Genomic DNA, 56,764 nt, shown 5'->3' on the forward strand with positions numbered 1-56,764 from the left:
CGATGGGTCATACATCCCGTCCTCAATGGCCGACAGGATGCCCGCGATCTTCCGCTCCACCTGTTCGAGGTCGCGTTCCGTCTTGGCGCGTGCGGCCACCTGACCGGCCTGCGCTTCGTTCCACGCCCGACGATATTCCTCGACGAACACCGCCACGAGGTCCGGATGCATCAGGCGATCCTTCAGGCCGCCGAGCACACGGTCTTCGACCTCGTCGCGTTCGATCGTCGCCCGGTTGGTGCAGATCGCATTGCCTTTGTTACGCGCGCCGCTGCAGCCGTAGCGGGTTTTGTTGATCAGGGTGTATGTTGCCCCGCAACAGTCGCAGACCACGAGGCCGGAGAACAGATAGGTCGGTCGGCGCGCCCGCTCGGGGCGCAGATCGCTGCCTTGAACGCCCGCCGGGTTCATCTCCTCGCGGAACGATCCTTGGCGGTCTTTCACGCGCTGCCAAAGCTCGTCATCAATGATCCGAAGGTGCTCGACCTCCTCGATGACCCACTCCTCGGGCGGGTTCGGCCGCGCTTGGCGCCTGCCGGTCGCCGGATCCTTCACGAACCGCTGCCGGTTCCACACCAGCCGTCCGATGTAGAGCTCGTTGTTCAAGATGCCGGTGCCGCGCTTCCAGTTGCCGGAGATCGTCGAGGGCCCCCAAGTTCCGGCACCCTTGCCGTTCTCGGGGCTTCGGACCCCTTCGCGTCAGGTATCAGGCTTTGGGAGAAAGGCGATGGCAATAGGGATGGCTCTTCCATAACGTCATCCGCTGTTGAGTTTCTTGAAGCCGCCCCAGAGCACGAACCAGTCCTTCACGCCTACGCGGATCGTGTCACCCCATCGTCGTGGTCTGGGAGCCGTGCAGACGTCATGCAGCCGAGGGCCAATGCCATTGCTGAACTGACACAGCATGAGCGGGAAGAGATAGCTCAGTCCGCTAAGTCGGTGTCAGCGCGACTGGCCATGGAAAGCGAACGAGAACGCGTGCGTGACAGACAAAGAGATGTAGAACGCGAACAGCGATTCGAGTGAAATCTCGCACAAAGCCTGGCGGATTCTCTGTGGAATGTGGGCGTGAGGGGTTACAAAGCGTTCTGTGGGAGTGTCTGAAACTCTGGGTATCTGACGGGGCCCATACGGTGTTCAGATACAGTCAGGCGTCGAAGCACCCGGCGAACATTATGGCCAGCTGCTTGCGGGCCGCAACCCATTCGCGAACCGCACGACCGCCCTTCTCGCAGGTGCGGATGGCCAGGGAGATCAGCTTGGTCGCGGCCTCCTCGGTGGGGAATGCGCCCTTGGTCTTCAGCGTCTTCCGCAGCACCCGGTTCAGCGACTCCACGGCGTTGGTGGTGTAGATGATCTTCCGGATCGCTGCGCTGAAGGCAAGGAACGGGATCACCTCGGCCCAGGCCCGGCACCAGGCCGGGGCAATGGAGGGGTATTTCCCGGCCCATTTCTCCTCGAACCCGTCCAACTGTCGGGCGGCCTCCTCCGCCGTCGGGGCCTGGTAGATCGGGCGCAGATCGGCGGCCACGGCCTTGCGGTCCGTCCAGCTGCAGAAGTTCATCGAATGCCGGATCAGGTGAACGATGCAGGTCTGAACTGTGGTATCCGGGAAGGCCGCTGTGATGGCTTGCGGGAAGCCCTTCAGGCCGTCCACGACCGCGATCAGGATGTCCTGAACCCCCCGGTTGCGCAGTTCGTTCATCACCGACAGCCAGAACTTGGCGCCCTCGTTGTCGGCGATCCAGAGTCCGAGGACCTCGCGCTCCCCATCCCTGGTGACACCCAGGGCGATGTAGACCGCCTTGTTCTTGACCATCCGACTGTCGGCATCGCGGATCTTGACCCTGAGCGCGTCGAAAATGACGATCGGATACATCCGGTCCAGCGCCCGGTGCTGCCACTCGCGCACCTCGTCCAGAACTGCATCGGTCACGCGGCTGATCAGGTCGGGCGAGACCCGCAGGCCATACAGATCCTCAAGATGGGACTGGATGTCGCGCACCGACAAACCGGCGGCATAGAGCCCGATGATCTTGTCATCCGCCCCGTCGATCCGGGTCTGACCCTTCTTCACCAGCTCAGGCTCAAAGCTGCCATCCCGGTCGCGCGGAACCGACAGCGGCGCCTCGCCATCCGAACCCTTGACCCGCTTGGTTGAAATCCCGTTGCGGCGGTTGGATTGTTCCGGCGGGGCCTCGGCACCGGCCTCATAGACCAGATGCGCGGTCCGTTCGGCCCCGAGCATCCGTTCCATCAGACGGATCTTCAGCTCCTTCATCCGCCCGGCCTCGCCAAGCAGAGCGTCAGGCCGCTTGCCGCCCTTCAGCAGCTCGTCCAGCAATTCGGTCGAAATCGTCATCAGCCGTGCTCCTCTCAGGAAGCATGGACCACATCACGAATACACAGAAGCTCGGACACTCTCCGTTCTGTTGCACCAAATGGCGGCAATGTGGGCTGCCCGCGTCATCCGAGCAGGGTGCTGAGAGTCCGCTATGGGCCGCAAAAAAGAGTCTGAAGAGAGAAGGATGCAGTTTGCCCTGCCTAAATTGCGGAAAACCCAGGACCATAGAAGCACATCTGATCCCCAAAGCATTCGTAATGGAGGTGAAAGCTGATCGCGGTGAGCAACACTTGATTGTTCACAAGGGCAACCCTTATCCGAAGGTTAGCCATACTGGCGTCTACGACAAAGATATTCTGTGCGGAGATTGTGACAACATACTTGGGCGCTATGAATCCTACGCATTCGACCTCTTTCGGAAAATACGTACGCAATCTGTCAGCGCAGGGAAGATCATAGGCGTGGACGGCGTGGACGGAGATATGCTGGTACGTTTTGCCTCAGGTATTGCCTGAAAATATGCTGTCACAATTCCCGACAGGGGACGTATCGACATCGGCCCTTACAAAGATATCCTTAGGATGGTCGCGCTCAGTGGCGGGCCAATTTCCAATGCTATTGATGTCACGATTGCGCGCATCATCGAACTCGATGGCGACGTTATCACTATCGCACGCCCATGCCAGATAGGAAGAAAGGAGTGAACGTCGTAAGGTTCTGTCTTGGCGGATTTCTCATCTTGCTCAAAATCGACAAACGGCCGCCCGGTAATTGGCTGCCGGAGGAATGTTGGTTGCGAGGGCGCGAAAAAGGAGCCTTTGTGACTCTCCCCGCCGAATATGTCGAAGAGGCAACCCTGCATGCAGAGCTCGCGAACCGGACACCTGTGCGTCGATTTTTCGTAAAGATGCGTGAGCACTCAGCCCGGAATTCAAAGCAAGGTTAATGTGATCTAAGAGCCACCGTTTTTCGGATGTTGCGCGCCAGCTCGAATGGCTGGTCTGGAGTAGCTGCACCGCAGCGGAGGATGACAAAACGAGTGTCTCCTTTGGGCCGAACGCGAGCTCTCATAGCTTGGCCGGCAGCGACACCGCGAATGACGGGGTTGGGGCTTTCGGCCCCCCGCCGGGGGTCACGGCAACGCGACTGCCGAGTGACAGGCATGGGGCTGATCCGCTCTTCCCCCTTCAAAGAATGTAGATCAGCGCGACGCCCCAGCCCGTCATGGCGGCCCCTGCGGCAAGCGTGTAGATCCCGTTCCACCCGAGCCCCGCGCGTGCGGCCGACACGCCGCCCAGCTTTGCCGCCAGCAGGACCGAGGCGGTGTAGGGCGAGGTCGTCCCGCTCAGCGCCCAGCCCCCGGTGATCGCGGCGACGAGTGCCGTCGGCGGGATGCCCATCTCGGCAGGCGTCGGCAGGATCGGCACAAGCAGCGACACGGCAAGGATCGGGTTCATCCCGAGCTGGCCGGTGATCGGGATGATCCAGACCATCATGGCCACGATCATCCAGGGCGGCACGGCCGTCAGGTCCGGCCCATGGGCCGACGCCATCGGGGCCAGAAGGAACCCGCCGATGCTGCCGATGAACCCCGCCATGAACAGCAGGAGGATCTCGTTGTTGTAGCTTGGAAGCTCGGTGGCGATGAAGTCCTTGGCCCGCCTGCGGGCATGTTCGCCCTTGGGCATGTCCGCAGGCGGCGGCTGGAGGTAGATCCAGACCAATGCAAGCAGCGGCACGAACAGCATCACCGCGCCGATCACCTCCACCCCCGTCAGGACATGCAGCGCGGCCACTCCGACGATCACGATGCCCAGCAGCACCAGAAGGGGCCGAAGCTTGACCGACCATCGCTCTGTTTCCCCGACCCAAGCCGTGCCCGTCGCCGGCGGCTTGTAGATCGCGTCCAGTCCCCAGCCGATGACCAGCATCAGGATGGCGCTGACAATGCAGGGCAAGGCCGCTGCCGCCCAGTTCGCGCCCGGAACGATGGTGGTGGTAATGACCATCGAAAACCCGAGGGGCGACCAGCACAGCGTCGACGCGAACCCGCGCTGGATCGCGATCATCATGCGGCGCGTGCGCTGCGTGCGCACCACAGGGTTCGGATCCCTGGCGCTGCTTTCAACTGCCAGCGATCCCAGAAGCGAGATCGACCCGTAAAGCAGGATAAGCGAGAACAGGTGCCCCCCTAGCGTCAACGCAACATAGCGTAGGCCGGGCCGCTGCCGTGCCAGAACGCGCCCGCATTCAAGGATCGCGGAGGAGCTCATCGCCGCGTTGCGCAGCGCCGACAGCGCCGTGAACAGCGAGATGATTGTCGCCCCAAGCTGCGCCGCACGCACCAGCGCGAGCAGCCAGTCGTCACGCGTCAGTGTCGCCCAGCCAGTCAGCAGCACGGCCACCGCCACGAAGACCAACCGCGACGGGCGCACCGAAGGGACGAAGAGCGTCACCGCCAGCACGGCCAGCATTGCCGCTGCGGTCCCGAACCCCGGCCACCCGGTATATTCGAATGCAATCATCGTCGCGATCACTCCAGCCGTGACGACACCAGCTGCTGCGGGCCCGCAAGAGGCATTGATAGGGGGCATTCTCGCATCCGATCGCTGGCATGGTCATGCGCATGGATAGGACTTGGCCTGGCTTTTCATCAAGGCCATTCGCCTCTGGTGAACCGCACTCCATTCAACAGCGGCGACGACAGATGTCGATCCAGAACCATGTCTAGATCTTGCTGAAGGTCCGTCCCGGCTTCTGGCAGACAGCTTAATGTTGTTCCCATCGGCATCCAATATGTAGCCCGCGTAGTAACTGGGATTGTATCGGGTGCGGAGGCCGGGTCCGCCCTTGTCGCGTCCGCCTGCGTGAATGGCGTGAGGGTGGAAATCGAGCCAGACAGATTCATCGTCGATCCGATCCACCAGATGCCGGGACTGAACACCTAGGTGCCGCCGTTCTCCAGGTCCTTTGACGGCGAAGATTGGGACATATGTATGTGCCGGCTGCTGTTCGCAATCCAAAGATCATGTTCAATCCAGCGTTCGCGTCGCCTGCTCGACAAGAGCACGCGTCAGCGGTGCGATGCTGCTGGCCGCAAGATGGCTGGTTTGCCAGAACAAGGGCACATCCAGCGTAGCCTGCGGCACGAGTTCGACCAGGCGGCCTGACGCGAGATGCTCCTGCACCAGATGTCTGGGGTTCAGGCCCCAGCCCATACCGGCCAGAGCCGCTTCAACGAAGCCGTATGACGAGGGCAGCCAGTGTGTCGGGAGTGAGACCTGCCAACCTGCGTAGCGCCGGACCCACTGTTGCTGGAGGCGATCCTTCTGGTTGAAGGTCAACGCCGGTGCCTTCGCAAGTGCTTGCGCTGTGACGCCTTCCGGAAAGTGGCGGCGGACATAATCTGGGCTGGCCGTGGCATGGTAGCGCAGCTTGCCAAGGGATTTTGCCTGACAGCCTTGAACCGGCCTTCCGAGGGCGGTCACGGCCGCCATGACGCGCCCGTGCCGCAGCCATTCCGCGGTATGTTCTTCATCGTCCACGGCAATGTCGAGAAGGAGGCCGCTGTCCCTTGCGAAGGACGAGACGGCCGGGAGAAACCAGGTTGCCAAGCTGTCCGCGTTGGTGGCGATACGCAGGGTGACGGGCACGGCCCTGTTTTGAAGCCGGGCTTGTGGAAAGCGGTCGATCAGCCGATCCTCCAACATTCCGACATGTTCCATATGGCGGCACAGCCATGCGCCCTCGTCAGTCGCGATGCACGGGCTGCCACGTTCGACAAGGATGACGCCAAGACGGTCTTCCAGGCCCCGAACCCGCTGCGAAACGGCCGACGGTGTGACGCCGAGCGCGGTCGCCGCAGCCTCGAAGCTGCCCGTCTGCACGACGAGCATCACCGCCCCGGGCCGCGGGATAATCCAGCATTAGCTGTCCTAATCCGAGTTTAGTGTCTTTAATTTGGCTAATCCGAAAGGTTCGGCTACCGCAAGACCGAACTCAACGGCGGAACGAGCATGGATCTGGCAACCTTCATCACCGGCATGACGATGGGGCTCAGCCTGATCGTCGCCATCGGGGCGCAAAACGCGTTCGTCCTGCGGCAGGGCCTGAAGGGTCAGCATGTCTTCTGGATCTGCCTGACCTGTGCCCTGTCGGATGCGATCCTGATCATGCTGGGCGTCACGAGTTTCGGCAGGATCGCCGCCTGGCTGCCATGGGTCGATCCCGTCATGCGTTACGGTGGGGCCGCGTTCCTTGTCTGGTATGGTGTGAAGAGCCTGCACTCCGCCCTCGGATCCAACGAGGTGCTCATGGCGTCCGCCAAGGAAGATCGCACCGGTCTGGCAAGCGCCTTGTTCACCTGTCTGGCCCTCACATGGCTCAACCCGCACGTCTATCTGGACACCGTGGTGCTTCTGGGCACGATCTCGACGCAGTTCGAGGGACAAAAGGCGGCTTTCGCGGCGGGGGCGATGACCGGCTCGTTCCTATTCTTCTTCGCGTTGGGCTACGGGGCCACGCGGCTGCGTCCGGTGTTTGCGCGCCCGTCGGCCTGGCGCATCCTCGAAGGAGGGATTGCGTTGGTGATGTGGGGGATCGCGCTCAAGCTTGTGCTGGGATCCTGACGGACCCCCTCAAGCCAACATGTCCTCCGGCAAGGCGCGCAGCGCGGTTGCAATCTCATCCTTTGCCGCCGCGCTGACCGGCAGGACCGGACGGGGCGGCTCCACAGTGAGGCCCGCAAGCTGACTGGCCATTTCGTGAACGACCCTGAAGCTTGTGTGGTCGCGGAACAGGCGCCAGATCGGCTGAAGCGCGATGTCGATGCGTTCCGCTTCCGCGTGATCGCCCGCCCTGACGGCATCGATGATCTGCTGACACGGGCGCGGCAGGATGCCCGCAAGAACGCTATACCAGGCGTCACCGCCCGCGATCATCGCCTGAGGACAGTTCCAGTCGCCGCTATACCCGATGGAGAAACCCTGCGGCAAAAGAGCGCGCTGATGGGCCAGATGCGCTCCGATCGCCTCGGGCGTGGAGGTAGGGTTCTTGATCGCCTCGACCCCCGGCACCTCCGCCAGCCGTTGCAGCAACTCGTCCCCGAAGCGGAAGTTCGTCACCCCCGGATTGTCGTAGATGCAGAGAGGCAGGCCGCTTTCCCCGGCCACGGCTTCGAAATGGGCGAACATCTCGTCCTGAGTGAGGGGCAGGTAGGCCATGGCAGACAACAACCCGGCCTTTGCACCCGCGTCTTTCGCATCTTTTGCAAGCTTGACGGCATCGCTGGTCCGTAGGGCGGCGACGCCCGCCATCACGGGGATCCCGGGGCTTGCTTCTTCCAGCGCCGCATCGAGCGCCCGGCGACGTTCGTCGCGCGACAGATACGCGTAGCTGCCCGTGCTGCCCAGAAGACCGATCGAATCCACGCCCCCCCCGGACAGACGTGAGATAAGCTTTTTGACGGCGTCCGTATCAACGCGGCCATCGGCGTCAGCCGGAGTAAGAGGAAAGGCCGAAAGACCCCGAAATACGTTCATCTTAAATGTCCCACTTCAACCCGACCTGCATCTTCGACCGCTCCGGTCCTTTCGTCCAGCATGGCTTTCGGTGTGGCCCAATCAGGCAGCGTGATCTCCGCCTCCATGAACGTGACGGCGTTGCCCTCCAGATGCACCCGATCATCGGTGAGGACGCACTTCAGCCAGCCCCCGCGCGGAGATGCCTGATAGGCGAGGAGGTCGCCGCGACCCAGCTTGTCCGCCCAGTAGGGCGCCAGGGTCGCATGAATGGACCCTGTGACTGGATCTTCGGGAATACCGGCACCGGGTGCGAAATAACGGGACACGAACGCAGCGTCCTTGCCCTCGGCTTCCTGACCGGTCACGACAAGACCTACGGAGCCGAGGAGCGTAATGGCGGCAAGGTCTGGCACATAAGCGCGGACTGCGTCGGCGCTGCCCAGATCGACGAAGATGTTCTCGAAGTTGCGGAAGATATGCGGGGGTGGTGAAGAGAAGATCCCCTCGATCTCGACCGGAAGCGTGGCCAGCGGTTGCGGATCCAAACGTGGCAGGTCAAGCCTGTATCCCGCTGCCACCTTCGCGACCTGCAATTCGCCCACCCGCGTGTGGAACACCAGCGTCGTTGGCGCGCCCAGCTTTGTGAACAGGATGTGCGCCGTCGCCAAGGTCGCGTGGCCGCAGAAATTCACCTCATGCGCAGGCGCGAACCAACGAAGGTCCCATGTCCCGTCGGGCCGTGCTTTCACGAACGCGGTTTCCGCGAGGTTGTTCTCCTGCGCGATGGCCAGCATCAGATCCTCGGCCAGCCACTCCTCCAGCACCAGAACGGCGGCGGGGTTTCCCTTGAAGAGCCGATCCGTGAACGCGTCGACCTGATACATCCGCATGAAAGCACTCCCCCCTTGGCTTCTACCGGTCGTGACAGACCATGCCGGGAAGACTTTGAAAAGATCACGGAAGCAATGTCAGAAGCCAATCCCGGAACTCGGCCTGTCCGCTGCCTTGCGCGATCGCTGTAGGAGCGAGCAGATGATAAGCGCTCTTCATGTCAAGGATGGGACGAAGCAGACCTTCAGCGTCAGGAAGTGGGTGTCTGCCGAACCGGAGCTTCGCGCAATCTGCCCATGATATGCGTGTCGATCAGCACGCCATCGCGCAACGCATCTCCTCGCTTGGTTCCCTCTAACTCAAAGCCATGTCGGATATATAGATGAATGGCGGGAGCGTTGTCGGTGTTCACTTCCAATTCGACGCGCCGCAGACCCAACCAGTTGTCGGCAAGGTCAAGAAGGGCTTGCAGAATGCAGGTGCCATAGCCGCGTCCAGTGTAGTCATCATGAACGAGCAGAAAAATCTCTCCGACATGCGCCGCCCGTCTCGTGCGAGGCATCAGGCCACCATACGCGACGATCTTCTCCGCACCTTCCTCATGGACGCACCCGACGAGGAGGCGCGGGCCGTGCAGCAGAGGATGGGACAATTTGCCCTTCGCTGCAATGCAGCATGAACATCCTGACCAGCAGGGTAGACTTCTACACCCTCCCGGCACCGACATCGGGACCATTCCAACCTCGTCCCGGCATCGCCGACAGCAGTTGCCGCGTGTAGGCATCCTGCGGGTCGCCGAACACCTTATCGACCGTTCCGCGTTCGACGATGCGTCCCTTGCTCATCACGATGAGATTGTCGCAGATCTGGCTCGCCACCCGGAGGTCATGGGTGATGAACAGGATCGTCAGCCCCATGTCGCGCTTGATGTCGGCCAGAAGTTGCAGGACCTCCTTCTGCACGGACACGTCCAGAGCGGACACGGCCTCGTCCGCGATCAGGATCTTCGGCTCAACCATCAGCGCGCGGGCGATGCAGATGCGCTGGCGCTGCCCGCCGGAAAATTGTGCGGGATAGCGGTGGAGCGCCTCCTCCTCCAGCCGGACGATTTTCATCAGGCGTTTCGCCCGCTCCCACGCGATCTCGCGTGAGACGCAGAAGTTCATGGGCGCACCGATCAACTGCTCGCCGATCGTGCGGCGGGGGTTGAGCGAGCCGTAGGGGTCCTGGAAGACGATCTGGATGTCCTTTCTTGCCGCGCGGAGGCCTTCGCGGGACCCTTGCGCGAAGTTGCGGTTGCCGATCCAGATCGCGCCGTCGTCCGGATCGAGTAGCCGGATCAGGCAGCGCACCAGCGTTGTCTTGCCCGACCCGCTTTCGCCAACGATGCCCAGCGTCTCGCCCTTGCGGACCGCGAAATCCGCTGGATGCAGCGCGTGGACCGTGCGGGCCTTCGTGGTCAGGGTGCGGGCGACGGGGTAGGTCTTCGCCAGCCCCTGCACGCGCAGGGCAATTTCGTCGTCCAGCGCAGGGGGGGCGCCCTCACGCTTGCGGGGAACGGCGGCGATCAGCTGGCGGGTATAGGGATGCCGCGGGTTGTTCAGCACCTCCTCGGCCGAGCCTTGTTCGACGACGATGCCCTTCTGCATCACCACCACGCGATCCGCGATTTCGGCCACCACGTCGAAGTCGTGGGTGACGAACAGGATGCCGGCGTTGTGCGTCGTCTTCAGCGTCTTGAACATCGACAGGATCTGCGCCTGCGTCGTGACGTCGAGCGCAGTCGTCGGCTCGTCCGCGATCAGGAGCTTGGGGTCCATCGCCAGCGCGATGGCAATCACGATGCGCTGGCGCTGTCCGCCTGAAAGCTGGTGGGGATAGCTCGCATAGACCCGCGGCGGGTCGGGAAGGCGGACCTCCTCCAGCAGGGCCATGGTCTTCGCCTTGCGTTCGGCTTTCGACAGGCGGGTGTGGGCCTTGAAGATCTCCTCGATCTGGTCGCCCACGGTGAAGCAGGGGTTCAGCGCCGTCATCGGTTCCTGGAACACCATCGCGATGCGGTTGCCGCGCAGGCGGGCATGTTCGCGGCGCGACATCTTCAGAAGATCCTTGCCCTCAAACAGCATCTCGCCGCCTGAAGGCTTCAGCGCCTTGGGAAGCAGCCCCATCGCGGTGAAGGCCGTCACCGATTTGCCGGACCCGGATTCGCCCACGACGCAGACGATCTCGTTCGGGTGGATGTCGAAGGACAGGCCCTGCACGGCATGGGGGCGATCGCCGCTCTTGGGCAGGTCGACCGTCAGGTTGCGAACGGACAGGACCGACGTCATTGCAGCCGCCCTTCGCCGATGTCCCAGAACAGGCCGGCCATCATCTCGGTCGCCTCTTTCGCCACGGCGACCATCATGTGTTCGTCCGGCGCGTGCTGCGAACAGGACGGGTGTGAATGGGGGATCCACACGGTGGGCAGGCCCAGCGTTTCGGCGAACACCTCGTTCGGAAGGGAACCGCCGAAGTTCGGCTGCACGGCGGGTTCCTTGCCGGTGGTTTCCCGGATCGAGGCCACGGCCAGACGGGTCCACGCGTTGTCGGGGTCTGTGCGGGTGGCGCGGAAGAAGCCGCGGTCCATCGGCTCGATCCGGATGTCGTCGAACCCGTGGGCGTCCAGATGTTCGCGCAGTGCGGGCAGGATGCGTTCACGGTCCACGCCCACGACATAGCGCAGTTGGCAGGTGGCCTTGGCGCTGCCGGGAATGGCGTTCACCGGCGCTTCGGGCCGCCCGCATTTATAGGCCAGAATCTCGAAGTTGCACCAGCCATAGACCTGTTCGGGACCTTTCAGGTCCGGTTCGCCCCACGTGTCGTCGGTCTGCGGGTCGTCGGAGCCGAACTCCATCTCGATCTTCTTCAGGGCGTCGTGCACGTTCGCGGGAATGGTGCCCGGCGTCCATTCGCGGATTGCGATGCGGCCCTTGGCGTCGGTGATGGTGGCCAGCGCGTGCGCCAGACGGATGCCCGCGTTGGGCAGCAGCCCGCCCCAGTTGCCCGAATGGTGCGCGCCTTCGCGCAACTCGCAGATCAGGTGGAACCCGTGCCCGCCCCGCGCGCCAAGGAACACCGTCGGCACATGCGTCGACACGCGCGGCCCATCGGACGCGATCAGCACATCGGCGGCCAGCAACTCCTTGTGATCCTCAGCCATTTCGGCCAGACCGGGGGAGCCGGACTCCTCCCCCATCTCGATCAGGACCTTGGTGTTGAAGCCGAGGCGCCCCCGTTCGGCCAGCACGATCCGCAGTGCGGCAAGGTTGATGCTGTGCTGGCCCTTGTTGTCCACGATGCCGCGGCCATAGATCCGTTCACCCGCCAGCGTCGCTTCCCACGGGCTGCGGTTTTCCTTCCAGTCGCCCGCCATGCCCCACAGCACGTCGCCATGGCCATAGGTCAGGATGGTCGGCAGGTCCGGGCCCTCGATCCGTTCGGCGTAGAGGGCGGGGATGCGGTCCAGCTTCGTATTCGGCAGGATCTGGCAGGAAAATCCCATGCCTTCCAGCAGCGGTCGCATCTGTTCGTTCAGATAGCGCAGGTGGTCCGGCGCGCTGTCCTCGCGCGGGGACTCGGACCGGATCGCCAGCCGGGCCTGCATCTCGGTCAGGAAGGTGCCGTCCTCCACATAGGTTCCGGCGGCTTTGATGACGGTGTCACGGGTCATGTGCGATCTTTCAATTCCGGTTTTCGGGGGCGAGCGCGTCGCGCAGGCCGTCCCCCATCATGTTGATCGCCAGCACCAGCACGCAGATCGCGGCACCGGGGATCAGGATCAGCCAGCTGTCGAACAGCAGGTATTGGCGCCCTTCGGCCACCATCAGGCCCCAGGACGGGGTCGGTGGCTGCACGCCAAGGCCAAGAAAGGACAAAGACGCCTCCAGCAGGATCGCATGGGCCATCTCGAACGTGGCGATGACGGCCAGACGGTCGAAGATGTTGGGTAGCAGTTCCTTGAACAGCAGCTTAGGCGTGGAGTAGCCCATCGACTGCGCCGCTTGGATGTATTCCTGGTTGCGGATCTGCATGACGGCAGACCGCATGACGACGGCGAACCGGTCCCACAGCAGCAATCCCAGCACAAGCACCACCACGATCAGCGATCCGCCGAAGATCGCGACCACCGCCAGCGCCACCATGATCACGGGCAACGTCAGCCGCGTCATGATAAGGAAGTTGATGACCAGATCAACTTTGCCGCCAAAATAGCCCGCCAGCACGCCCATCAGCGTTCCGATGATGCCCGAACAGATTACGGTGAACACCCCGATCAGCAACGAGATGCGCGCGCCGTGGATGATCCGGGACAGGTAGTCGCGGCCCAGCCCGTCGGTGCCCAGCGGATGCGCCCAGTCCGCCCCCGCCAGCCAGAAGGGAGAGACAGTGCGGTTCGTCATGTCTTGCGCCAGGGGATCATAGGGCGCGATCCACGGCGCGAAGACCGCCATGAAAAGGATCAGCCCGAAGACGATGGCTCCGAACAGGAATACCGGATTGCCGAACGCGCGGGCGGTGAATCCCTTGCGACGCGGGGCGGGAAGGGAGATGTCCGGAGGGGTCATTGGATGCGGATCCTCGGGTCGAGCCAGGCGTTGATGAAGTCGGCCAGCAGGACCATGATGACGTAGAAGATGGCGACGATTAGCAGCACGGCCTGCACCACCGGTAGATCCATGCGCGAGATCGATTCCCAGGCGAGAAAGCCCAGGCCCTGGATTCCGAATACCGTCTCGATCACCACTGACCCGCCCAGCATGTTGCCGAACTGGACCGCCGAAAGCGACACGACCGGGATGACCGCGTTGCGCAGGGCGTGCTTGAACACGACCTTCCACGTGGGGATCCCCTTGGCGCGCGCCGTCCGGATGTAGTCCGAGGACAGCGCTTCGATCATGCCCTGTCGGATCAGGCGCATCATTGGCGGGGTCGAATAGTAGCCAAGCGCGATGGCCGGCAGCACGAAATGTCCCAGCGTGGACGATCCTGAAGGAGGCGCGATGCCCAGCGTCAGCGAGAAGATGACGATCAGGATCAGCGCGAACCAGAAGTTCGGCATGGCCTGTCCCATCACCGCGATCAACATGGCGACGCGGTCGAGGATGCCGTTGGGCTTGACTGCGGCGGCCACGCCCAGCGGGACCGACAGGACCAGCATCACGCCGAGCGCCATGACCGCCAGCGTCAGCGTGTTGGGCAGGCGGTGGGCTATGAGCTCGGCCACGGGCTGGCGGAAGAACAGCGAGTTGCCGAAATCACCCTGCACCGCGTGGCCCAGCCATTCGCCATAGCGGACGGCCAGCGGGCGGTTCAGGCCCAGATCCTCGCGGATCGCCTCGATCTGGGCGGCGGTCGCTTCTTCGCCCGCCACCGCAATGGCAACGTCGCCTGAGGCGTTTAACAGGGTAAAGGCCAGAAGCGAAACGGCCACGCAGACAAGCAGCGCCAGACCGATCCGCTGCATCAGGTATCGCAGCATGTTTCACCGATAGTTTGAGGGTCCCGCGCCAAATCGGCGCGGGACGGGCGATCACTCGTTCCAGCTCGCTTCGAAGAAGCGGGGGGTCTCGTCGGGAACGGGGGTGAAGTTCAGGTCCGCATTGTAGACGTAGTTCAGCGCGTAGGTGAAGATCGGCACCTGGTAGGCCTGGTCCGAGATGCGGGTGAGGGCCTTGGCATAGGCGGCCTTGCGGGCCTCGGGGTCGATGGTGGTGTTGCCTTCCTCTAGCAAGGCCGTGGTCTCGGCGTCGCGGGCATAGTCGACGACCGACCCGTCATACCAGTATCCCGGCCCCGCGCTGACATCGAGGATCGAGGACGACCCCCAAGCCTGGAACCACATCGCCGTGCGCCCTTCGGTCCGCGCCTGTGCGATGGCCGACGCCTGCAGCATCGTCAGGTTGGCGTCGATGCCGACGGCGGCCAGATCGCCGATGATTGCCTCCACCACCGGACGGTCGCGATAGCCGAAGAAGTCGATGGAGAAGCCGTCGGGATAGCCCGCCTCGGCCAGGATCGCGCGGGCCTTTTCGGGATCGTAATCGTAGGTCGTGACGCCGGTGCCGATGCAGCCGAACTGCGGGGGGGCGCAGGCGGTGTCGATGGTCTGCGATCCCGGGCCGACCATCGCCTCGCGAATACCGTCTCGGTTGATCGCATGATTGATCGCGCGGCGAACCTCGACCTTGGTCAGCGGGCCTTCGGGATTGGTGCGGCCGGCGGCGTCCATTCCGATGAAGCCCACGCGCAGCGTGTCGCCGGACTCGACCTTCAGCTGCGGCTGCCCTTCGAACTGCTGCACCGCATCGGGGGGCACGCGCCAGATCCAGTCCAGGTTGCCCGTCATCAACTCGATGGCCTGCGTGTTGAACTCGGCGACGCGGCGGAACTCCAGCTTCTCGATCGAGGGCTTGCCTTTCACGCCGCCAAAATAGTCGGCGAACGCTTCCATCTTCACGCCTTCGCCGGCGACAACCTCCGTCACACGGTAGGGGCCGGTGCCGATGGGCTGGCGCGACATGCCGTCGGGCCCGGCCTCGGCGTAATAGTCCGACGGATAGATCGGCACCACGTTGGCAAGATATTCCAGAACGGCCGGAAAGATCCCCTTGGTCTTCAGGCGGACGGTATAGTCGTCGATCTTCTCGGCACTCTCCAGAAAGAAGATCGGCTGCACAGTCGTGTGGGTGGTGACGTAGTCGATGGTGCCGACCACGTCATCGGCGGTGAAGTCGCTGCCGTCGTGGAACTTGATCCCCTGACGCAGTTTGAACTCGAGCGTGGTGTCGTCGACCCAGCGGAACGATTCCGCAAGATGCGGCTCGATCTGGTTGGTCTTGTTGTTGCGATAGATCAGCGTGTCCCAGATGTGGTGGCCTAGCACGATACCTTCACGAATGGTGTGCGTGTAGAAGTCGATGCTCGACGGCATGCTGTCTGAAGCCCAGACCAGCGAGTTGTCGGCCGGTCCCGCCCACGTCGGCGCAGTCATGCCGAGGGCAAGCGCAGTCGATATGGCAAGCGTTCGTTTCATGTGCATCCCTGTCATAAATTATGCTCGCGGCGTGGTCGGTTGCATCGACGTTGCCTTGGGGGCAGGAAATTTTGTATACTTAATCCTGTAAAGCCGCTCACCCTCGCGAAAGGGTCTGCACGCCTGGCCAGACACGCTGCGGACAAATTAGAGGCAGGGATGACGAGGCTTTGACTGAAATCGAACCCATTGTGAGACGGAGCCTCCATTCGGAACTGGTGGACCGGCTGCGCACGCTAATCGCGGAAGGCACGCTGACCCCCGGCACCAAGCTGGTCGAGAAGGATCTGTGCGACAGCTTCGGCGTGTCCCGCACCCCCTTCCGCGAGGCGGTGAGGGCCCTCGCCGCCGAGGGGCTTGTCGTTCTGATGCCAAGCCGCGGCGCCTCGGTTGCGACTGTCACGCACGACCAGATCATCGATTCCTTCGTCGTGATGGGTGCGCTCGAGGGGCTGGCGGGCGAACTTGCCGCACCGCGCATCACACCGGAGAAACTAGAGGAGATCCGAGGGTTGCACGCGGCCATGCTTAACTGCCGACGGGCCGGAGATCTTGACGGATACTATGCCCGGAACCGCGGCATCCACGATGCGATCTTCGCCGCGGCCGGGAACGAGACGCTGGCTGCGACGCGCCGGATCATCCACACCCGGATCGTCAATCTGCGCTTCGTGGCGCGGATCGGCGACGAAGCGTGGGCCACCGCTATCGCCGAGCACGAGGAGATGCTCGTGGCCCTGAACGCGCGCGACGGTGCCCATCTGGGTGCCGTGCTGCGACGCCACCTCGAATCGAAGCGCGCGCAGGTCGCGCATTGGCTGCAACACCGTCCCGCCGGAGCATGACATGACCCCGAACACCTGGCCCATCCGTCCCGCCGACATTAACCTTTCCGCGTTTCTGGCCGAACTGAAGAACTGGGTCGCGATCGAAAGTCCCACCGCCGACCGCGACGCGGTTAACGCCATGGTGGACCACGCTGCCGCCTATGCCCGGGCGCTTGGCCTCTCGGTGTCGCGCCACATGACTGACGCGCGCACGGGCGATCTCCTGATCGCGAGACAAGGGCCAGAGCAGGAGGCGGAACGTGTCCTGATCCTCACACATCTCGACACGGTTCATGCCAAGGGCACTCTCGCCGGGCCGCTGCCGTGGCGCGAGGAGGAGGATCGCCTCTTTGGTCCCGGCGTCTACGACATGAAGTGCGGTGCGCTGATGGCGGTGGAGGCTTTGCGGCTGGCGGGAGACCGGGCGGCCGCCACGATCATGTTCGTGCCGGATGAGGAGACGGGCACCCGCGCGACCCGCGCGGCCATCGAAGTTGCCGCGCTGAAGGCGCGGGCCGTGCTGGTGATGGAGCCGGCGCGCGAAGGCGGCAAGATCGTCACCGGACGCCGGGGAAGCGCAAATTACCGCATCGAGGTGCACGGTCGCGCCGCCCATTCCGGCACCCGCCCGCAGGATGGCCGCAGCGCGATTCGCGCCGCCGCGAAACTGGTGCTGGAGCTGGAAGCCATGAACGATCCCGCTCGCGGGATCGGCGTCAACGTGGGCGTCATCCAAGGCGGGACGACGCGCAATACGGTGCCTGCGCTCTGCGTGCTGGACGTAGATGTGCGGCTGCCCGACCTTGCCGCCCAGCATGAGGTCATCACGGCATTGGAAGCGCTGCGCCCCACCGATGCGGATATCCGCTTCGAGATCTCCGGCACCGTCACCCGGCCTGCCTTCGGGGTGGATCCAGGCTCTTCGGCACTTCTGGAAACCGCACGCCCGATCGCCGATGCGATGGGCTATCCGCTCGTGACGATGACTTCCGGCGGCGGGTCCGACGGCAACTTCACGGCCGCTCTTGGCATCCCGACGCTGGACGGCCTCGGTCCAGACGGCGCCGATGCCCACACCTTCAACGAGCACCTGCTTGTCCCGAGCATTCCCCCGCGTCTGGCGATGTTGGCCAACCTGCTGATCGCGCTCAACGCGGCTCATCAATAAAGTCGCTTCGACGGCCGATCTAGAAGCCGCGCTGCATCTAAGTAGCTGCAGATGCGCATATCGAAGTCACGAACGTCCGCTTCGGGGCTTTCGCGTCACCCCTTATTGCCCCGCGAGCCACCTCTTCTGACCTTCGGAAAGGGTCGTATTCGGCGTTGGCCGATCCGTCTCGCCAAGGGACAGTGTCACTGAGAGCGGTCAGCTTTGATCGGCCTCGGAATATGGCCCTGTGCTAACCAACGCGGCTCATCAATAAAGTCGCTTCGACGGCCGATCTAGAAGCCGCGCTGCATCTAAGTAGCTGCAGATGCGCATATCGAAGTCACGAACGTCCGCTTCGGGGCTTTCGCGTCACCCCTTATTGCCCCGCGAGCCACCTCTTCTGACCTTCGGAAAGGGTCGTATTCGGCGTTGGCCGATCCGTCTCGCCAAGGGACAGTGTCACTGAGAGCGGTCAGCTTTGATCGGCCTCGAAATATGGCCCTGTGCTATCGATTTGGCGGGTAACAACCGGCTGACGAGGGCGCAGCACGACGGGGTCGGCTGCGCCACTCAAGCTGCCTCAGCCTTTGAACAACGCTACAGCATCCGCGCCCGCGGGGACGCGCATCGGTGCGGTCGGATCGGTTGCCACGCGCCAGATCGCTGCTGTCACGTCTTCCGGTCTGGTCTTTTCGTCATCCGAACCGCTGGTGAGCCGCGCGAAGACCTCCTGAACCATCTCGGAATAGGGCTCCGAGAAGCCGCCCGCCTGCGTCAGCCGTTCGCGGGCATTGGCTGAGAATGAGGTTCCCGGAGCCTGACCGGGCAGAACGACATGGCTTCGGATGCCGAAGGGGGCAAGTTCCAGCGCCATCACTTCGGTCAGTGCATTCACCGCGGCCTTGCTGGCGGTATAGATCGAGAGCAGATCATATGCCTTCAGCGTCACGCTGGAGGTCACGTTTATGATCACCCCCGCGCGGCGGTCGCGGAACTGCGGCAGCACCGCCTGGATCATCGCGATGGTGCCGATGGTGTTGGTTTCGAAGATGTCGCGCACGATGCCGATCGGGGTGCTTTCGACGGCGTTCAGCCAGCCAATGCCCGCATTGTTGACCAGCACGTCGATTTCGCCGGCTGCTGCCACGGCGGCGGCGATGTTTTCAGGGTCGGTGACGTCGAGCGGCAGGATCGTCAGCCGGTCGGAAACGGGGAGAAGATCTGCTTTCGGGTTTCGCATCGTGGCAATGACGGTCCAGCCTTGGGCAAGGAAGTGCCGTGCTGTTTCAAGGCCGAAGCCTGAAGAGCAGCCGGTGATTAGGATGGTGGGCATGACGATGTCCTTTCGCTGTTGCCTGCCTGATCTAGCGGCGATGCGAGCGACTGCCTATAATCCGAAGTCCGCGATGAGTTATCGCCCGTCCAAAATTCGAGCCCGCTATGACCGATCCCCTTACGCAGATCGTGACTCTCCTCCGCCCCGGCGCGCCTTACGCCAAGATCGCCAGCGCCTCGGGTGCTTGGCGGGTGCGCCGGGACGAGGACAGCGTCGTGTTCTACAACCTGACCCTGACCGGTCAGGCACTGCTGGAGGTTGACGGGCGCCCGCCAATCCCGCTGGGTGAGGGCGACTTCGCCCTCATACCGGCCGCACGATGTTTCACCCTCTCCAGCCCCGACCCGGTGCTGCCGCCGGGGCAGTTCACCGAGCCGGTGCTGATCACCCCCGGGCAGGTCCGGATTGGCGATCCTGATCTGCCGGTCACGACGCAGCAGCTGGTCGGTCACTGCACCTTTGCCGCACGGGATGCAGCCCTGTTGCTGACCCTGCTGCCTGATCTGGTAGTCATCCGCGGCGAGGCGCGGCTGGCGACGCTGATCCGTCTGGTAGTGGATGAAGCGCGCGCCGCGCGGCCGGGGCGCGAGGCGGTGCTGGAACGGTTGCTGGAGGTCTTGCTGATCGAGGCATTCCGCGCTTCAAGCGGCATTACCGCGCCCCGGGGGCTGTTGCGTGGCCTGAGCGATCAGCATCTGTCCACCGCGCTGCGGGCGCTGCACACAGAGCCGGCGCGGCCCTGGACGGTGGCGCAACTCGCCAGTTTGGCGGGCCTGTCGCGCTCTGCCTTCTTTGTGCGGTTCGAGCGCGAGGTCGGGCAGTCGCCGATGGCCTATCTGACCGGCTGGCGGATGAGTGTCGCCAAAGACCGGCTTCGGCGTGGTGACGGCACTCTGGCCGAAATCGGCGCCGCGTTGGGCTACGGCTCGGCCAGCGCCTTCAACACGGCTTTTGCACGCGAGACCGGCCAGCCCCCGGGGCAATATGCACTAGCCCTCGCCCAATTCGCGCCCGAGGTGGCGGCAGGCTGAGGGGGTGGGCAAGCCGGTTACGGCCGCCGGTCGATCAATTCCAACGTAGCATCTCACCGCTGCTTCCAATATCTTAAGTTGGGGCCTTGGCACCTTGGCCAACCTTTGTTCGCTGTGGTTGGATTAGACCAGCACGGACAACCTAGGTAGGTTACGGCGGCTGCGAGCTCCCGCAACCACTTCTAATTGCAGACCGGCTCCACCGCCGACACCAGGCCCCGCAACCCGCGGGGCTTTTTGCGTTTGAACCTCCTGCAATGCAAGGATGGACGCAAGATCGCCCACCAGCTCAATGTGATGGCCGTCAGGCGCATTCGTGTCAGGCAACAGGCGCGCCTCCGAAATCAGGCCCCTCAGTGCCTCGGTCGCCTGAAGCTGGATCGCCGGGTTCGACAGGGCCGACGCCAGATCGGCCACCTTTGCGCGATAGCTCTCCGCCAGTCCCGGATGCAGGCGCAGGGCAGGGGGCTTGGGTGCCTCGGCCAGCTCGGACGACAACCGCGCCTTCTCGACCTTCAGCTCCTCCATCCGCGTCTTCATCGATGGGTCATACATCCCGTCCTCAATGGCCGACAGGATCCAACCTAACTAACAGGCCGTTATCTCGGCTTTTACAACAGCCGCCGCCCACACTCCGCGCTTGACGAGAAAACGCCCGATCAGGCCTACTTCAACCAGCCGATGCCCGAAGCGGTGGCGGCGTAACCGAGGCGGAAAATCACTTAGAAAACGCCCGGAACCTGTTCAGACAAACCGAACCACCTCTCATCTGCATTGTCAAGCGCGACGATGTCATCGTGGAATTCGAAGGCGCCAGCGTAATTCGCCCCCTTCTCGTGCAAATCCAACAGCCGGGAAACGCCCCAAGCGGTCTGATAGTCAAACCGATCCAATGCAGTTTGTCCACCCTTCTCACGCTCAGGGACATGCGTTAGAAATTCTTTGACACCCACCATCGGCTCCCGTCTGCGGCGCTACTACATCATACTAGAGGCCGCCGCATTGGAAGGGCAACTTCAGAGAACATCAAGCACGTTTCCAAGTTCATCCTCAGGAGGAACGGGCGGCTATCTAATGGGCGCGGCCTTTTCGACACTCCAGCGGAGGGCACGCAGCTCAGAGGCCTACCGCCAAGGTTTCAGGTAGACCGCTGTATAAGCGCCCGTCTCAGCCACACTAAAGCCGATGTCGCAAGAAAGATGCAACCGCATCTCGCAGTGGTGCGGTGCGGTTGAGTGGCTACTTCGCAGCGCTGCGCTCAATGATGGTCGAGACGGCGATGGGCCGAACGCGAGGGTCTTGCCCGTGCTGGCAGCCCAACTGCGAGTGTCGGCTACGGGGCTCGAGCGTTCGGTTGTCGCTACAACCGCCACCTCAGGAGCGTGACCGAAAAAGCCCTTAAAAAGCCACCCGCAGTTGATCAGCTTGCGATTGCCCCCGGCAGGCTCGCGCGCGTCTTGCGGAAGGTCGTCAGGGCGCGCAGCGACCGGCCGCCGTCGATGGCGGCTAGGTCGAGGATGACGGCGTTCGCCACGGTCATCGGCACGACCAAGGACTGCGACTGCCCCGCCTCTCCGCGCGAGATGGTGATCCCGAGATGCGGCGGTGGCTCAATCCGGAGGCCGCTTGCGTCGCTAAGGAGCAAGACGCGGACACCTCGCTCCGCAGCGACCGCCCGTAGCGCCCGGACCCGCTCTCCAGGACCGCGCAGCGAGACGAGCCACAGCACGTCTTCGGAGGTCCATGTGCTGAGAGACTCGGCAAGGCGCGGGAGGGCCGCGAGGTCTACCGCGTCGTAGCCCGAGCGGCAAAGGCGCAGGGTGATCAAGGCGGACAGAGACGCCGCGTGGCCCAGCCCGAAGGTGAAGATGCGCCGTGCCCCGAGGAGCGTTTGGGCGAAGTCTCTAATGTCAGGGTCCCTCACCGCATGGCGGAGCTGTTGGAGGGCGTCGATCTCGCTGTCGAGGATAGAGGACAGAAGCCCGCCTTCCTCGGCCCGTAACAATCGGGCGGCGATGCGGGTAGCAGGATCCTCAAGGTCGTGCCCCTCCACCATGGCGGCCTGAAGGAATGCGCGGAACTCCGGATAGCCCGCAAAGCCGAGCTTGCGTGCGAGGCGTATGGCCGAGGTCGGATGCACCCCCGCGCGGGCGGAGATGTCCTTGCCGGTGTCCAGCGCAGCGCGCATCGGGTCCTGCATCAGCACATCCAGCAGGCGCGTGTCAGCGCCCGTTAGCCGCGCCGCATGTTGCGCCACGAGATCGCCCAGAACCTTGTTCATCCGGCGACCCGCGTGCCGGTCGCGGTGTCGAACCAGAGCGCGTCATTCGCGTCGTAGCCAATCCAGAAGCTTGCCGTATGCGGCGGCAGCGCCTTGCGTGGGCACGTGACGGACATCGTGCCAAGCGTGGTCTCGCAGCGTATCAGGACCTCCGCACCCGACATCTCGGACATCAGGATCCGCCCCTGGACGGAGGTGCCGTCTGGCTGGCTGGCATGAAGGCGCAGCATCTCGGGCCGCAGGCCGGCGGTCAGGTGAGGGCTGCGGCCAAGCGCCTCGCCCGGCACGAAGTTGATGGCGGGCTGGCCCAGGAAGCCTGCCACGAACATGTTCGCGGGTCGGTCGTAGATCGCATCGGGGGTGTCGAACTGCTGGAGATGCCCGCCCTTCAGCACCGCGATGCGGTCCGCCAGCGACAGCGCCTCCGTCTGGTCGTGGGTGACGTAGACGATGGTGGCGCCCAGTTGGCGGTGCAGGTCCTTGATCTCGGTCCGCAGCGCCACGCGCAAAGCGTTGTCGAGGTTCGACAGCGGCTCGTCCATCAGGAAGATGGAGGTGTCACGCGCCATCGCCCGGCCCATCGCGACCCGCTGGCGCTGCCCGCCCGACAAGGCCCCCGGCTTGCGGTCGAGGAAGGGCGTGAGTTGCAGCACCTCGGCTACCGCCTCGGCCTTGGCACGACGCTGCGCCTTCGGCATGCGGCGCAGCTCCAGCCCGAAGGCGATGTTGTCACGCACGGTCATGTGCGGGTAGAGAGCGTAGTTCTGGAAGATCATCGCGATGTCGCGGTCGCGCGGCGGCAGGGCGTTCACGCGCCGGTCGCTGATCAGGATATCGCCCTCCGCCTCCCGGTCCAGCCCCGCAATCAGGCGCAGCAGGGTGGATTTGCCGCAGCCCGACGGGCCGACGATCACGATGAACTCCCCCTCGCGGATGTCCAGGTCGATGCCGTGCAGGATCTGCGGCCCGTTCGGGTAAGACTTGCGGATGCCGCGCAAGGTGATCGCGCTCATCTTGCGTCCCGGATCGCGATGGCGAGGCTGGGGCGGTCGGTGGTGAAGACCTTTACCCCCAGATCCAGCGCCTTGCTGATCTGCGTCGCCGAATGAGCGGCCCAGCAGCCGAAGGCAAGGCCGGCGGCCTGCACCTCGGCCATGAGGGCCGCGTCCGCCTCGTCGATATGAACCCCGATCTCGGCGATGCCGCGCGCCTGCGCCAGCGCGATGACGCCCCGTGTGCCCACTTGCCGCAGCACGGGCTCGCTGACGAGCCAGAGGCGCGGATGGGGGGCAAGCGCCTCCACGGTGTCCAGCAGGAAGGAGGAGAAGGTCGTCCCCTCCAGCCTCTCATGCGTGGCGAGTTCCACGATCACCTTTGGCACAAAGCCGTCATAGGCGCGGCCATCCGCACCAGGCTTGATCTCGCACCGAAAGGCGACGGGGCTGCCGGCGAAGATACCACAGAATTCCGCCAACGTCAGCGGGTGGCCGCTCTGGCCGTAGTCGATGGTCGCGGCTTGGACCTCAGCCAGCGGCAGGCCCGCGATGGCGCCGGTGCGGTCGGTCGTGCGGTCCAGCGTCGGGTCATGATGGACGACAATGGCCCCGTCGGCGGTGGGGTGAAGATCGAATTCCACCTCCTCCAGCGCCATGCGGGCGGTGGCCTTGAATCCGGCGGGCGTGCTGTCGCCAAATTCGAGCGTGCCGCCACGGTGGGATGCGATGCGGGTCATGTGAGCGTCCTTCATTTCACGGCACCCATGGTGATGCCGCGCACCAGATGCCGTTCCACCAGCAGGAAGCCGGCGAGCACGGGCAGCAGGGTGATGGTGGAGGCCGCCATGATCAGCGGCCAGTCGAGGAACCCCTCGCCAGGGTTGATGCGGTAGAGCCGCGCAAGGCCGACCTGCAGGGTGTAGAGGTCCTTGTCGCCCGTGGCGATCAGCGGCCAGATGTAGTTGTTCCACTCGCCGATAAAGATGAAGAGACCCATCGACAGGATGGCGGGCCGCGCGATGGGCACGATGACGCGCCACAGGACCTGCAAGGGCGTCGCGCCGTCCATGTAGGCGGCTTCGTCCAAGGCCACGGGGATGCCTCGGATGTATTGGCGCAGGAAGAAGGCCGCAAAGCCGTTGGCGACCGCGGGCAGGATCAGCCCGGCATAGCTGTCCAGAAGCCCCGCCTTCGCCAGCGTCAGATAGTTGGGGATCAGGCTGATGTGGCTCGGGATCATCAAGGTCGCGACGACCGCGCCGAAGAGGAGGTTTCCGCCCCGGAAGGAAAAGCGTGCAAAGGCGAAGGCTGCCATCACCGCGACCATCAGCCCCGCCAGCGTGACCACGCCTGACACGATGACGCTGTTCAGGAGGTATCGCGCGAAGCCGAACTGCCCGATGGCGCGGACATAGTTGTCGATCGTGAACTCCATCCCGCCGGTGTAGTAGGCGTCGGAGGTCTGGAACGACATCCAGATGGAGTAGAGCACCGGCGACAGGAAGATCAGCCCCGCGATCAGGGCAAGCGCGTCACGCCTCATAATGCACCCTCCGCCCCAGCACCCGCGCCTTGAAGATCGCCAGCGCCACCAGCAGCACGAAGAGCAGCACCGCGAGCGCCGACCCCTGTCCGATGTCGAAGAGCGAGAAGCCGATCTTGTAGAGCTCCACCACCAACATGTTCGTGGCGCCAGCGGGGCCGCCATGCGTCATCACGTCGACGATGGCGAAGATCTGGAACGCCTCGATCACCGAGACGACGAGCAGGAAGTAGGTCGTGGGCATCACCAGCGGCACCGTTACCCGCCGGAAGACGTGGAAGCGCCGGCCCCCGTCCACGGAGGCGGCGTCATAAAGCTCGGTCGGGATGGCCTGAAGGCCGGCGATGTAGATGATGATGTCGTAGCCGAGCTGCTTCCAGGTGTTGACGATGATGATGACCGCGAGCGCCAGCGTCGGATCCTGTAACCAGCGCAGGCGTGGCAGGCCCACCGCCTCCAGTGCCGCGTTTGCTAGGCCGACATCGGTCGCGAACACCCAAGAGAAGACGACCGCGATCGACACGGTGGAGGTGACGGAGGGCAGGAACAGGGCGGCCCTCAGGATGCGGCTGCCCCGCGTTTCCCGCAGCAGGAGGTTTGCCACGGCCAGCGCCAGCCCCAGCCGGATCGGCACGGAGATGACGACGAAGACGGCCGTCACCCACACCGCCTGCCAAAAGGAGTGCGAGGCGAAGAGCTGGCGGTAGTTCGCAAGCCCCACCCACGGTTTCTCCGGCGACAGGAAATCCCATTCGCGGAACGAGAGGTCAAGGCTCGTCACGATCGGGATGTAGGTGAAGACCGCGATGAAGGCGATCAGCGGCGCGACCAGCAGGTAGGGCGTCAGGCGGGGCATGGCGGATGTCCGAAGGGGCGCGGGCCGGATGCGGCCCGCGCGGAGGATGTCACTGCGACAGGCGGGCAGCCTCGGCGCGGGTCTGGTCCGCGAACTCAGTCATGACCTCGGTCACGTCGCGCTGGCCAAGCGCCATCGCCTGCCAGAGGTCGTATTCCTGCGTCCGCATCCAGGTGACGAAGGGCGGGCGGGCGCGGCCATGGGCCACGTCCAGCTGCTTGATCGCCACGTCGATCCCAGGCTGGCCGGCCATCGCCTCTTTCGCGACCGGTTCTTCCGCCGTCAGCCGGTTGATGGGCATGTAGCCGGTCGTGGCGAACCAGAGGGCGTTCGACTCCGGGCTCGCCGCGAAGCTGATGAACTTGTAGGCCGCGTCCTTCACCTCTTGGTCCGCGCTGTCGAGGATGCCGATCCCGGCGCCCCCGATCGGAACCGAGCAGCCATCGTTGCAGGGCATTGGCAGCACCCTCAGATTGTCCCCAAGCGCGCGGTAGTTTCCGCCGAAGTTGCCGGTGGAGTTGAAGATGATCCCGACTTTGCCCGCGAGGAACTGCTCGCCGCCGCTGTCCTCGTCGGTGACATTGTCCTCGGAGGCGACGTGCTCGTCCTTCACCAGTGAGGCCATCCACTTGTAGGCGTCGATCGTCTTGGGAGTATCCAGCATCACCTCGTTCGTGGTGCGGTCCACGAGGTCGCTGCCGTTGCCCATCACGAGACCCCAGCGGGTAAACTGGCCGGGTGCCGCGATGCCGCGAATGCCGTCCTCCCCCAGACGCTCCTGGATCTGCTTTGCGGCGGCCGTGATTTCGGCGAAGGTGGTCAGCGGCGGCAGTTCGTCGAAGCCCGCGCGCTTGAAGATGTCGCGGTTCACATAGGTGACGGGCGTCGAGGAGTTGAACGGCACGATGTAGTTCTTGCCGTTGTAGATCCCGATCTCCTGCGCGAAGGGGTAGAGGTTCTGCTTCAGCGGATCGGCGTCCATGTAGGGCGTGAGATCCATCAGCACGCCGCGGTCGGCGAAGAGGCCATAGCGCGTGACCTCCATGATGACCGCATCCGGACCGCGCCCGGCGGGGATCGCCGCCTGAAGCTGGGTCACGATCTCCTCGTAGTTGCCGATGTGCTCCGGCTCGATGTGGATGTCGGGGTTGGTCGCCTCGAACCGCTCCACGATGGTGTTCAGCGCTTCTTCGGACTTGCCGCCGAAGCTGTGCCAGAAGGTGACGTCCACTTGCGCCTGCGCCTGCGCCGCGGTGGATGTGAGGAGGGCGGCGACTGCGGCCAGCCCGGCGATGTGCAGTTTCGGTAGCATGATGCAGCCTCGTGCGATTGGAGTTGCAGGAGACCTAGCGGCCAGAGACGACACAAACCTGACCATCGCGTGAAGGATGAATGACAGCCGGGCCTCAGCGGTCAGCGGCGGATTCAACCATGGAACCCGGAGATCAGATCATGCGTCCCACGTCCGAAGCCTTCAGAGAACGATGTAGTAGGGCTTGCGGTTCTCTCCGAGTGGCGGCGTCAGGGATGATGGTGGGACGGAGCGGCCGTTCGCTGCAACGCGGAAGCTATGGGAGTGACGGTCAAGGCTTGAATGGCTTGATCATCCGCCCCGTCAAGGCAGGCTCTACGCTCTTTCTCGATGAGCAGCCTCACTCTTCAGCAGCGCATGAACTCGGGGTAGGAGGGTGGAGTCGTTCGCGTCCCTGCCGAGGGCGACAAGGCCGGATGGAATCCGCAATCGGCCTCGGGTGATGTCGGGGAGGCCCGCTCGTCTTTGCTGGAAGGCATTCGCCACTGAGTGGACGGCCGAAGGGCCATTCCATTATTCTACCTCCGGCACCTAACGTGCAAGCTGCTGAAACGGCACACATCACACGACGAAGGCCTTCGCACGCGCCGGCCCGGCAAGGGCATCCGCGACATGGCCCAGCCCCCGCTCAAGGTCCTGCCGCGTTCTGGCAGCCCCCAGCGTGAGCCGCACCGCTTCGGGCACATCACGCAAGGCAAAGGCATCTGCCTGCACCACACCGACCCCTACGGATCCGAGGCGCGTCGCGAAATCGGCGCGCTTCATTCCGTGCGGCAACTCGAGCCAGACATGGAACGACTCCGGTGGATGCGCTTCGAAGACCTCAGGCAAGATTGCGCACCCGATCTCATGGCGGGCCCGGGTCTCCTTCCGGATCTCCTGCACCACGTGTTCAGCGGTCCCCGTCTGGATCCACTTTGCCGTAACCGAGGCCGTCAGCGATGACACCACGGACGCCGTCGCGCGAAGGGCCGATCCCACGTCCCGAGTATGGCGCAGGCGGCCGGTCGGCAGAACCAGGTGGGCCACGCGCAGGGCCGGGGACAGGCACTTGGCTAGGCCCGCGACATAGAAGACCATTTCGGGCGCAAGAGCGCGCAAGGGCGGCGGCGCCTCCGGAACAAGCGCGCCATAGGCGTCGTCCTCGATAATTGCGATCCCGTATGCCTGCGCGATCCGGAGGATCTCCTGTCGGCGGCCGAGCGACATGGTAAGGGTCGTCGGGTTGTGGAGCGTCGGGTTGCAGTAGAGCGCGGCGTCTGGATGTTTTCGGCATGCAGCCTCCAGCGCCTCCGGGCAGATGCCATCTCCGTCCATCTTTAGGCCGACCAGTTGAATCCGGAGATGATCGGCCGCCGTTATCATGCCGGGATAGGTTAGCTCGGCCGACAGGACGGTCCCGCCCGAAGGGACGAGAGCCGTCAGAAGAGCGAAGATTGCACCCTGCGCTCCGGAAGAGAGTAGCACGTCATCAGCACCGATACCGGGGATGCGCGGTGCAAGCCATCTTGCACCGGTCTCGCGGTCATCCAGCGTGCCGCCGGGGACATGGTAGTGCAACAGCGTGTCGAGACCGTCGCCTCCGTCCGGCCGGACCCCGGACAGGGATGAGATGTCCGACCACATGGCCCGTGATACCGCGTCGTTCACAAAACGTGGTGGAAGGTTCATGGTCATGTCGACGGTCAGGCTGTCGGGTTGCGGATCCCGCGTCACCTCATCCTGCTGCAGTCTTCGCACGAAGGTGCCCTGACCGGCACGGCCTTCGATGAGGCCCCGGCGGCGCGCCTCGGTATAGGCGCGGGTGACGGTCGTGAAGTCCACGCCTAACGCATCCCCAAGAGCACGCTGCGCCGGAAGCTTTGCGCCGTTCTTGAGCTGCCCGCTCCGGATGTCGCGCTCCAAGGCTTCAGCGATGAGCAGGTAGAGCGCCCCGGCATCGCGATCGATGTTCGGGACCCAAGACAAGGCGTGGCTCGATTTCGCGGCTGTCATGCGATTTCACCTGTTGCATGTAGGTGTATGTCTATTGTAAGTCTAGCTGCATGTAAGTATATGCACATCGTGACGTCAACCCATACATACATCGTTGTCGTCCTCGTCATTCAGCCGTAGCTCTCAAGGACGCAAGTCTCATGGCCACATACGATGCAGAATTTCAAGCCGCCCTGTCGAAACTGAGGGACGAGCGGCGCTACAGGACCTTCCGTTCCATCCGAATGAAGGAAGGTAGCCGTCCTGAAGCCCTTTGGGAGAAGCCTGGTGGGACAGCGCGCGACGTGACCGTCTGGTGCTCGAACGACTATCTTGGCCTCTCGCAGCACCCCAAGGTCCTCGAAGCGGTCACCGACGCCGTATTGATGTATGGAGCCGGTGTAGGTGGGACGCGCAACATTTCCGGCACGCACCCCGCCCACCTGCAGCTGGAGCGTGGACTTGCCGCTTGGCATGGCAAAGAAGCGGCGCTTCTCTTCTCGTCCGGCTGGGTGGCGAACCTGTCGGCCTTGGGCACGCTGGGCCGGATCCTGCCCGACTGCGTCATCTTCTCGGATGCCGGGAACCACAACTCGATGATCGAGGGGATGAAGCGATCTGGCGCCACGGTTCGGATCTTCCGTCACAATGATGTCGAGCACCTGGCCGAACTTCTGGCCGAGACGTCGGCCGGCCACAGCAAGCTGATCGCGTTCGAAAGCGTCTACAGCATGGACGGCTCGATCGCCCCGATCCGGGAGATCTGTGATCTCGCCGAGCAGCACGGCGCCTTTACCTTCCTTGACGAGGTCCATGCGGTCGGCCTCTATGGTCCCGCTGGCGCAGGTGTGGCAGCGCGCGACGGGGTTGCCGATCGCATCACCATGATCCAGGGGACGCTTGCGAAGGCCTTCGGCCTTGTCGGCGGCTACATCGCCGGAAGCAGCGCTGCGGTCGACACCGTGCGCTCCTATGCGGAAAGCTTCATCTTCACCTCGTCGTTGCCGGCCTACATCGCGGCCGGTGCGTCGGCTTCGTTGGAGATCATCAAAGGCGCCGATCTGCTGCGGGAACGCATGTTCCGGCAGATCCGGAAGCTACGTGATCGCCTTGACTACTCTGGCATCCCGACCCTCGACGGAGAAACACAGGTCGTTCCCGTCATGATCGGTGACGCCCGGCAGGCCTCTCTCACCAGCGAACTGCTGCTGGAAGTGTCCGGCATCTACGCCCAACCGATCAACTACCCTACCGTGCCGCGCGGCACAGAACGCCTGAGGCTAACGCCGTCGCCGCAGCACACCGACGATCACATCGACGCGCTTGTCAATTCGCTCGAAGCGCTTGGCACAGAGATGGGCTGGCGGCGGAAGGATCGATGGGGTGCCCAGAGGCACAGCTGATCATCCGGTTCTTCGTTCGTCGGCGGAACACCATGCAACCAAGGGTCGGTTAGAATTGACCCTTCCGCCGGTGCATTTTCACTATCTGCCAACACGCGCAGGACTTGGGCAAGGAGGCAATACCCACATGACCCAATGTGCCATAACTTCACCAGAGCACATCCTTGCTCCTTGGGATAAAAGGGGGGGGCGGACATGACGTTCTTCGGTTTGTCTGCCGAACTTCTCGCACGGATCCAGTTCGGCTTCACGATCTCGTTCCACTTCATCTTCCCCGCCATGTCGATCGGGACGGCGAGCTATCTCGCGGTCCTGAATGCGCTGTGGCTCTGGAAGCGCGACGAGTCCTACCTGAAGCTCTTCGAATACTGGAAGACGATCTTCGCCGTGACCTTCGGCATGGGCGTCGTGTCGGGCATCGTGATGAGCTATCAATTCGGCACGAACTGGTCCGTTTTCTCGGAAAAGGCCGGGTCGATCATCGGACCGCTGATGGGTTACGAGGTCCTGACCGCCTTCTTCCTTGAAGCCGGCTTCCTCGGGATCGCCCTTTTCGGCCGAAACCGCGTCGGCGAGCGCATGCACATGGTCGCCGTTGCGATGGTCGCGATCGGCACGCTGATCTCGGCCACCTGGATCACCTCGGCCAACAGCTGGATGCACACGCCTGTCGGCTACTCTATCGACGCGAACGGAATATTCCATCCCGAGGACTGGTGGGCGATCGTCTTCAACCCGTCCTTCCCCTACCGTATGGTGCACACCGTGCTGGCCGCTTTCCTCACGACGGCGTTCGTGGTTGGGGGTGTCGGCGCCTGGCACCTGCTGCGCGACCGGACGAACCGTCAGGCCAAGATCATGTTCTCGATGGCCATGTGGATGGCGGCGCTGATGACGCCGGTCCAGATCTTCGTCGGAGACATGCACGGCCTGAACACGCTGGAACATCAGCCCGCGAAGATCGCGGCGATGGAGGGTCACTACGAAACACACCCGAACGGCGCCCCGCTGATCCTTTTCGGATTGCCGGATGACGAGGCGGAGGTCACCCGTTATGCGATCGAGATCCCGAAGCTTGGATCTCTAATCCTCAAGCATGACCCGAACGCTGAAATCAAAGGTCTGAAAGAATTTTCCCGGGAAGATCGACCACCCGCCCTGATGCCGTTCTTCACCTTCCGCATCATGGTCGCGCTCGGCATGGCGATGCTGGCCGTTGGCATGTGGTCGCTCTGGTGTCGCTGGCGCGGGACCCTCTACAAGAACCGGTTGCTGCACCGCGCAGCGCTGCTGATGGGTCCGTCTGGTCTCGTGGCCGTTCTGGCGGGATGGTATACGACCGAAGTCGGCCGCCAGCCCTACACAATCTACGGTCTCATGAGAACATCGGACAGCATTTCGCCCCTGTCGGCGCAGTCTGTCGGCACGTCGCTCATCGCGTTCATCCTGGTCTACTTCGCGGTCTTTGGCATCGGTTCCGTCTACCTGATCAAGCTGATGCGGCGGCCGCCGGTGATGATCGAGGATCACGAGTTGGACAAGGGACCTATCCGCACGGCCGGCATCACACCCGGCCCCGCGCAACAGGAAACTGATGGAGGAGACGGCCATGTGGTTTGATTACTCGGTAATTTGGGCTGCCATCATCGCTTTCGCGGTCCTCGCCTACGTGGTCTTGGATGGCTTCGACCTCGGAGTCGGCATCCTCTTCCCGTTCTTCCCTGAGCGGCGTGACCGGGATGTCATGACGAACTCGATCGCACCGGTCTGGGATGGAAACGAAACCTGGCTGGTGCTTGGGGGCGGCGGCCTGATGGCCGTCTTCCCCGTCGCCTACGCCACGATCCTCCCGGCTCTTTACGGGCCGATCATCGCCATGCTGCTGGCGCTGATCTTCCGGGGAGTGGCATTCGAGTTCCGCTGGCGGACTCACGCGACATCCCGCTTCTGGGACCGGGCCTTTTGTCTCGGCTCCATCGTTGCCGCGTTCACCCAAGGCATTGCTGTAGGCGCGCTGGTGCAGGGTATCACGGTCGAAGATCGGGCTTTCGCGGGCGGAACGTGGGACTGGCTTTCGCCCTTCTCCCTTACGACCGGCGTCGCGGTTCTTGTCGGTTACACTCTTTTGGGAGCGACCTGGCTCAACTTGAAGACTTCGGGTGACCTGCAAGCGAAAGCTCACAAGCTTGCGCTTTGGTCCTGTGCCGCGATGTTCGTGCTGATCGGCGTCATCTCGATCTGGACGCCGTTCATTCACGAGATCTACTTCGAGCGTTGGTTCAGCTGGCCTACGGCCTTCTTCTCGGCACTGGTGCCAGCCTTGCTGCTGATCTGCGGTTACGCGCTTTGGCATGGGCTAAAGACCGACAAACACCTGCAGCCGTTCCTTGCGGCGTTGGGCCTTTTCCTGCTGAGTTTCACTGGTCTCGGGATCAGCTTCTACCCTTACATCGTTCCGGGTGCGCTTACGATCCAGGAGGCTTCCGCACCCACCGAATCCCTGACCTTCCTGCTTGTAGGGGCGGCGGTCCTCATCCCTACAATTTTGGCCTATACCGGTTACGCCTACTGGGTGTTCCGCGGGAAGATCGACCCGGAAGAAGGATATCACTAATGTCGGATGCAGTTCGAAAAGGACTTTGGTTCGTTGGCCTTTGGCTGGCGGGGGTTGGCACGGTAACGGTTGTAGGGCTGATCATCCGCCTCTTCTTGGCTTAGCCTGAGACTGAGACTAAGCGACCCGCAGCATCCCAGATGCTGCGGGTTATGATCATTCACACTGAACGTCTCTCTGCCACCAACCTCATCGAAAAGCCCCGTGGAGCCGCGCTAAAGTGTGGAGGTGATCCCAAGCTTCTCGTCATGAACACGCTGGCTGGCGGATCAGGGGAATGTGGGGATAGTGCATGCAGACTTGTTGCATGCAGCGACCACGTCATGGGGGAGACCGCATCGTGCGCTGGTCGCCCCGGTCCTAGAGCTAGTTGGAAGGTGAAAAGTCATTAGCCTGTCTTGCTGCACCTGCAGCATCAACACAGGCCCTGAATGACCGGTTTGGGGCTTTCGTGTCACCCCTTATTGCCCCGCGAGCCACCTCTTCTGACCTTCGGAAAGGGTCGTATGCGGCGTTGGCCGATCCGTCTCGCCAAGGGACAGTGGCACTGAGAGCGGTCAGCTTTGATCGGCCTCGAAATATGGTCGGACAAGAGCCGCAGAATGGAGTTCCGCTTCGAGCCATAGCCTGACAGATTGGGAAAACGTGTAACCTTTCGGTCATGGCTAGCCTTGGCAGCCTTTCAAGCTAGCTGGTTCATCGTGCTGTTGGTCCGACCTTTTTCGGGATCCGGAGGCGTCGAAACGCCGCCTTGCCAACGGCCATGCAGATCCACGTGGCATCCTTGGAAGGAGAATGACAATGGCGGGGGAGACACCCGAAAGCAGCTCGGAAGGCCGCATTGACCGGTTGGAGGGTATGCTGATCGCGCATCGTCAGGTTCTGGCCCAGATGATCGCGCTAGTGAATGATAACCAATTGGCGGACCGGTTGGAGGATCGTGCTGTTCTTCGGGACGGGCAGGAGGATCCGGGTGCCGTTCCCACCGATGGTGTGGCGACGGGACTGGCTATTGCCGAGGAAGTCTCTCGCCTGCTCAGCCTCGCGCGCGTTGCTCGTCAGCCTGCGCCGGACGAAGATGTGGGATGACAGCGATGATGCGGAAGCGGCCACGCATTGTTATCGTCGGTGGCGGGTTCGGCGGCATTGCTTGTGCGCGGCAACTGGGCGGCGCGGATGCGGATGTTCTGCTTCTTGATCGCCGGAACCACAGTCTGTTCACGCCGCTGCTGTATCAGGTTGCCACGGCGGCTCTTTCCCCGTCTGATATCGCAGAGCCCATTCGCAAGGCACTTGGCCGCTGGAAGAACATCCGCGTGCAGATGGCCGAGGTCACCGGCGTGGACAGCGCCGCCCGCGAAGTGACGGTGAAGGATGGGGCTCCGATCAGCTATGACTACCTCGTGCTGGCGACGGGCTCCGACTACGACTATTTCGGGCATGATGATTGGCGCACCCATGCCCCCGGCCTGAAAACGGTGAACGAGGCACGGGTGATCCGCCAACGGCTTCTTCTGTCGTATGAACAGGCTGAAGCGACGGATGATCCCGACCTGCGGCGTGCCCTTCTGACCCATGTCGTGGTCGGCGGTGGCCCCACCGGGGTGGAGATGGCGGGCGCGATGGTTGAACTTGGCCGTCACATGATCCCGCGCGATTTCCGCAACATTCGCCCTGCCGATCTGCGCGTCATGCTGATCGAAGCCGGCCCGCGTCTGTTGTCGGCTTTTCCCGAAGAACTCTCCGACTATGCGCGCGATTATCTGGTGCGCCATGGGGTCGAGGTTGTCACCAACACCCCGGTGGAGGCGATGACGGACAGTTCGGTGACCATGGGCGGCGAGACCATTCAGGTCGGTTCCGTCGTCTGGGGGGCGGGGGTGCGCGGATCGCCTGCCGCGCAATGGCTGGGGGTGCAGACGCATCGCGGCAACCGGATGCCCGTCGCGCGTGACATGACCGTTGAAGGCTATCCCGGCATCTATGCCCTTGGTGACACGGCAGCCATGCCCGCCGATGATGGCAAGCCGCTGCCGGCGCTTGCGCAGGTGGCCAAGCAGCAGGGCGAACATTTGGGTCGCGCCCTGCGGGCCCTGATCGAGAGGGGGGAGCCTGTGCCAGCTTTCACCTTCCGCAACCGCGGCAACACCGCCGTGGTGGGGCGCAACGCGGCCGTTTTCGATTTCGGCAAGCGGCGCATGAAGGGCCGTTTGGCATGGTATCTTTGGGCGCTGGTTCACGTTTATCTTCTGATCAACGCGGAAAAGCGGGTTCTGGTCACGATCCAATGGGTCTGGCGCTATCTGACACGCCAGCGCGGTGCCCGCCTGATCGATGAAACACCGCCACAGGTTCCTGCCGCCACCTCGCCCGGGGTGGCGCCGAAGCCCGAAGTTCACTGAACGGGAACATGCGCGTGGCACGATCGTTGCCCCTCAGGATGCCGGAGGAGGTCATATGATCCCGCCACGTTTGCACGCCACGTTGGACGCCGTTTCCGTTGCCGCGCTGATTGCAGGGCCATCGCTTCTGGGCTGGCCCCGCCGTGCCGTTCGCCCGCTTGCCCTGGCAGGCCTGGGTGTTGCCGCTTACAGCCTTGCCACACGCTATCGTCGCGGCAGTTCCGGCGCACTGACATTGGCTGAACACCGGGTGCTGGATGCAGCCCAGGGCATTGCCGTTGCAGGAACGGCCCTTTCGGAACCTGATCGGGTAATCCGGCAGGCGATGATGGGCTATGCGGCTTTCTCGTTCGCTGCCGCACTGCTGACCTCGCCCGAGGGGCCGAAGGGCGTCCCGTTGCCGCGCGCGGCATGGGCACCTGCCACGCGCAGGGGGGATGTGTGGGAACTGGCGCCCGATCTTGCGTATCTGCGCCTTGGCATCGTCAACGTGGCCTTTATCGGCACATCCGATGATTGGGTTCTGGTGGATGCCGGCCTGCCCGGAACGGCAGGGGCCATCCTTTCCGCGGCACGGCGGCGCTTCGGCAACGTGCCGCCCCGCGCCATCCTTATGACGCATGGCCACTTCGATCATGTGGGCGCGCTGCGGACGCTTGCGGATCATTGGCAGGTGCCGGTCTTCGCGCACCCGCAGGAACGCCCATTCCTTGATGGCACCCGTTCCTATCCCCCGGCCGCGCCCGAGGTGGGCGGCGGCATGATGGCCACCACCTCCCCCGTGTTCCCGCGCAGCCCCGTTGATGTTTCGGACCATCTGCACGATCTGCCGGTCCATGGCTCGATTCCCCATCTGGATGGCTGGTCGTGGATCCACACACCCGGTCACGCCCCCGGTCACGTGTCGCTCTGGCACGAGGGGCGGCGCGTGCTTCTTTCGGGTGACGCCATCGTGACGACGCGGCAGGAATCGGCCTGTGGTGCCGCGATGCAGATGCCGGAGCTTCATGGCCCTCCCGCCTACTTCACCTCCGACTGGCAAGCGGCTGCGGCATCGGTGCGGCGGCTGCGCGATCTGGATCCTGCCCTGATCGTGGCAGGTCACGGTCATGCCGTGGCAGGTCCGCACATGACGGCAGCGCTGGATCTTCTGGCGCACAGGTTTAGGGAACTGGGTCTTCCCGCTACCAGCCGATACCTGACTGGCAGGGGCGGCGCATAACACTAGATGCGGAAAAGGGGCAGGGTAATCGCCCTGCTGACCGGACGCCGCATGCACTTCGCCGCCTTCTGCCCACCCTATGCAAGCCACCTGCACGCCTTTTCGGCGCTGGCGGGGGGGCTTGTGGCACGCGGCCACCGCGTCACCTTCCTGCTGCCCGAAGGCAGCCCCCTGCCGCGCACGGGGCAGGGGGTCGAGGTAATCCATGTGGGCATCACGTCATCCTGCGGCGGGGATCAGGGGCGTGCCATCGCGCGCAGCGCCGACCGGACCGATCTGCTGTGCCGCAATGCCGGGCGCGTTCCGGCGGTGGATGCCGTCCTTGGCGACCAGATGGAACCTGCCGCCGGACTGATCGCCGCTTATCTTGGCCTTCCGCTGGTATCGGTCGCCTGCGCCTTGCCGCTGGAGGCGGAGCCGGGCATCCCGTTGCCCTTTCTTGGTTGGCCCTATGATCCCAGCCCCCGTGGCCTGAAACGCAACCGCGGGGGGGAGCGGGTGGCCCGTCTGATCCTGCACCGCCAGAACGCGGCAATCTCGCACTGGGCGGGCTGCTTCGGCATCGGGCCGCGCAACGGAATGGCAGATTGCCTTTCGCCGTTTCTGACCCTGTCGCAAACCCTGCCGGGCTTCGATTTTCCCCGCAGCCATTCATCGGTGGTGGAAACCGGCCCGTTGCGCAGGGCTGACTTTCAGGAATTTCCCGCCGACATCGAGCCCGATCCGGCGCGGCCATTCGTTTATGCCTCCTTGGGAACGGTACAGGGTCATCGCGCGGGGATTCTGCGCAAGATTGCCGCCGCCTGCCGGTCCGCGGGCGCACAGCTTCTGGTTTCTCATTCCGGCGGCCTGACGGCGCAGGAAGCGGACAGCCTTGGCGCCACATGGGTGCGCGATCACGTCCCGCAAGAGGCGGTGCTGGATCGTGTCGACCTTTGCATCACGCATGCTGGTCTGAACACTGCAATGGAGGCGCTGGCACGGGGCGTGCCGATGCTGGCCATTCCCGTGGCGTTCGATCAGCCGGGGGTTGCGGCGCGGCTGGTGCATCACGGCGTGGCGCTGCGCCATTCCCGCCACTGGCTGCGGACGGACGCGCTTACCACCTCCATCCGGCGCCTGCTGGAGGAGCCGGGGTTCCGCAACCGGGCCCGCGCCTTCGGCCATGGCCCCGGCGTTCCCCTTGCCGTCAGCCGGATCGAGGCGGCGCTTACAGGAGCCCAATCGCTCGTAGCAGCGCAATGACATAGCCGTCGCCGATCGTCACGCTCAGCGTCAGCTCGATCGCAGCCACCACGGCCACGATCGCCCAGAGAGGCAGCCCCAGGGCAATCAGCGCACCGATCATCGTGAACCCCGTATCGCCCAGCGAATTCACGATGCTATCGCCGTCATAGGCCAACGGGTCGCCTGCGTCATATCCGAAGAGGGCGATGATGACGGGCTGGTTCTCCATCACCTCCCATATGGCAGAGCTGACAAGAACCAGAAGCGCCAGATGCCGCCGCCGCCAATGCGGCCGGATGGCCGAGAAGAACGCCAAAAGCGCCATCCCGAATCCCAGATGCAGGAACGAATAGGGATCCGAAAGGTGTTGGGAGTTGTGCGCGGGGTCCATGCTGCCCTGCCACAACCGCGTTCCGCCACAATCGCAGCCGAAATTGCGCCCCACCAACAGCAGCAGTGCGGTTTGAAGCACAAGGATCACCGCCACGGCGGGCAGGACGGGTGGCGGAGTTCGCATCAGGCTCGACATGAGGATGAAGATATGGCGCCCGACCCCGCAGCCAAGTCAGGCGGCAACTGGTCGCATCGTGGCGATGTCGCCACGCCTGCGCAGCCAGATCACAAGCAGCATTGCCGCCAGAAGCGCCTCTGCCAGATCGCCGCCGTAATACATCCAAAGGGCGGCTGCCTCCACCTGTGCCAGCGGGGCATGCGTACCATGGGGGAAGCCGTAACCGTACATGATCTTCGACAGGATTCCATGCGCCGCCGTGGCAAGGAACAGCACCAACATCCGCATCTTCAGACCGGGGCGATGCGGGGCAGGGTCGGGACCCGCGATCGACCACGTGAAAAGATAGCCCGCCAGAACGAAGTGCACATGCAGCAGGATGTGCAGCACCGGATCTTGCATGCTGATCGCGAAAAGGGGCGTCAGATACAGCACGAACATCCCGCCGATATCCAGCAGGGCCGCCGTAAGGGGATGCGTCAGGATGCGCAGCGGGATGGTGCCGAAAAACGCCGCCACCCGCCGTGCCGCACGAACCGGAAGCCGCCGCAAAAGTAATGTGCCGGGTGCACCCAGAACAAGGCCAAGCGGCGCGAACATGCCCAGCAGAAGGTGCTGGATCATGTGGCCGCGCAGATCATGATGTGCCCAATCCGCGATCCGGGGCGTTCCGGCCAGCATCAGCAGCGTGATGCCGGTTGCGAAGGCGATGATGCGGTGGCGTGGCCAGTTCGACTCATGCCGCAGGGCCAGCAGGTACAGCATCAGCGCCGCCGCCGGAAGCACCACAAGCAGGATGAAAAGCGAAGGCGGGTCGTGATGCATCAACCCCGTGCCCGCCGCAAAAGCGCCAGTCCGCAAATCAGAAGCGCCGCGCCCACCGCGTTCCACGCCAGATCATAGGCCCAGACCGGATCGACATAGCGCACCTGGTGCAGTTGCAGGATCTTGTGATTGACGATGCCGTCGAACAACTGGAACGCGCCAAGGCCCAGCATGAAGCCGGCCTTTGCATGTGCCGCCGACAGCATGGTTCTGCGGCGCAGGTCGTTGAACATCAAAAAGCCAAGGACCATCAGGATCAGCTCTGCCGAATGCAGAAGCCCGTCCGAGATGATGGCGATGGCGGGGGTGGAGCGGTCGAAGAAATGGTGCCACCGCAGGATCTGGTGGAACAGGATCTCGTCAACGCCCGCCATGATCCCGGCCCCCAGCAAAAACGCGGCAAGGAGAGAGCGGCGGGTATCATGCGCTTGTCCGGCAGGGGTGGGGGCCATCTGGCATCCTTCGCGGCGATCCGTTCAAATCCTAGGGCCGATGATGCACCCGTCCACCCGCTGCGGCAGGTTTGAAGCCTGCCGCAGCGCCTGTCTTACATCTGTTCGGACTGTGCGCCCGATTTCGGCTTCGCCTTGCCGAGGTCGGGCTTTTCGCCCAGCGGTTCCATCACCTTGGTGGTGAAGGTGCCCTTGCCGTCCATGGACTGGCCTTCGGACCAGCGGCCGGGGGCCGGTTCGCTTCCGTCGTTCTGGAAACCGAGGTAGGCATAGCTGAACTCGGTCTTTTCGTCTTCCTGCGGGAAGCTGTTGGGAATGGGGAAGGCCGAAGCGCCGCCCAGTTCCTCAAGCGCGGCCATCCACTGGTTCTGGTGCATGGTGTCGCGCGCGATCAGATAGGACAGCATGTCCTTCATGCCCTTGTCGTCGGTCATGTTGTAAAGGCGCACCGCCAGCGTGCGGCCGGTGGATTCCGCCGCGATGTTGGCCGTCATGTCGGCGGCGATGTTGCCGCTTGCATAGATGTGGGACATGTCGAAGGGCACGCCGTCGCTGTCCACCGGCATGGCCGACAGGCCCGAGGACAGCAGGTTCTTCATGTTGATCCCGCCCATTGCGGCGTGGATGGCGGCATCCTTGGCCATCTCTTCCTTCAGGCTCAGCGGGGCGCCCTCAAGGTTCAGGGCAACGGCGGTGGCCAGCATCTCGATATGGCCAAGTTCTTCCGCAGCCGTGTTCATCAGCATGTCGCGGTATTTCGTGTTGCCGCGGGCACCGCAGGCCTGGAAGAAGTACTGCATGGCGACGCGGATCTCTCCCTCGACGCCACCGATCGCCTGCTGCAGGGCGCGGGCGAACAATGGATCGGGCTTGTCCACGCGGACGGGGTGTTGCAGGCGGTTGTCGGTATAGAACATGTCATCTCCAGTGGGGTTGGTGGGCGATTTTGAGGTGGCGCAAGCCGCGCCACCTCCGGTTCACACGTCAGCGCGTTCGCCCGAACCCGACAGCGCGCTATAGCTGCGCGTCACGGCCGGAAGGTTGTCCTGGAGCCATTCGGCCATGCGCAGTTCTTCATCAAGGTTCTGGCGCAGAAGGGGCAGGTCTGCAGCGCCGCTTTCCTCGCCTGCCGTCAGCAGCGAGGTGTAGGCCGCGATCTCGAAATGCTCGAAGGCGAAATTGGCGAAGCTGTTCTTCAGGATCTCGTCGCTGGCCATGGTATGGCTCAGCGCGGCCATCGCGCCGGAAGCGGACAGCGCGGCATCCTTCAGCCCCGAGGCCGACTCCGAAAGGCGATCGAGGATCTCCTCGATCCGCTGGATCTGGCCTTCAGTCTCGGTGATGTGCAGGTCCAGCTGCGCAGCGACCTCGGGATAATGCTCGATCCGCTTCAGTTGCGGCTTCATGATCGACAGGGCCTGGTTTTCCATCGCATGGGCGTTCTTCAGGCCGGTGATGAAAACTTCGTTTGCGGTGGCGACGTTTTGCATGATGACTCCTGATCATTCGGCAGGCGCGGACAGGTCCCCGCCAGTGCTTCTGGGGGGTAACGGCCGTGCCGTCCGGGTCTGTCTGTTGCAATCGTATGGCGGAAACTTATGCCGACCGGCCTTGGTTCCTGCGGTGCGGGGTTTTCCGCGTATGGAATGGGCGGCCCCCGCGGGACCGCCCTTCGGTGCCTTATTCGGCTGCCTTGTCCATGCCGGTCCGGACCGTTCCGCCCAGGACCTCCTCGGCGCTCGCCTGGTAGTTCTTGACCGAGCTTGTCCACTGGCCCCAGACGTTTTCGTCAATCTCGTCATTGTTGGAGCCGAGGCTGGCGCGGCGACGCTCGTCCTCCTCGGTCAGCACCTGGCCGGGCAGGGGCTGAAGGCCAGAAACATCGGAAGGCCTGATGCCCAGCATCTCGCCCACGCGGGTGCCGTAGTCGTCGTGCACCATAAGGAAGTGCCAGACCATCCGTTCCTGCACATCGCGCTCGCAGTCGCCCAGCAGGGTGCCCATGTTCAGCACCAGATCGTCCCGTTCCCACTGCATCATGGTGCAGTAGCGGGCGCGTGCCTGAACATAATCGTTGCGCCGTTCGATCACGCTGCGCGTCAGGCGGCCATGAATCTCCGGCGGGTTGTTAGGCTGTTCACGCGGGCTTTCCTGCAACCCATTATGGATGGAGGGTTCGTAATTCACATGCGGGTTCTGGCCCTGCGCAATGTCGCGCCCGAAGGACATCTGCCCACCATCGTAGTTGGTGGCGACCCTAGCGCCCTTTGCCTGGTTCACCGGCAATTGCAGATAGTTGGTGCCGACGCGGTAACGTTGCGTATCGGAATAGGAGAAGGTCCGCCCGATCAGCATCTTGTCGTCGGAAAAGTCCAGCCCGTCGACCAGCACGCCCGTGCCCATCGCGATCTGCTCGTTCTCGTCAAAAAAGTTCTCGACGTTGCGGTTCAGGGTCATCACGCCGACATGGCGCAGCGGGAAGTCCTTTTCGGGCCAGATCTTGGTATCATCCAGCGGATCCCAGTCCAGTTCGGGATGGTCGTGATCCTCCATGATCTGGACGTACATGTCCCACTTGGGAAAATCGCCCTTCTCGATCGCCGTGAACAGGTCTTTGGAGGCAGAGCCGAAGTCCTTGCCCTGCACCTTCTCCGCCTCGGCCTGTGTCAGGCTGGCGATGCCCTGGCGCGGGTGGAAGTGGTACTTCACGATCACCGTGCCGCCTTCGGCATTCACCATCTTGTAGGTGTTGACGCCAAAGCCTTCCATGTGGCGATAGCTGGCCGGAATGCCGCGCGGGCTGAACAGGTGTGTCAGCATATGCATGGATTCGGGCGTCTGCGACATGAAGTCGAAGATGCGGTTCGGTTCCTGCCGGAAGGTGACCGGATCGGGTTTCAGCGAATGGATCACGTCGGGGAACTTGATCGCGTCGCGGATGAAGAAGACGGCAAGGTTGTTGCCGACCAGATCCCAGTTGCCGTCCTCGGTATAGAATTTCACGGCAAAGCCGCGCGGATCGCGGGCGACTTCAGAACTGTCGCGCCCGCCGATCACGGTGGAAAAGCGGATGGCCAGCGGCGTCTTCTTGCCCTTTTCCTGGAACAGCTTGGCGCGCGTGTACTTCGAGGCCGGCTCATCGCCGATCATGCCAGTGGCTTCAAACTCGCCATAGCAGACGAAGCCGCGCGCATGGACCACGCGCTCGGGGATGCGCTCGCGGTCGAAATGGGTGATCTTTTCAAGGAAGTGATAGTTTTCCAGCGTGGCCGGACCGCGCGGGCCCACTGTGCGCTGGGACTGGTTGTTCGTGATCGGGTGGCCCTGCCGGTTCGTCAGGGTCTTGTCGTCTTTCGATGTGGGGCGGTCCATGGCTTCTCTCCCGGAGGGCTGTGGACGGCTGATGGTAGGATCGTGTGGCAGGGGATCAACCTGCGCGGGCGCAATGCCGCCGACCCATGCCTTGCGAAGGTCTGGCCAGCAGCATTGCGCTGACCGTCAGAAGCGGAACCCGAGCGCAAGCTGGATATACGGAATGACGTCGTAATCCTTCAGGTCGTCCCGGATATCGGCCAGTTCGGCATCCACCAGATCCTGCGGCACAAGGCCGCTGCTTTCGCTTGCCTGCACCGTGAACTCGTTGCCGAACATGCCGCCCACGCTGACGGACAGCGTCGCATGCCGACCCAGCCGCCCGTCATAGCCGATGGCGATCGCAGGCAGGATGCGGCTGTCCTGCCGGATGCGCGCATTCAGATCCGTGACATAGCCGCCGATGCTGACGTTTCTGGCCGTCAGGTCCGCCTTGTAATCGGTGAAGAACACCCCGCCCGAAATGCGAAAGCCGCTGGATGCGACCGGATACCAGTCCGCCAGCAGCCCAAGGCCGCCGATGTCCATGTTGCCCGAATAGGTGTTGCCCTTGCTTTCGTCCTCAAGGTTGAAGGTGGCAGTGCCGATAGGGCTGCGCAGGCCCCAATGCCCGCCGATCCGAAGGGACGGCTCAACCGTAATGCCCAGCGTGGAGGTGCCAAGGCTGACAGCCGGGCCGCCTTTCGTCAGATCTTGCGCCTGCGAGGCAGAAGCAGCGGCAAGCGTGCAGGCAAATGCGCACAGGATTTGGCGATACATCGTTCCCTCTCTTTTCCGGATGCAGCCGCAGCGTCGCCTGCGGCTTGGAAAAGAGAAGTCGCGCAGAAAGGTTAATTCGACGTTACGTGAGCAGGCCGTGCGAGCCCACTTAACGTGCGAACAAGCTGGCACGCGCTGAACGGCTTTTCCACCACCGGAGAGGCCGCGAACCCTTTCGGCAGATGCTCCCGCCCATAGCCTGACAGGAAGCAGAACGGGATGCCCCGATCCGTCAGGGCGCGTGCGACGTGTTCCACCGTTTCGCCGTGCAGGTTGCCATCCAGGATCGCAAGATCGGCCTTCGTATCGCGGATCATCGTTAGCGCCTCGTCAACACGATGCGCGGTGCCGGTGACGGTGCCGCCGGCGCCCTCGATCTCGGTCGCCACTTCCATGGAGACCAGCACCTCGTCCTCGATCACCAGAACGCGATGGCCGGACAGGTCGCCCGCAGGCTGTGCCTGCTGCTGTTCGGCCGGGAGGGCTGCCGTGCGGGCTGGCCCTTCGGCGGGTGCATTGGCCTGCATCGTCAGCGTCCAGACCACACCCTCGGGCCGCCAGTCGGCCTGCGCCTCGCCCCCTTCACTGCCGGTATTCGCCGCGATGAGGGTGGAGCCGAAGCCATTGCGCGCCGGGGGCGTGACAACGGGACCGCCGCTTTCGGCCCAGCGAAAGGTCAGCACCTCTCCCTCCTGTTTCCAGTCCAGCGAAACACGTCCGCCGGGGACAGACAGGGCGCCGTATTTTACCGCGTTCGTCGTCAGCTCGTGCAGGGTCAGCGCCATCCGCAGGGCGTTCGCGGGCGACAGGCGCACCGGATCTCCGGACAGGTGGACGCGGTCCTCGGTCAGGGCGCCAAGCCGCATCTGGTCTGCGACCAGCTCTTCGAGGTCCGCACCCGACCACGTTTCGTCGCTGAGGATGGAATGAGCTTTGGCCAGCGCCTGAAGCCGCCCCATGAAGGTTTCCACGAACCTGTCGGGATCGGGCACATGACGCGCCGTTTGCCGCGCGATGGCCTGCACATTGGCCAGCGTGTTCTTGACCCGGTGGTTCAATTCCCCCACCAGAACGGATCGCATTTCCTCGGCGCGGCGCCGCTCGGTCACGTCAAGGATCTGCAGGTTCATCGTTTGCGGCGCATAGTTTCCGGTGGCACTTCCCGCCGGAATGACAGAACCATATCCTTCGCAATCCACGATGCGCCCGTCGGCGTTCCTGGCGCGGAAATTCAGCGCGCCGCGATGGGCACTTGCAGGGTCCAGCATGGCCTGCAGGCGATCCTGCACCTCGGAGGCTTCCTCCTCTGCCAGCCAGCCGCAGCAGCGGGCACATTGGCCGATCATGGTGGCGGCAGGCCACCCGAACATCCGTTCGGCCCCCTTGGACCATTGGCGAATAACCAGATCGCCATCCACTTCAACCACCGCCAGGGGCGAATTGTCCAGATGCGCCGTAAGCCGCGCCATGGCCGTGGTCAGGTTCAGCGACACGGCGCGCATCTCGTCGCGCTGGCGGGCCAGTTCGGCGGCCTGACGGCCAATCTCGAAGAACACCTGCGCCTTGGATCGCAGGATCATCGGATCGATCGGCTTGGTGATGTAATCCACCGCCCCTGCCTCGTATCCGCGGAAGCGGCGGCGCTCATCCAGCGCGGCGGCCGTCACGAAGATGATGGGGATCTTCCGGGTCCGTTCGATACCGCGCATCAGCTCGGCCAGTTCATAGCCGTCCATGCCGGGCATCTGAACATCCAGCAGGGCCAGCGCGAAGTCCTGATGCAGCATCGCCTCCAGCGCCTCGGGGCCGGAGCGGGCACGGTGCAGCACAAGTCCGTCGCGCCGCAGAAGGGCTTCAAGCGCCGTCAGGTTTTCGTCAAGATCATCCACCATCAGGAAGTGCACGGTGTCAGACATGCGCCAGCTCCTCTCGCTTGGAATTGCGCCGCCAGATGCGTTCGGGCTCCGCGAAGGGGGTGAAGGCCTCGGCATGGACCGAGAACCGGAGGGTTTCATGCGCACCAAGGCCAAGAAAGCCGCCCCGCACCAATGCATCGCGGAACAGGCCAATGGCACGGTCCTGAAGAGCCGTATCGAAATATATCAGGACGTTCCGGCAGGATATCAGGTGCATTTCCGAAAAGACCTGGTCCGTGGCAAGGCTGTGTTCGGCGAACACGATCCGCGACCGAAGCTGCCGGTCCATCGCCGCCGCGCCATAAGCCGCCGTGTAATGATCCGTCAGCGAATTGCGCGCGCCCGACCGCTGGTGGTTCGCGGTGAACAGCGCCATGCGTTCCACGGGATAGATCCCCGCTTCGGCCCGCGCCAGGGCGCGCCGGTTGATCTCGGTCGCATAGAACATGGTCCGGTCGAACAGCCCTTCCTCGCGGAACATGGCGGCAAGGGAATAGACCTCCTCGCCCTCGCTGCACCCCGCCACCCAGACCTTCAGGGACGGGAAGGTGCGCAGATGCGGGATCACGTGGCTGCGCAACATCGCGAAATAGGGCGGATCGCGGAACATCTCGCTGACCTGGACGGTCATGCAGTCGATCACCTCGGGCAGAAGATCGGGCTGGTGCAGCACCTTTGCCTGAACCTCGGACAGGGTGGCACAATGCAGCCTGTCCCGCGCCAGCTGGGCACGCCGCATCAACGAGCCGCGCGAATAGGCACGGAAGTCATAGTGCCAGCGCTGGTGCAGCGCCTCAAGGAACAGGTCCAGCTCGATCTCCTCGACCGGCTGACTGCCAACACCTTCCCTCATCGGCGCATCCAGACACGTGTCAGCGACAGAAGACGGTCGACATCCAGCGGCTTGGGCAGGTAATCGTTCGCCCCCGCGGCAAGGCATTGTTCCTGATCGTCAGCCATGGCTTTGGCGGTCAGCATGATGATGGGCAGGTTCTTCCAGCGATCCTGCGCGCGGATTTCGCGCGTGGCCGTCAGCCCGTCCATTTCCGGCATCATCACATCCATCAGCACCAGATCGAAGGCGGGGGCGCTGCTGTCGGCCACCCGGCCAAGTGCTTCCAGCGCCTCGCGACCGTTGCGGGCGATCTTCACCTCGGCGCCATGCGGCTCGAACACCGCCGTCAGGGCATAGACGTTGCGGATGTCATCCTCGACCACCAGAATCCGGCGGCCTTCCAGCATCGCGTCGCGGTTCAGCGAAGCGGCCAGCATCTTCTGCTGCCGTTCGGGCAGGTCCGAAACGACCTGGTGCAGGAACAGCGTCACCTCGTCGATCAGCCGTTCGGGCGATTTCGCGCCTTTGATGATGATGGACTTGGAATAACGGCGCAGGCGCAGCTCCTCCGCCTCGGACAGGGTGCGGGCGGTATAGACGATGACGGGCGGGAAGGCCGCATCGGCATCGGCGTCCAGCGCCTCCAGCAGATCAAAGCCCGAGGCGTCGGGCAGCGTCATGTCCATCACCATGCAATCGAAGGACTGAGTCGCCATCTTCTCGCGCGCCTCGGCGGCGGTGGCCGCGCCAATGGTTTCCACGTCCTTGCCGCCCAGCAGCGCCTTCAGGCCTTCCAGCTGCGCGGGGTCATCCTCCACGATCAGGACGCGGCGCATCCGCTGGTCCAAGCGCGTTTCGATGGTGTCCAGCGCCTGCGCCAGCTCCTCGCGCTTCACGGGCTTGAGCATATAGCTGCGCGCCCCCTGCGCCAGCGCCTCGCGCGTGTAATCCTCGACCGAGACCATGTGCACGGGGATGTGGCGCGTGCGCGTGTCGCGCTTCATGCGGTCCAGCACCGACAGGCCCGAATGGTCGGGCAGGTTCACATCCAGAACGATGGCGCTGGGCATGTATTGCCGCGCGGCCAGAACGCCATCCTCGGCCGTGCCGGCCACGATGCACTGGAAGCCCAGTTCATGCGTCAGATCGACAAGGATGCGGGCAAAGGCGGGGTCGTCCTCCACCACGAGGATCAGGCGCATGTCGTTCTTCAGAACCTCGCGGTCATCGGCAACGGTCACTGCAGGCACCAAGGCGACGGGCGCGGGCGCGGGAAATGCCACTTCCGCCGGGGCAGGGGCGTCTGCGCGGGCAGGCAGATGCAGCGTGAAGGTGCTGCCCTTGCCGGGCGCGCTGTCCAGCGACAGGTGGCCGCCCAGCATCTCGGTCAGCTCGCGGCTGATGGAAAGGCCAAGGCCCGTTCCGCCGAACCGGCGATTGATCGTCCCATCGGCCTGGCGGAACGCTTCGAACACCGTTTCATGATCGGCCTCGGCAATGCCGATGCCGCTGTCGCGCACGGAGAAGGCGATGCCGGTTTCGTCGCGCCTTGCGGACAGGACAACCTCGCCACGCTCGGTGAACTTGATGGCGTTGGAGAGGAAGTTGCGCAGCACCTGCTCCATCCGGGCGGGATCGGTGTGCAGCACCGGCAGATCGTCCGGCACCTCGGTCCGCAGATTCAGGTCCTTTTCGGCCGCTTGTGCGCCGAAGGCCCGCTCCAGCTTCCGCAGAACGTCGGCGGGGCGCACCTCTTCGGGGGAAATGTCCAGCTTACCGGATTCGATCTTGGCCAGATCCAGGATGTCGTTGATCAGCGCCAGCAGATCATTGCCCGAGCTTTCGATGGTTTCGGCCCAGTTCACCTGTTCCGCCGTCAGGTTGGCATGGCGATTGTCGGCAAGAAGCCGCGCCATGATCAGCAGCGCGTTCAGCGGGGTGCGCAACTCGTGGCTCATGTTTGCCACGAATTCGGACTTGTAGCGGCTTTCGGTGGCAAGGCGGCGGGCCTGTTCCTCCAACCGGCGTTCCGAGAGGGCAAGCTGGTCGCGATGAAGCGCAAGTTCCTGCGAGTGGCTTTCAAGCTGAGCGTTCTGCTCCTCAAGCTCGGCCTGCTGGTGTTCAAGGCGGGTTTGGCTCTCCTGCAGGGCGCGGGTCTGCTCGGCCAGTTCCTCGTTGCTGGCAGCCAGTTCCTCGCCATGGGCCTTCAGTTCCTCGGCCTGCTTGCGGCTTTCCTCCAGCAGGGCGCGCAGGCGCATCCGGTCTTCCGAGGACCGCAGCGCGATGCCGATCGCATCGCCCACGCGTTCCATCAGTTCAAGATAGCGGGGCATGACAGGGCGATCGAAACCAAGTTCCACCACGCCGTTGATCCGCCCTTCGTCGATCACGGGGGCAAGAATCACGGTGCCCGCCTTGCCGCGCACAAGGGCGGAGCCGAAGGGAAGCGCCCCCTCCTCCAGCCCTTCCAGCAGGATGACACGGCGTTCGGAGACGGCGCGCCACAGGTGGCTTTCACCAGTGGCGACATGGGCTGGCACGGCATCGCCGGCCGGAAGGCCCCATCCCGCGATCCGGCGCAGGCTGTTGCCTTCGCGCAGATAGAAGACGGCCGCGCGCGCCTGCATCTTTCCCGCCAGCGCGGCCAGAACGCTTTGCGCCATGACGGGTGTGTCCACCTCCCCCTCGGCGGCGCGGACGGCGGCAATCTGGCCTTCCTGCAGCCATTCGGACCGGCGCAGCTGCACCCGGTTCTTCACGAAGGAATATCCGGCGATGCCAAGGATCATGACGACGATGATGGCCATTGCGCGGTTCGTGGCGGCAACCCGCGGGTCGATCCCGTCGTTGCGCTGCAGAAGGCCCGCGACCATCGCGGCGAACACGATCACCGCAGTGATGGGCGGCACCGTGGGGCGGCGCGCAAGATAGCCAAGGATCACGGGGATCGTATAGATGATCCAGACCGCCGTTCCCAAGGGAACCATAAGATCGATGACGAAGACGCCCAGCACCAGCGCCAAAATGGCGATCAGGATGCCTGTTTCGCGATGATCCCTCATCTACCCTCCCATGCCCTTGCGGGCTGTTATCATCGATGATGATCGTAAGTCTGCCAGTCCGGGCACAAGGTCAAGGCCGGAAGCTTTCGGCGGTTTCCTGCCATCCGCCATTGCGGCACCCCGCAACAGGGTTGCCGGAGGGCCTGTCCTTGTGGCGAAAGGACAGCGGGACAGGGCGCCGGCACGGGGTGGGCGCCGCGGCTTCGGGCCGCAACGACATGGGGACGTTCTGACAATGGGATTCGGTCGCTTTTGCGGGGCGGCGCTGCTTGCGCTGTCGCTGACCGCACCGCAGATGGCTGCCGCCGATGGCGCGGCACGGAAGGTTTACGTGGAAACCATGACGCGGGACGATCTGCGCGTGGCCGTGCACCGCACCGCACAGGAAATGAAGCACCTGCGCCGCATCTGGTGCGTGCCGTTTGCGCGCGCGGTTTCCGGCATCAACATCCGCGGCGATGCCCGGACATGGTGGGGACAGGCCGGAGAAGCCTATCCCAAGGGCCATATTCCGATTGCCGGATCCGTTCTGACGTTCCGCGCCACGGGCCGCATGCCGCTGGGCCACGTGGCCGTCGTTTCGCAGGTGGTGAACGAGCGGCAGATCCTTGTCGATCAGGCCAACTGGGTCACCAACCGCATCACCACCGACACGATGGTGATCGACGTGTCGGAGGCGAACGACTGGTCGAAGGTACGCGTGCAGAACCAGTATGACAGCTTCGGCAGTGTTTATCCCACCCACGGCTTCATCTACCGGCCTGCCGCAACCTCCTGACGCGGGCCTTAACGGCCCGACGCCTCGTCCATCGGCATCACGACGCGGGCGCTGCGGCGCAGGCCCAGAAGCTGGTAAAGGACAATTGCGGCCAGCGTGGCCGTCCCGATCCCGCCCACGGCGAACCCGCCGATGGTGAAGCTGAAATCGCCCGCACCGAACACAAGCGTGACGCCCACCGTTATCAGGTTGCGCGGATCGGAGAAATCCACCCGGTTATCCACCCACAGCCGCACCATCGCCGCCGCGATCAGCCCGAACACCACGACCGAAAGTCCGCCCAGAACCGGTGCCGGGATCGTCTGAAGCAGCGCCCCGAACTTCGGCGAGAAGCCAAGGCAGATCGCCACCACCGCCGCCACCACGAAGACCAGCGTGGAAAAGACGCGCGTCACGGCCATGACGCCCATATTCTCGGCATAGGTGGTCACGCCAGTGCCGCCGCCTGCACCCGAAACCATCGTCGCGATGCCGTCACCGATGAAGCCCGGCCCGATCCAGCGATCCATCGGGCGCCCCGTCATCGCGCCGATGGCCTTGATATGGCCAAGGTTCTCGGCCACGAGGATCACGGCGACGGGCGCGATCAGCCACATCGCCGAGGCGTTGAAGACGGGCGCGTGGAAGGTGGGCCAGCCAAGCCACGGAGCCGCGGCAAGGGCCGAGAAGTCCACCCCCGGCAGCAGCCCCATGCCATTGCCCAGCACCAGAACCGCGGCATAGCCCGCCACGATGCCGGCAAGGATAGACACGCGGCGGATGGCGGGCGGGGCATAAACCGCTACCAGCCCGACCGACAGGATCGTCAGCAGCGCCACCAGCATGTGTGGTCCCGTGCCCTCGGTGCCCTGAATGGCAACGGGGGCAAGGTTCAGGCCGATGGCCGCCCCCACTGCGCCGGTGACCGTGGGCGGCATCAGCCGCTCCACCCAGCGAGTGCCCGTTGCCATCACAACCGCGCCGATCAGCGTGTAAAGCGCCCCGCAGGCGATGATCCCGCCCAAGGCCACGCCGATATTGGGATTGGGGCCGGACCCGGCATAGCCGGTGGCCGCGATCACGACCGCGATGAACGCGAACGAGGACCCGAGATAGCTGGGCACCCGCCCGCGCGTCAGCACGAAGAAGATCAGCGTGCCGATGCCCGAAAACAGGATCGCAAGGTTCGGATCGAATCCCATCAGCAGCGGTGCAAGAATCGTGGAGCCCGACATTGCCACCAGATGCTGAAGGCCCAGCGCGGCTGTTGCGCCGCCGCCAAGCCGTTCTTCGGGTTGCACCATCGGGCCTTTCGCGGGCGTCCAGCGGGGGAAAAAGCTCACATGCACCTCCGTCAGCCCGGTTGGTGATGCGGACGGCCTCCGGGCACGGCACGGGTCCGGGTCCCGCCATACAGCCGCGCCGCGCGCCGCGCACGATCTTTCTTATCGCGCGAACCGGCCCGGACCGGCGGAGGCAAGCACCAGAAGCCCGCCCGCCACGGCCCAGTTCTTTACGAGGATGGTTACCTGCCACGGGTCTGCCCGCAGTTGCCAGTGGAACCAGCTGGTGAAGATGCAATAGGCCGCCAGCACCAGTGCAACCGTCCGCACCCGTGGCCCCGTCAGCAGGGCGATACTTGCCAGCAGGTTGAACAGCGCCAGCGGCCAGACCAGACTGACGGGCAGGCCGACCGCTGCGATCATCTGCTGCACGGGCGCGGGATCGGTGAATTTTTGCGCGGCGCCCCCCAGAAACAGCAGCGCGATCAAAAGGCGTCCGGCAAGGTTCAGCCAGTTGTTCATCATTCAGGCCAGTGTCAGCAGGGACAGCCCGACAATCGCTGCCCCCGCCCCAACCTGAAGAACGCTTGCCGTGCGGGCCGCGCCAACGCCGCCCGCAGCCCCGCCCAGCCATGCCAGCCGCCGCCCCGCCAGCCCGCCCCCGATCGCCAGCGCGTTCAGCGCGGCAGTGCCAAGGCCCATCGCCAGCACCCCCAGCACGCCCGCGCCCGGAATGCCGAAGCGCCACGCGATGACCAGAAGGAAGATCGCCCCCGTGCAGGGCCGCGCAGCGACCGAGGCCACCAGCGCCGCCCCCTCGCGCCAGGAAGACAGGTTCGTCACCTCCTCGGCGGTGGGGCCGTGGGAATGGCCGCAGCCGCAGCCTTCGTGATGGTGGTGATGCGTCTTGCGCAGAATGCGGAGGCCCCGCCAGACCAGTACCGCGCCAATGGCCGCAACCGCCAGGCGGCTTGCGGTGGCAAGGCTGCCTTCAGCCAATGCCGACGCCTCGGTGGAGGTAAGGGCGAAGATGTTCACCACCACCAGAACCAGAAGGATCGCCGCCAGTGCCTGCGCAAGGCTGGCCGCGGCGCCGATGGCAAAGATGCGCCACGCGCTGACGCCTGTTCCCAGCGCCGCCCCGCCCAGCAGCACCTTGCCATGGCCGGGGCCAAGCGCATGAAGAAACCCGTAAGCACTGCAAAGCGCGACAAGCGACCAGATCGCCGCCGGATCGCCCGCCTTGATGGCGCGGATCACGCCGGCCATTTGCGTTTGCACCCCGAACTGCACCTGCGAGGCCCAGCCAAGCGCCAGCACTCCGTAATGATCGCCCAGCAGGACCAGAACCGCCGCCAGCAGTGCAGCCACCAGAAGGGCAGGGATCAGTCGCATTCCAGATGCACTTCCTCGGCGAATTTGGCGCCGATATTGGGATCGTCGGGCATCTCTTCGGCCCCCAGCTGCGCCAGTTCGGCCTGCAGCTTGCGGCTTACGCTGTCGGGCTTGAAATGCTCGATCCGGCTGCGGCAGCCTTCGGGCGTTTCCAGCACCTCCTGCGCGGTATATGCGTAATAGTAATCGGGTGCATACATCTTCAGCACGGCCTGCTGCCCCGCCATCGGAAGCGGTTCGGCCAGCGGCAGATCGAATGTCACCTCCACCCGTTCGCCCACCATCCTTGCGGTTGCATTTTCAGGCCTGCCCAACGGCACCTTCGCATCGTTCCGGAACAAATAGGTGTCGCCTTCGTAACCCGGCTCCCACTCCGTCTCGCCGCGCGCGACTGTTTCCAGATCCGCCTCGTTCAGCAGGCCATCGCCATCTTCGTCCAGCCAAAGCTGGTCATACAGAACAAGGGTGGAAAAAGCATCGTAAAGCCAGACGATCCGCAACCCCGTCAGATCGCCGCCTTCCATGTGAAAGCCAACCGATTCATCGACGAAGACATGCGGATGCGCCCCGACGGGGCTGGCGGCAAGGCAGGCAAGGGCAAGGGCGCGGCGGAACATGCCCTTGGCTACCCCGCCCGCGCCCTTCGCGCAAATCAATTACCCGCGTCCACGGTAGGGGGGCACGCCCTGTTCAGGGATCCACACGCCCTTGGGCGGCTCTCCCGTTTGCCAGAACACGTCGATCGGGATGCCGCCACGCGGATACCAATAAGCGCCGATGCGCAGCCATTGCGGATCAAGAAACTCCACCAGCCGCCGCGCGATCATGACCGAGCAATCCTCGTGGAATGCGCCGTGGTTGCGGAAGGCGCCAAGGAACAGCTTCAGCGATTTCGACTCCACCAGCCAATCGCCGGGGACATAGTCGATCATCAGGTGCGCGAAGTCGGGCTGCCCCGTCATCGGGCAAAGCGACGTGAACTCCGGCGCGGTGAAACGCACCAGATAGGATACGTCCTGCGGGTTCTTCACCCGCTCCAGCACCGCTTCCTCGGGCGAGTGGGGCATGACGGTCGCGCCGCCAAGCTGCTTCAGCCCTGCATAGATATTCTCTTCCATCATACGCCCCTTTTGTTTCCCCAAAGGATGACATGCAGTTGCGGCAGGATGCGCGGCGTGAACCAGCCATCCTGCACCGTTTTGTCGATCAGCCACAGCATCCGGTCCACCAGACCGTTCTGGTCCACGGCCCTCGCCTCATCCACCATCGGGTTGCCCGGTTGCAGATAAAGCGGCAGGTGCGGAAAACGCGCCGCCGCATCCTGCGCGAAGGCGTAATCGGCATCGTCGAAGATCACGATCTTCATCACCGTTTCGGGTCCCGCGGCCAGACAGCGCGCAAAGGCGTCCCAGTCAGTTTCCTCGCCGCTGGAGGGGGGCTTGGGCGACAGAACCAGCGTATCCAGATCCGCGAACCACGGCTGGCTGACAGACCCTTGGGTTTCCAGCGCGAAGCGATAGCCCTTTTCATGCCCCGCTGCGATCAGCGGGCCCAAGGGCTGGATCGCCGGGTTGCCGCCCGAAAGCGAGACTGTAAGCGGGCGCCCGCCCGACAACTCCTTGATCCGCGCCATGACCGCTTCGGCGGTCATGGGTTGCCACGTGTGGCGGAAGGCACTGTCCACCGCGTGCAGGCTGTCGCACCATGAACAGCGGTAATCGCAGCCGCCCGTGCGCACGAAAACGGTGGGCAGGCCGATCAGCACGCCCTCGCCCTGGATGGTTGGCCCGAAGATTTCCGAAACGCGGATCATGGACGGTATTCTGCCCATGTCTTGGGGGTTTCCGAAACGCGCACGGCGGTGACCTCGGGCCACATCACGGAACACCATTCATAAAAGTGCCGCGCCAGCTTTTCGGCGGTGACCAAATCATCATCCATCACGTCGTTCAGGTGACGGTGGTCGAAGGTATCGTCGATATACTCCTTCAGCGGCTTCAGTTCACCATAATCGCGCACGAAGCCGTGGACGTTCAGTTCCGCCGAGGCGAGCTCGATCACGACCACATAGTTGTGCCCGTGCAGCCGGGCGCATTGATGATCCTCGGGCAGGCCGATCAGCTGATGCGAGGCGGAGAAGGAAAATTCCTTGGTGATCCGGAACATCAGGTGCGTCCCTTCACTGCGGCTTGCCAGTAATCGGGATCGGCATAGTCGGTGGGATCTTCCACGCCGGCCAGATGAAACGCCTCGCGCCGTTCGACGCAGGTGCCGCAGCGCCCGCAATGCACATCCCCGCCCTTGTAGCAGGACCACGTTTCGGCAAAGGGCGTGCCGACGCGGGCGCCGTCGGCCACGATGTCGGCCTTGCTGCGGTGAACATAGGGGGTGACGAGCCGCACATCGGCATATCCGTCCATCGCGGCATCCTGCATGGCCTGGAACGTTTCGGTGAAGGCGGGGCGGCAATCGGGATAGATGAAGTGATCCCCCCCGTGCACGGCCGTGGCCACACCGTCCGCCCCCTGCGCCGCCGCCACGCCGAAGGCGATGGTCAGCATGATCGCGTTGCGGTTCGGCACGACCGTGATGCGCATGGTTTCTTCGGCGTAATGCCCGTCGGGCACATCCACATCGTCGGTCAGCGCCGATCCCGTCAGGGCCGCGCCGATGCCGCGCATGTCGATCAGGTGGTGCGGCACGCCCAGCCGCGTTGCCGCACGGGCGGCATAATCCAGTTCCTTGCGGTGGCGCTGGCCGTAATCGAACGACACAAGCGCGGCCAGTTCGCCGCGATCGGCAAGAACATGCGCCAGCGAAACGGAATCCAGTCCGCCGGAGCAGATGACGATAATCTTCATGTGTAACCCTTGTTTTGATCACCCGGGTAGGCTGCGACCGGGGCGGGTGCGCCATACCGGCTTCGGGAGTGAATGGCAAGGAAACGGCCATGAACATTGCGCGAGGGGCCCCTGCGTCCTATCTCGCTCTTGACGCAACGCTCTCGCTCTGCCCCAAACGGGTTCATGGAAAAGATCAGCCTCCCCCCCCGCGCGGATCAGCGCGAAGCAGAAACCGGCTTCACCTTTGCCGAAATGCATGGCGAGCCCTATTGGGACGAAACCTCCGCCTATCGTTTCACGCTGGAGGAGATCGAGACGCGGATCGAGGATCCCGCGACCGAACTTCATGCAATGTGCCGCGAGGCGGTGGACCGCATTACCGCCTCGGACGAGTTGATGGAGCGGATGGGCATTCCGCCCGGCTTTCACGACATGGTCGCCCAAAGCTGGCGGAACGGAGAGCCGGAACTTTATGGCCGCATGGACCTTGCCTATGACGGCACGGATGCCAAGCTGCTGGAATACAACGCCGACACGCCGACCTCGCTTTACGAGGCGGCATCGTTCCAGTGGCAGTGGCTTGAAGACCAGATCGCGGCGGGCGTGCTGCCCGAAGGGGCCGATCAGTTCAACCGTATCCACGAGGCACTGGCCGAGCGTTTTGCCGAGCTTTTCGCCCCGAACACCGACCTGCATTTCGCGGCCGCCGGCGGCAATGCCGAAGATTACGCCACGGTGGAGGCAATGGCATGGGCCGCGCGCGAAGGCGGAATGGGCGCACATTACACCGATCTGGAAAAGATCGGCCT

Annotated in this window: 54 protein-coding genes (1 of these 54 cut by a window edge); 14 read left to right on the top strand and 40 right to left on the bottom strand. The window is 63.8% G+C overall.

The annotated features are described in order from the left end of the window. A partial coding sequence (locus tag JX25_RS15310; protein WP_241557921.1) for a recombinase family protein occupies positions 1-639 on the bottom strand: 639 nt, incomplete at its 3' end. A 508-nt stretch (positions 640-1,147) separates the two neighbouring features. After that, on the bottom strand, positions 1,148-2,362 hold the full coding sequence (locus JX25_RS00020) for an IS256 family transposase (RefSeq protein WP_128253097.1): 1,215 nt from the start codon (positions 2,360-2,362) through the stop codon (positions 1,148-1,150). A 239-nt stretch (positions 2,363-2,601) separates the two neighbouring features. On the opposite strand from JX25_RS00020, the gene JX25_RS00025 reads away from it, so the two are divergent. Further along, entirely contained in the window at positions 2,602-2,859 is a 258-nt protein-coding gene (locus JX25_RS00025; RefSeq protein ID WP_128253098.1) for a hypothetical protein, read from the top strand. A gap of 672 nt (positions 2,860-3,531) precedes the next feature. Here the strand turns inward: JX25_RS00025 and JX25_RS00030 are convergent. After that, complete coding sequence (locus JX25_RS00030; protein ID WP_206611496.1) at positions 3,532-4,869, bottom strand: hypothetical protein; 1,338 nt, start codon at positions 4,867-4,869, stop codon at positions 3,532-3,534. 507 nt (positions 4,870-5,376) lie between these two features. Next, on the bottom strand, positions 5,377-6,240 hold the full coding sequence (locus tag JX25_RS00035; RefSeq protein WP_206611497.1) for an ArgP/LysG family DNA-binding transcriptional regulator: 864 nt from the start codon (positions 6,238-6,240) through the stop codon (positions 5,377-5,379). Between the two features lie 120 nt (positions 6,241-6,360). Here JX25_RS00035 and JX25_RS00040 point away from each other — a divergent pair, with 120 nt between their 5' ends. Beyond that, positions 6,361-6,972, top strand: coding sequence for a LysE/ArgO family amino acid transporter (locus JX25_RS00040; protein WP_128253100.1), 612 nt, complete (start codon positions 6,361-6,363; stop codon positions 6,970-6,972). A 9-nt stretch (positions 6,973-6,981) separates the two neighbouring features. On the opposite strand, the gene JX25_RS00045 is transcribed toward JX25_RS00040, so the two are convergent. From JX25_RS00045 to JX25_RS00080, 8 genes are all read right to left on the bottom strand, one after another. Beyond that, a complete protein-coding gene (locus tag JX25_RS00045) occupies positions 6,982-7,884 on the bottom strand; it encodes a dihydrodipicolinate synthase family protein (protein WP_128253101.1) in 903 nt (300 codons plus the stop codon). Next, on the bottom strand, positions 7,881-8,756 hold the full coding sequence (locus JX25_RS00050) for a PhzF family phenazine biosynthesis protein (RefSeq protein WP_128253102.1): 876 nt from the start codon (positions 8,754-8,756) through the stop codon (positions 7,881-7,883). The genes JX25_RS00045 and JX25_RS00050 overlap by 4 nt, the downstream gene beginning before the upstream one ends. Before the next feature lie 191 nt (positions 8,757-8,947). After that, complete coding sequence (locus JX25_RS00055) at positions 8,948-9,349, bottom strand: GNAT family N-acetyltransferase (RefSeq protein ID WP_164876006.1); 402 nt, start codon at positions 9,347-9,349, stop codon at positions 8,948-8,950. Positions 9,350-9,401: 52 nt separating this feature from the next. Continuing rightward, on the bottom strand, positions 9,402-11,027 hold the full coding sequence (locus tag JX25_RS00060; protein WP_128253104.1) for a dipeptide ABC transporter ATP-binding protein: 1,626 nt from the start codon (positions 11,025-11,027) through the stop codon (positions 9,402-9,404). Beyond that, the gene (locus JX25_RS00065) at positions 11,024-12,409 is read right to left on the bottom strand and encodes a M20 family metallopeptidase (RefSeq protein WP_128253105.1); all 1,386 of its coding nucleotides are present in this window, start codon (positions 12,407-12,409) and stop codon (positions 11,024-11,026) included. Before JX25_RS00065 ends, JX25_RS00060 begins: the two co-directional genes overlap by 4 nt. A gap of 10 nt (positions 12,410-12,419) precedes the next feature. Next, entirely contained in the window at positions 12,420-13,304 is an 885-nt protein-coding gene (locus JX25_RS00070) for an ABC transporter permease (RefSeq protein ID WP_128253106.1), read from the bottom strand. After that, positions 13,301-14,218: an ABC transporter permease gene (locus JX25_RS00075; protein ID WP_128253107.1), complete on the bottom strand. Its 918-nt coding sequence runs from the start codon at positions 14,216-14,218 to the stop codon at positions 13,301-13,303. The genes JX25_RS00070 and JX25_RS00075 overlap by 4 nt, the downstream gene beginning before the upstream one ends. 51 nt (positions 14,219-14,269) lie before the next feature. Beyond that, complete coding sequence (locus JX25_RS00080; RefSeq protein WP_164876007.1) at positions 14,270-15,772, bottom strand: ABC transporter substrate-binding protein; 1,503 nt, start codon at positions 15,770-15,772, stop codon at positions 14,270-14,272. Between the two features lie 170 nt (positions 15,773-15,942). Here JX25_RS00080 and JX25_RS00085 point away from each other — a divergent pair, with 170 nt between their 5' ends. Together JX25_RS00085 and JX25_RS00090 are read left to right on the top strand one after the other, a co-directional pair. Further along, entirely contained in the window at positions 15,943-16,617 is a 675-nt protein-coding gene (locus JX25_RS00085) for a GntR family transcriptional regulator (RefSeq protein ID WP_241557821.1), read from the top strand. Between the two features lies 1 nt (position 16,618). Then, the gene (locus tag JX25_RS00090) at positions 16,619-17,767 is read left to right on the top strand and encodes a M20 family metallopeptidase (protein WP_128253110.1); all 1,149 of its coding nucleotides are present in this window, start codon (positions 16,619-16,621) and stop codon (positions 17,765-17,767) included. Between the two features lie 562 nt (positions 17,768-18,329). Here JX25_RS00090 and JX25_RS00095 read toward each other — a convergent pair. Continuing rightward, positions 18,330-19,082, bottom strand: a complete 753-nt coding sequence (locus tag JX25_RS00095) for an SDR family oxidoreductase (RefSeq protein WP_128253111.1) — start codon at positions 19,080-19,082, stop codon at positions 18,330-18,332. Positions 19,083-19,189: 107 nt separating this feature from the next. Here JX25_RS00095 and JX25_RS00100 point away from each other — a divergent pair, with 107 nt between their 5' ends. After that, entirely contained in the window at positions 19,190-20,116 is a 927-nt protein-coding gene (locus JX25_RS00100; protein ID WP_128253112.1) for an AraC family transcriptional regulator, read from the top strand. 123 nt (positions 20,117-20,239) lie between these two features. Here JX25_RS00100 and JX25_RS00105 read toward each other — a convergent pair whose 3' ends face one another. The 9 genes from JX25_RS00105 to JX25_RS00145 all read right to left on the bottom strand — a co-directional run bounded on the left by JX25_RS00105 (position 20,240) and on the right by JX25_RS00145 (position 29,098). After that, on the bottom strand, positions 20,240-20,671 hold the full coding sequence (locus JX25_RS00105; RefSeq protein ID WP_128253113.1) for a hypothetical protein: 432 nt from the start codon (positions 20,669-20,671) through the stop codon (positions 20,240-20,242). A gap of 167 nt (positions 20,672-20,838) precedes the next feature. Continuing rightward, positions 20,839-21,069, bottom strand: a complete 231-nt coding sequence (locus JX25_RS00110) for a dsDNA nuclease domain-containing protein (RefSeq protein ID WP_164876008.1) — start codon at positions 21,067-21,069, stop codon at positions 20,839-20,841. Between the two features lie 467 nt (positions 21,070-21,536). Continuing rightward, positions 21,537-22,397: a MurR/RpiR family transcriptional regulator gene (locus JX25_RS00115; RefSeq protein ID WP_128253115.1), complete on the bottom strand. Its 861-nt coding sequence runs from the start codon at positions 22,395-22,397 to the stop codon at positions 21,537-21,539. Further along, the gene (locus JX25_RS00120; protein ID WP_128253116.1) at positions 22,394-23,410 is read right to left on the bottom strand and encodes an ABC transporter ATP-binding protein; all 1,017 of its coding nucleotides are present in this window, start codon (positions 23,408-23,410) and stop codon (positions 22,394-22,396) included. The genes JX25_RS00115 and JX25_RS00120 overlap by 4 nt, the downstream gene beginning before the upstream one ends. Then, positions 23,407-24,129, bottom strand: a complete 723-nt coding sequence (locus JX25_RS00125) for a glycerophosphodiester phosphodiesterase family protein (protein WP_128253117.1) — start codon at positions 24,127-24,129, stop codon at positions 23,407-23,409. The genes JX25_RS00120 and JX25_RS00125 overlap by 4 nt, the downstream gene beginning before the upstream one ends. 11 nt (positions 24,130-24,140) lie before the next feature. Next, positions 24,141-24,935, bottom strand: a complete 795-nt coding sequence (locus tag JX25_RS00130; RefSeq protein ID WP_128253118.1) for a carbohydrate ABC transporter permease — start codon at positions 24,933-24,935, stop codon at positions 24,141-24,143. Continuing rightward, positions 24,925-25,791, bottom strand: coding sequence for a carbohydrate ABC transporter permease (locus JX25_RS00135; RefSeq protein WP_128253119.1), 867 nt, complete (start codon positions 25,789-25,791; stop codon positions 24,925-24,927). The genes JX25_RS00130 and JX25_RS00135 overlap by 11 nt, the downstream gene beginning before the upstream one ends. 49 nt (positions 25,792-25,840) lie before the next feature. Next, positions 25,841-27,103, bottom strand: a complete 1,263-nt coding sequence (locus JX25_RS00140; RefSeq protein WP_128253120.1) for an ABC transporter substrate-binding protein — start codon at positions 27,101-27,103, stop codon at positions 25,841-25,843. A 561-nt stretch (positions 27,104-27,664) separates the two neighbouring features. Further along, the gene (locus tag JX25_RS00145) at positions 27,665-29,098 is read right to left on the bottom strand and encodes an aminotransferase-like domain-containing protein (RefSeq protein WP_128253121.1); all 1,434 of its coding nucleotides are present in this window, start codon (positions 29,096-29,098) and stop codon (positions 27,665-27,667) included. Between the two features lie 140 nt (positions 29,099-29,238). Here JX25_RS00145 and hemA point away from each other — a divergent pair, with 140 nt between their 5' ends. The 7 genes from hemA (at position 29,239) to JX25_RS00180 (ending at position 37,963) form a co-directional block, all read left to right on the top strand. After that, on the top strand, positions 29,239-30,480 hold the full coding sequence (hemA, locus tag JX25_RS00150) for a 5-aminolevulinate synthase (RefSeq protein WP_128253122.1): 1,242 nt from the start codon (positions 29,239-29,241) through the stop codon (positions 30,478-30,480). Positions 30,481-30,675: 195 nt separating this feature from the next. Beyond that, complete coding sequence (locus JX25_RS00155; RefSeq protein WP_128253123.1) at positions 30,676-32,100, top strand: cytochrome ubiquinol oxidase subunit I; 1,425 nt, start codon at positions 30,676-30,678, stop codon at positions 32,098-32,100. After that, positions 32,090-33,094 (top strand): cytochrome d ubiquinol oxidase subunit II, encoded by a 1,005-nt coding sequence (gene cydB, locus JX25_RS00160; RefSeq protein WP_128255119.1) that lies wholly within the window; start codon positions 32,090-32,092, stop codon positions 33,092-33,094. Before JX25_RS00155 ends, cydB begins: the two co-directional genes overlap by 11 nt. A gap of 801 nt (positions 33,095-33,895) precedes the next feature. Then, positions 33,896-34,183: a hypothetical protein gene (locus JX25_RS00165; RefSeq protein WP_206611499.1), complete on the top strand. Its 288-nt coding sequence runs from the start codon at positions 33,896-33,898 to the stop codon at positions 34,181-34,183. Beyond that, a complete protein-coding gene (locus tag JX25_RS00170) occupies positions 34,180-35,496 on the top strand; it encodes an NAD(P)/FAD-dependent oxidoreductase (RefSeq protein ID WP_128253124.1) in 1,317 nt (438 codons plus the stop codon). Before JX25_RS00165 ends, JX25_RS00170 begins: the two co-directional genes overlap by 4 nt. A 55-nt stretch (positions 35,497-35,551) precedes the next feature. After that, positions 35,552-36,718 (top strand): MBL fold metallo-hydrolase, encoded by a 1,167-nt coding sequence (locus tag JX25_RS00175; RefSeq protein WP_206611500.1) that lies wholly within the window; start codon positions 35,552-35,554, stop codon positions 36,716-36,718. A 51-nt stretch (positions 36,719-36,769) separates the two neighbouring features. After that, entirely contained in the window at positions 36,770-37,963 is a 1,194-nt protein-coding gene (locus JX25_RS00180) for a glycosyltransferase (RefSeq protein ID WP_164876009.1), read from the top strand. Here the strand turns inward: JX25_RS00180 and JX25_RS00185 are convergent. The 10 genes from JX25_RS00185 to JX25_RS00230 all read right to left on the bottom strand — a co-directional run bounded on the left by JX25_RS00185 (position 37,929) and on the right by JX25_RS00230 (position 49,677). Beyond that, positions 37,929-38,462: a DUF2585 family protein gene (locus JX25_RS00185; protein WP_164876010.1), complete on the bottom strand. Its 534-nt coding sequence runs from the start codon at positions 38,460-38,462 to the stop codon at positions 37,929-37,931. The genes JX25_RS00180 and JX25_RS00185 overlap by 35 nt on opposite strands. Before the next feature lie 48 nt (positions 38,463-38,510). Next, on the bottom strand, positions 38,511-39,281 hold the full coding sequence (locus tag JX25_RS00190; RefSeq protein ID WP_128253127.1) for a cytochrome c oxidase assembly protein: 771 nt from the start codon (positions 39,279-39,281) through the stop codon (positions 38,511-38,513). Beyond that, on the bottom strand, positions 39,281-39,733 hold the full coding sequence (locus JX25_RS00195) for a DUF2243 domain-containing protein (RefSeq protein ID WP_128253128.1): 453 nt from the start codon (positions 39,731-39,733) through the stop codon (positions 39,281-39,283). The genes JX25_RS00190 and JX25_RS00195 overlap by 1 nt, the downstream gene beginning before the upstream one ends. A gap of 95 nt (positions 39,734-39,828) precedes the next feature. Continuing rightward, positions 39,829-40,650, bottom strand: a complete 822-nt coding sequence (locus JX25_RS00200) for a manganese catalase family protein (RefSeq protein WP_128253129.1) — start codon at positions 40,648-40,650, stop codon at positions 39,829-39,831. A 60-nt stretch (positions 40,651-40,710) separates the two neighbouring features. Then, entirely contained in the window at positions 40,711-41,223 is a 513-nt protein-coding gene (locus tag JX25_RS00205) for a ferritin-like domain-containing protein (protein ID WP_128253130.1), read from the bottom strand. 190 nt (positions 41,224-41,413) lie between these two features. Further along, positions 41,414-43,105 (bottom strand): catalase, encoded by a 1,692-nt coding sequence (locus JX25_RS00210; protein ID WP_128253131.1) that lies wholly within the window; start codon positions 43,103-43,105, stop codon positions 41,414-41,416. A gap of 126 nt (positions 43,106-43,231) precedes the next feature. Then, positions 43,232-43,864: a hypothetical protein gene (locus JX25_RS00215; protein WP_128253132.1), complete on the bottom strand. Its 633-nt coding sequence runs from the start codon at positions 43,862-43,864 to the stop codon at positions 43,232-43,234. 71 nt (positions 43,865-43,935) lie between these two features. Then, a complete protein-coding gene (locus JX25_RS00220) occupies positions 43,936-45,780 on the bottom strand; it encodes a response regulator (RefSeq protein WP_128253133.1) in 1,845 nt (614 codons plus the stop codon). After that, positions 45,773-46,633 carry a CheR family methyltransferase gene (locus JX25_RS00225; RefSeq protein ID WP_128253134.1) on the bottom strand — a complete coding sequence of 287 codons (861 nt, stop codon included), beginning with the start codon at positions 46,631-46,633 and terminating at the stop codon, positions 45,773-45,775. Before JX25_RS00225 ends, JX25_RS00220 begins: the two co-directional genes overlap by 8 nt. Continuing rightward, the gene (locus tag JX25_RS00230; protein WP_128253135.1) at positions 46,630-49,677 is read right to left on the bottom strand and encodes a response regulator; all 3,048 of its coding nucleotides are present in this window, start codon (positions 49,675-49,677) and stop codon (positions 46,630-46,632) included. The genes JX25_RS00225 and JX25_RS00230 overlap by 4 nt, the downstream gene beginning before the upstream one ends. Before the next feature lie 235 nt (positions 49,678-49,912). Here JX25_RS00230 and JX25_RS00235 point away from each other — a divergent pair, with 235 nt between their 5' ends. Then, positions 49,913-50,455, top strand: coding sequence for a CHAP domain-containing protein (locus tag JX25_RS00235; RefSeq protein ID WP_164876011.1), 543 nt, complete (start codon positions 49,913-49,915; stop codon positions 50,453-50,455). An 8-nt stretch (positions 50,456-50,463) separates the two neighbouring features. On the opposite strand, the gene JX25_RS00240 is transcribed toward JX25_RS00235, so the two are convergent. The 8 genes from JX25_RS00240 to queC form a co-directional block, all read right to left on the bottom strand. Further along, positions 50,464-51,777 (bottom strand): solute carrier family 23 protein, encoded by a 1,314-nt coding sequence (locus JX25_RS00240; RefSeq protein ID WP_206611501.1) that lies wholly within the window; start codon positions 51,775-51,777, stop codon positions 50,464-50,466. Positions 51,778-51,879: 102 nt separating this feature from the next. Next, the gene (locus JX25_RS00245; RefSeq protein ID WP_128253137.1) at positions 51,880-52,239 is read right to left on the bottom strand and encodes a DoxX family protein; all 360 of its coding nucleotides are present in this window, start codon (positions 52,237-52,239) and stop codon (positions 51,880-51,882) included. A 3-nt stretch (positions 52,240-52,242) separates the two neighbouring features. Then, a complete protein-coding gene (locus JX25_RS00250) occupies positions 52,243-53,112 on the bottom strand; it encodes a nickel/cobalt transporter (protein ID WP_128253138.1) in 870 nt (289 codons plus the stop codon). Then, on the bottom strand, positions 53,103-53,729 hold the full coding sequence (locus JX25_RS00255; protein WP_128253139.1) for a DUF1007 family protein: 627 nt from the start codon (positions 53,727-53,729) through the stop codon (positions 53,103-53,105). The genes JX25_RS00250 and JX25_RS00255 overlap by 10 nt, the downstream gene beginning before the upstream one ends. 39 nt (positions 53,730-53,768) lie before the next feature. Beyond that, the gene (gene queF / locus JX25_RS00260; protein WP_128253140.1) at positions 53,769-54,230 is read right to left on the bottom strand and encodes a preQ(1) synthase; all 462 of its coding nucleotides are present in this window, start codon (positions 54,228-54,230) and stop codon (positions 53,769-53,771) included. After that, positions 54,230-54,925: a 7-carboxy-7-deazaguanine synthase QueE gene (gene queE, locus JX25_RS00265; RefSeq protein WP_421779844.1), complete on the bottom strand. Its 696-nt coding sequence runs from the start codon at positions 54,923-54,925 to the stop codon at positions 54,230-54,232. The genes queF and queE overlap by 1 nt, the downstream gene beginning before the upstream one ends. After that, a complete protein-coding gene (gene queD / locus JX25_RS00270) occupies positions 54,922-55,278 on the bottom strand; it encodes a 6-carboxytetrahydropterin synthase QueD (protein ID WP_128253142.1) in 357 nt (118 codons plus the stop codon). Before queD ends, queE begins: the two co-directional genes overlap by 4 nt. Next, positions 55,278-55,973, bottom strand: coding sequence for a 7-cyano-7-deazaguanine synthase QueC (gene queC, locus JX25_RS00275; protein ID WP_128253143.1), 696 nt, complete (start codon positions 55,971-55,973; stop codon positions 55,278-55,280). The genes queD and queC overlap by 1 nt, the downstream gene beginning before the upstream one ends. A gap of 165 nt (positions 55,974-56,138) precedes the next feature. Here queC and JX25_RS00280 point away from each other — a divergent pair, with 165 nt between their 5' ends. Further along, positions 56,139-56,764: the 5' portion of a glutathionylspermidine synthase family protein gene (locus JX25_RS00280; RefSeq protein WP_128253144.1), read on the top strand. 577 nt of this gene lie beyond the right edge of the window; only the first 626 of its 1,203 coding nucleotides appear in the window; it begins with the start codon at positions 56,139-56,141; its stop codon lies beyond the right edge, outside the window.

The sequence above is a fragment of the Falsirhodobacter deserti genome (genome assembly GCF_004015795.1).
Lineage (GTDB): Bacteria > Pseudomonadota > Alphaproteobacteria > Rhodobacterales > Rhodobacteraceae > Falsirhodobacter > Falsirhodobacter deserti.

Excerpts from the sequence above, each read along its gene's own strand:
- JX25_RS00020 (WP_128253097.1), bottom strand. The coding sequence starts at position 2,362 with ATGACGATTTCGACCGAATTGCTGGACGAGCTGCTGAAGGGCGGCAAG.
- JX25_RS00025 (WP_128253098.1), top strand. The coding sequence starts at position 2,602 with ATGGAGGTGAAAGCTGATCGCGGTGAGCAACACTTGATTGTTCACAAG.
- JX25_RS00030 (WP_206611496.1), bottom strand. The coding sequence starts at position 4,869 with ATGATTGCATTCGAATATACCGGGTGGCCGGGGTTCGGGACCGCAGCG.
- JX25_RS00035 (WP_206611497.1), bottom strand. The coding sequence starts at position 6,240 with ATGCTCGTCGTGCAGACGGGCAGCTTCGAGGCTGCGGCGACCGCGCTC.
- JX25_RS00040 (WP_128253100.1), top strand. The coding sequence starts at position 6,361 with ATGGATCTGGCAACCTTCATCACCGGCATGACGATGGGGCTCAGCCTG.
- JX25_RS00045 (WP_128253101.1), bottom strand. The coding sequence starts at position 7,884 with ATGAACGTATTTCGGGGTCTTTCGGCCTTTCCTCTTACTCCGGCTGAC.
- JX25_RS00050 (WP_128253102.1), bottom strand. The coding sequence starts at position 8,756 with ATGCGGATGTATCAGGTCGACGCGTTCACGGATCGGCTCTTCAAGGGA.
- JX25_RS00060 (WP_128253104.1), bottom strand. The coding sequence starts at position 11,027 with ATGACGTCGGTCCTGTCCGTTCGCAACCTGACGGTCGACCTGCCCAAG.
- JX25_RS00065 (WP_128253105.1), bottom strand. The coding sequence starts at position 12,409 with ATGACCCGTGACACCGTCATCAAAGCCGCCGGAACCTATGTGGAGGAC.
- JX25_RS00070 (WP_128253106.1), bottom strand. The coding sequence starts at position 13,304 with ATGACCCCTCCGGACATCTCCCTTCCCGCCCCGCGTCGCAAGGGATTC.
- JX25_RS00075 (WP_128253107.1), bottom strand. The coding sequence starts at position 14,218 with ATGCTGCGATACCTGATGCAGCGGATCGGTCTGGCGCTGCTTGTCTGC.
- JX25_RS00080 (WP_164876007.1), bottom strand. The coding sequence starts at position 15,772 with ATGAAACGAACGCTTGCCATATCGACTGCGCTTGCCCTCGGCATGACT.
- JX25_RS00090 (WP_128253110.1), top strand. The coding sequence starts at position 16,619 with ATGACCCCGAACACCTGGCCCATCCGTCCCGCCGACATTAACCTTTCC.
- JX25_RS00095 (WP_128253111.1), bottom strand. The coding sequence starts at position 19,082 with ATGCCCACCATCCTAATCACCGGCTGCTCTTCAGGCTTCGGCCTTGAA.
- JX25_RS00100 (WP_128253112.1), top strand. The coding sequence starts at position 19,190 with ATGACCGATCCCCTTACGCAGATCGTGACTCTCCTCCGCCCCGGCGCG.
- JX25_RS00105 (WP_128253113.1), bottom strand. The coding sequence starts at position 20,671 with ATGTATGACCCATCGATGAAGACGCGGATGGAGGAGCTGAAGGTCGAG.
- JX25_RS00115 (WP_128253115.1), bottom strand. The coding sequence starts at position 22,397 with ATGAACAAGGTTCTGGGCGATCTCGTGGCGCAACATGCGGCGCGGCTA.
- JX25_RS00120 (WP_128253116.1), bottom strand. The coding sequence starts at position 23,410 with ATGAGCGCGATCACCTTGCGCGGCATCCGCAAGTCTTACCCGAACGGG.
- JX25_RS00125 (WP_128253117.1), bottom strand. The coding sequence starts at position 24,129 with ATGACCCGCATCGCATCCCACCGTGGCGGCACGCTCGAATTTGGCGAC.
- JX25_RS00130 (WP_128253118.1), bottom strand. The coding sequence starts at position 24,935 with ATGAGGCGTGACGCGCTTGCCCTGATCGCGGGGCTGATCTTCCTGTCG.
- JX25_RS00135 (WP_128253119.1), bottom strand. The coding sequence starts at position 25,791 with ATGCCCCGCCTGACGCCCTACCTGCTGGTCGCGCCGCTGATCGCCTTC.
- JX25_RS00140 (WP_128253120.1), bottom strand. The coding sequence starts at position 27,103 with ATGCTACCGAAACTGCACATCGCCGGGCTGGCCGCAGTCGCCGCCCTC.
- JX25_RS00145 (WP_128253121.1), bottom strand. The coding sequence starts at position 29,098 with ATGACAGCCGCGAAATCGAGCCACGCCTTGTCTTGGGTCCCGAACATC.
- hemA (WP_128253122.1), top strand. The coding sequence starts at position 29,239 with ATGGCCACATACGATGCAGAATTTCAAGCCGCCCTGTCGAAACTGAGG.
- JX25_RS00155 (WP_128253123.1), top strand. The coding sequence starts at position 30,676 with ATGACGTTCTTCGGTTTGTCTGCCGAACTTCTCGCACGGATCCAGTTC.
- cydB (WP_128255119.1), top strand. The coding sequence starts at position 32,090 with ATGTGGTTTGATTACTCGGTAATTTGGGCTGCCATCATCGCTTTCGCG.
- JX25_RS00165 (WP_206611499.1), top strand. The coding sequence starts at position 33,896 with ATGGCGGGGGAGACACCCGAAAGCAGCTCGGAAGGCCGCATTGACCGG.
- JX25_RS00170 (WP_128253124.1), top strand. The coding sequence starts at position 34,180 with ATGACAGCGATGATGCGGAAGCGGCCACGCATTGTTATCGTCGGTGGC.
- JX25_RS00175 (WP_206611500.1), top strand. The coding sequence starts at position 35,552 with ATGATCCCGCCACGTTTGCACGCCACGTTGGACGCCGTTTCCGTTGCC.
- JX25_RS00180 (WP_164876009.1), top strand. The coding sequence starts at position 36,770 with ATGCACTTCGCCGCCTTCTGCCCACCCTATGCAAGCCACCTGCACGCC.
- JX25_RS00185 (WP_164876010.1), bottom strand. The coding sequence starts at position 38,462 with ATGCGAACTCCGCCACCCGTCCTGCCCGCCGTGGCGGTGATCCTTGTG.
- JX25_RS00190 (WP_128253127.1), bottom strand. The coding sequence starts at position 39,281 with ATGCATCACGACCCGCCTTCGCTTTTCATCCTGCTTGTGGTGCTTCCG.
- JX25_RS00195 (WP_128253128.1), bottom strand. The coding sequence starts at position 39,733 with ATGGCCCCCACCCCTGCCGGACAAGCGCATGATACCCGCCGCTCTCTC.
- JX25_RS00200 (WP_128253129.1), bottom strand. The coding sequence starts at position 40,650 with ATGTTCTATACCGACAACCGCCTGCAACACCCCGTCCGCGTGGACAAG.
- JX25_RS00205 (WP_128253130.1), bottom strand. The coding sequence starts at position 41,223 with ATGCAAAACGTCGCCACCGCAAACGAAGTTTTCATCACCGGCCTGAAG.
- JX25_RS00210 (WP_128253131.1), bottom strand. The coding sequence starts at position 43,105 with ATGGACCGCCCCACATCGAAAGACGACAAGACCCTGACGAACCGGCAG.
- JX25_RS00215 (WP_128253132.1), bottom strand. The coding sequence starts at position 43,864 with ATGTATCGCCAAATCCTGTGCGCATTTGCCTGCACGCTTGCCGCTGCT.
- JX25_RS00220 (WP_128253133.1), bottom strand. The coding sequence starts at position 45,780 with ATGTCTGACACCGTGCACTTCCTGATGGTGGATGATCTTGACGAAAAC.
- JX25_RS00225 (WP_128253134.1), bottom strand. The coding sequence starts at position 46,633 with ATGAGGGAAGGTGTTGGCAGTCAGCCGGTCGAGGAGATCGAGCTGGAC.
- JX25_RS00230 (WP_128253135.1), bottom strand. The coding sequence starts at position 49,677 with ATGAGGGATCATCGCGAAACAGGCATCCTGATCGCCATTTTGGCGCTG.
- JX25_RS00235 (WP_164876011.1), top strand. The coding sequence starts at position 49,913 with ATGGGATTCGGTCGCTTTTGCGGGGCGGCGCTGCTTGCGCTGTCGCTG.
- JX25_RS00245 (WP_128253137.1), bottom strand. The coding sequence starts at position 52,239 with ATGAACAACTGGCTGAACCTTGCCGGACGCCTTTTGATCGCGCTGCTG.
- JX25_RS00250 (WP_128253138.1), bottom strand. The coding sequence starts at position 53,112 with ATGCGACTGATCCCTGCCCTTCTGGTGGCTGCACTGCTGGCGGCGGTT.
- JX25_RS00255 (WP_128253139.1), bottom strand. The coding sequence starts at position 53,729 with ATGTTCCGCCGCGCCCTTGCCCTTGCCTGCCTTGCCGCCAGCCCCGTC.
- queF (WP_128253140.1), bottom strand. The coding sequence starts at position 54,230 with ATGGAAGAGAATATCTATGCAGGGCTGAAGCAGCTTGGCGGCGCGACC.
- queE (WP_421779844.1), bottom strand. The coding sequence starts at position 54,925 with ATGATCCGCGTTTCGGAAATCTTCGGGCCAACCATCCAGGGCGAGGGC.
- queD (WP_128253142.1), bottom strand. The coding sequence starts at position 55,278 with ATGTTCCGGATCACCAAGGAATTTTCCTTCTCCGCCTCGCATCAGCTG.
- queC (WP_128253143.1), bottom strand. The coding sequence starts at position 55,973 with ATGAAGATTATCGTCATCTGCTCCGGCGGACTGGATTCCGTTTCGCTG.